This window comes from Mesorhizobium sp. PL10 (assembly GCF_053714315.1).
Genome location: NZ_JBSKBR010000028.1, coordinates 1 through 50,246, shown reverse-complemented (window position 1 = coordinate 50,246; position 50,246 = coordinate 1). Strand labels below are relative to the sequence as shown.

47 protein-coding genes, 2 tRNA genes and 2 pseudogenes are annotated in these 50,246 nt (G+C 62.3%); 20 read left to right on the top strand and 31 right to left on the bottom strand.

The annotated features are described in order from the left end of the window. Positions 1 to 639 precede the first annotated feature (639 nt). The 5 genes and pseudogenes from ACWGTO_RS28625 to traA all read right to left on the bottom strand — a co-directional run bounded on the left by ACWGTO_RS28625 (position 640) and on the right by traA (position 5,621). Positions 640 to 912, bottom strand: a complete 273-nt coding sequence (locus tag ACWGTO_RS28625) for a DUF6538 domain-containing protein (RefSeq protein ID WP_454578139.1) — start codon at positions 910 to 912, stop codon at positions 640 to 642. A 667-nt stretch (positions 913 to 1,579) separates the two neighbouring features. Then, positions 1,580 to 1,933: pseudogene (locus ACWGTO_RS28620) on the bottom strand (hypothetical protein); the annotation flags it as partial. Positions 1,934 to 1,940: 7 nt separating this feature from the next. Continuing rightward, positions 1,941 to 2,126 (bottom strand): hypothetical protein, encoded by a 186-nt coding sequence (locus ACWGTO_RS28615; RefSeq protein WP_454578138.1) that lies wholly within the window; start codon positions 2,124 to 2,126, stop codon positions 1,941 to 1,943. A 100-nt stretch (positions 2,127 to 2,226) separates the two neighbouring features. Further along, positions 2,227 to 2,442, bottom strand: coding sequence for a helix-turn-helix transcriptional regulator (locus ACWGTO_RS28610; protein ID WP_454578137.1), 216 nt, complete (start codon positions 2,440 to 2,442; stop codon positions 2,227 to 2,229). A 128-nt stretch (positions 2,443 to 2,570) separates the two neighbouring features. After that, complete coding sequence (gene traA, locus ACWGTO_RS28605; protein ID WP_454578136.1) at positions 2,571 to 5,621, bottom strand: Ti-type conjugative transfer relaxase TraA; 3,051 nt, start codon at positions 5,619 to 5,621, stop codon at positions 2,571 to 2,573. A gap of 172 nt (positions 5,622 to 5,793) precedes the next feature. Here traA and ACWGTO_RS28600 point away from each other — a divergent pair, with 172 nt between their 5' ends. Further along, a complete protein-coding gene (locus ACWGTO_RS28600; RefSeq protein ID WP_454578135.1) occupies positions 5,794 to 6,120 on the top strand; it encodes a conjugal transfer protein TraD in 327 nt (108 codons plus the stop codon). Between the two features lies 1 nt (position 6,121). Beyond that, positions 6,122 to 6,361 carry a conjugal transfer protein TraD gene (locus tag ACWGTO_RS28595; RefSeq protein ID WP_454578134.1) on the top strand — a complete coding sequence of 80 codons (240 nt, stop codon included), beginning with the start codon at positions 6,122 to 6,124 and terminating at the stop codon, positions 6,359 to 6,361. Between the two features lie 195 nt (positions 6,362 to 6,556). On the opposite strand, the gene ACWGTO_RS28590 is transcribed toward ACWGTO_RS28595, so the two are convergent. From ACWGTO_RS28590 to ACWGTO_RS28520, 15 genes are all read right to left on the bottom strand, one after another. Further along, on the bottom strand, positions 6,557 to 7,264 hold the full coding sequence (locus ACWGTO_RS28590) for a GyrI-like domain-containing protein (protein ID WP_454578133.1): 708 nt from the start codon (positions 7,262 to 7,264) through the stop codon (positions 6,557 to 6,559). A gap of 221 nt (positions 7,265 to 7,485) precedes the next feature. Then, the gene (locus ACWGTO_RS28585) at positions 7,486 to 8,625 is read right to left on the bottom strand and encodes a hypothetical protein (RefSeq protein ID WP_454578132.1); all 1,140 of its coding nucleotides are present in this window, start codon (positions 8,623 to 8,625) and stop codon (positions 7,486 to 7,488) included. Between the two features lie 7 nt (positions 8,626 to 8,632). Continuing rightward, complete coding sequence (locus tag ACWGTO_RS28580) at positions 8,633 to 10,057, bottom strand: nucleotidyl transferase AbiEii/AbiGii toxin family protein (RefSeq protein ID WP_454578131.1); 1,425 nt, start codon at positions 10,055 to 10,057, stop codon at positions 8,633 to 8,635. Continuing rightward, positions 10,047 to 10,982 (bottom strand): type IV toxin-antitoxin system AbiEi family antitoxin domain-containing protein, encoded by a 936-nt coding sequence (locus tag ACWGTO_RS28575; protein ID WP_454578130.1) that lies wholly within the window; start codon positions 10,980 to 10,982, stop codon positions 10,047 to 10,049. The genes ACWGTO_RS28580 and ACWGTO_RS28575 overlap by 11 nt, the downstream gene beginning before the upstream one ends. Before the next feature lie 441 nt (positions 10,983 to 11,423). Then, the gene (locus ACWGTO_RS28570; RefSeq protein WP_454578129.1) at positions 11,424 to 12,611 is read right to left on the bottom strand and encodes a tyrosine-type recombinase/integrase; all 1,188 of its coding nucleotides are present in this window, start codon (positions 12,609 to 12,611) and stop codon (positions 11,424 to 11,426) included. A gap of 161 nt (positions 12,612 to 12,772) precedes the next feature. Continuing rightward, positions 12,773 to 12,848: transfer RNA gene (locus ACWGTO_RS28565), tRNA-Phe, on the bottom strand. Between the two features lie 336 nt (positions 12,849 to 13,184). Continuing rightward, on the bottom strand, positions 13,185 to 13,376 hold the full coding sequence (yacG, locus tag ACWGTO_RS28560) for a DNA gyrase inhibitor YacG (protein ID WP_142869784.1): 192 nt from the start codon (positions 13,374 to 13,376) through the stop codon (positions 13,185 to 13,187). Beyond that, the gene (locus ACWGTO_RS28555; protein ID WP_454578128.1) at positions 13,373 to 13,999 is read right to left on the bottom strand and encodes a Maf-like protein; all 627 of its coding nucleotides are present in this window, start codon (positions 13,997 to 13,999) and stop codon (positions 13,373 to 13,375) included. Before ACWGTO_RS28555 ends, yacG begins: the two co-directional genes overlap by 4 nt. A 132-nt stretch (positions 14,000 to 14,131) precedes the next feature. Further along, positions 14,132 to 14,350, bottom strand: a complete 219-nt coding sequence (gene infA / locus ACWGTO_RS28550; protein WP_006329283.1) for a translation initiation factor IF-1 — start codon at positions 14,348 to 14,350, stop codon at positions 14,132 to 14,134. A 185-nt stretch (positions 14,351 to 14,535) separates the two neighbouring features. After that, entirely contained in the window at positions 14,536 to 14,988 is a 453-nt protein-coding gene (locus ACWGTO_RS28545; RefSeq protein WP_454578127.1) for an arsenate-mycothiol transferase ArsC, read from the bottom strand. Positions 14,989 to 15,112: 124 nt separating this feature from the next. Next, a complete protein-coding gene (locus ACWGTO_RS28540; RefSeq protein WP_454578126.1) occupies positions 15,113 to 15,598 on the bottom strand; it encodes a UPF0262 family protein in 486 nt (161 codons plus the stop codon). Between the two features lie 6 nt (positions 15,599 to 15,604). Continuing rightward, a complete protein-coding gene (gene hisD / locus ACWGTO_RS28535; RefSeq protein ID WP_454578125.1) occupies positions 15,605 to 16,897 on the bottom strand; it encodes a histidinol dehydrogenase in 1,293 nt (430 codons plus the stop codon). Positions 16,898 to 16,907: 10 nt separating this feature from the next. Then, complete coding sequence (locus tag ACWGTO_RS28530; protein WP_454578124.1) at positions 16,908 to 17,342, bottom strand: DUF2948 family protein; 435 nt, start codon at positions 17,340 to 17,342, stop codon at positions 16,908 to 16,910. Between the two features lie 193 nt (positions 17,343 to 17,535). After that, on the bottom strand, positions 17,536 to 18,828 hold the full coding sequence (murA, locus tag ACWGTO_RS28525; RefSeq protein WP_454578123.1) for a UDP-N-acetylglucosamine 1-carboxyvinyltransferase: 1,293 nt from the start codon (positions 18,826 to 18,828) through the stop codon (positions 17,536 to 17,538). 142 nt (positions 18,829 to 18,970) lie between these two features. After that, positions 18,971 to 19,213 (bottom strand): hypothetical protein, encoded by a 243-nt coding sequence (locus ACWGTO_RS28520; RefSeq protein ID WP_454578122.1) that lies wholly within the window; start codon positions 19,211 to 19,213, stop codon positions 18,971 to 18,973. 172 nt (positions 19,214 to 19,385) lie between these two features. Between ACWGTO_RS28520 and ACWGTO_RS28515 the strand changes: the two genes are divergently transcribed. From ACWGTO_RS28515 to ACWGTO_RS28505, 3 genes are all read left to right on the top strand, one after another. Further along, positions 19,386 to 19,460, top strand: a tRNA-Thr gene (locus tag ACWGTO_RS28515). Between the two features lie 152 nt (positions 19,461 to 19,612). Beyond that, the gene (locus tag ACWGTO_RS28510) at positions 19,613 to 19,906 is read left to right on the top strand and encodes a GYD domain-containing protein (RefSeq protein ID WP_454578121.1); all 294 of its coding nucleotides are present in this window, start codon (positions 19,613 to 19,615) and stop codon (positions 19,904 to 19,906) included. 28 nt (positions 19,907 to 19,934) lie between these two features. Continuing rightward, a complete protein-coding gene (locus tag ACWGTO_RS28505; RefSeq protein ID WP_454578120.1) occupies positions 19,935 to 20,351 on the top strand; it encodes a LysR substrate-binding domain-containing protein in 417 nt (138 codons plus the stop codon). Here ACWGTO_RS28505 and ACWGTO_RS28500 read toward each other — a convergent pair. Continuing rightward, positions 20,287 to 20,763, bottom strand: a complete 477-nt coding sequence (locus ACWGTO_RS28500; protein ID WP_454578119.1) for a DUF6314 family protein — start codon at positions 20,761 to 20,763, stop codon at positions 20,287 to 20,289. The genes ACWGTO_RS28505 and ACWGTO_RS28500 overlap by 65 nt on opposite strands. 424 nt (positions 20,764 to 21,187) lie before the next feature. Between ACWGTO_RS28500 and ACWGTO_RS28495 the strand changes: the two genes are divergently transcribed. Together ACWGTO_RS28495 and ACWGTO_RS28490 are read left to right on the top strand one after the other, a co-directional pair. Further along, a complete protein-coding gene (locus ACWGTO_RS28495) occupies positions 21,188 to 21,712 on the top strand; it encodes a hypothetical protein (protein WP_454578118.1) in 525 nt (174 codons plus the stop codon). Positions 21,713 to 21,969: 257 nt separating this feature from the next. Next, positions 21,970 to 22,332 carry a hypothetical protein gene (locus ACWGTO_RS28490; protein ID WP_454578117.1) on the top strand — a complete coding sequence of 121 codons (363 nt, stop codon included), beginning with the start codon at positions 21,970 to 21,972 and terminating at the stop codon, positions 22,330 to 22,332. 102 nt (positions 22,333 to 22,434) lie between these two features. On the opposite strand, the gene ACWGTO_RS28485 is transcribed toward ACWGTO_RS28490, so the two are convergent. Beyond that, entirely contained in the window at positions 22,435 to 23,208 is a 774-nt protein-coding gene (locus ACWGTO_RS28485; RefSeq protein WP_454578116.1) for an SDR family NAD(P)-dependent oxidoreductase, read from the bottom strand. Positions 23,209 to 23,534: 326 nt separating this feature from the next. Here ACWGTO_RS28485 and ACWGTO_RS28480 point away from each other — a divergent pair. The 4 genes and pseudogenes from ACWGTO_RS28480 to ACWGTO_RS28465 form a co-directional block, all read left to right on the top strand. Beyond that, positions 23,535 to 23,747: pseudogene (locus tag ACWGTO_RS28480) on the top strand (caspase family protein); the annotation flags it as partial. A 43-nt stretch (positions 23,748 to 23,790) separates the two neighbouring features. Next, positions 23,791 to 24,066, top strand: a complete 276-nt coding sequence (locus tag ACWGTO_RS28475; RefSeq protein WP_454578140.1) for a hypothetical protein — start codon at positions 23,791 to 23,793, stop codon at positions 24,064 to 24,066. A gap of 179 nt (positions 24,067 to 24,245) precedes the next feature. Next, entirely contained in the window at positions 24,246 to 25,640 is a 1,395-nt protein-coding gene (locus tag ACWGTO_RS28470; RefSeq protein WP_454578115.1) for a multicopper oxidase family protein, read from the top strand. A 152-nt stretch (positions 25,641 to 25,792) separates the two neighbouring features. After that, positions 25,793 to 27,106, top strand: coding sequence for an NAD(P)H-dependent oxidoreductase (locus ACWGTO_RS28465; protein ID WP_454578114.1), 1,314 nt, complete (start codon positions 25,793 to 25,795; stop codon positions 27,104 to 27,106). 3 nt (positions 27,107 to 27,109) lie between these two features. Here ACWGTO_RS28465 and proC read toward each other — a convergent pair whose 3' ends face one another. The 3 genes from proC to ACWGTO_RS28450 form a co-directional block, all read right to left on the bottom strand. After that, complete coding sequence (proC, locus tag ACWGTO_RS28460) at positions 27,110 to 27,925, bottom strand: pyrroline-5-carboxylate reductase (protein ID WP_454578113.1); 816 nt, start codon at positions 27,923 to 27,925, stop codon at positions 27,110 to 27,112. Between the two features lie 113 nt (positions 27,926 to 28,038). Then, positions 28,039 to 29,358, bottom strand: a complete 1,320-nt coding sequence (locus ACWGTO_RS28455; protein ID WP_454578112.1) for an O-antigen ligase family protein — start codon at positions 29,356 to 29,358, stop codon at positions 28,039 to 28,041. Beyond that, positions 29,327 to 30,325 (bottom strand): glycosyltransferase family 2 protein, encoded by a 999-nt coding sequence (locus ACWGTO_RS28450; RefSeq protein WP_454578111.1) that lies wholly within the window; start codon positions 30,323 to 30,325, stop codon positions 29,327 to 29,329. Before ACWGTO_RS28450 ends, ACWGTO_RS28455 begins: the two co-directional genes overlap by 32 nt. A 173-nt stretch (positions 30,326 to 30,498) precedes the next feature. Here ACWGTO_RS28450 and ACWGTO_RS28445 point away from each other — a divergent pair, with 173 nt between their 5' ends. Genes ACWGTO_RS28445 through ACWGTO_RS28435 form a run of 3 tightly spaced genes read left to right on the top strand, consistent with a single transcriptional unit; the run spans position 30,499 to position 33,382 of the window. Beyond that, positions 30,499 to 31,671: a glycosyltransferase family 4 protein gene (locus ACWGTO_RS28445; RefSeq protein ID WP_454578110.1), complete on the top strand. Its 1,173-nt coding sequence runs from the start codon at positions 30,499 to 30,501 to the stop codon at positions 31,669 to 31,671. After that, entirely contained in the window at positions 31,668 to 32,462 is a 795-nt protein-coding gene (locus ACWGTO_RS28440) for a WecB/TagA/CpsF family glycosyltransferase (protein WP_454578109.1), read from the top strand. The genes ACWGTO_RS28445 and ACWGTO_RS28440 overlap by 4 nt, the downstream gene beginning before the upstream one ends. Next, complete coding sequence (locus tag ACWGTO_RS28435) at positions 32,459 to 33,382, top strand: DUF6492 family protein (RefSeq protein ID WP_454578108.1); 924 nt, start codon at positions 32,459 to 32,461, stop codon at positions 33,380 to 33,382. Before ACWGTO_RS28440 ends, ACWGTO_RS28435 begins: the two co-directional genes overlap by 4 nt. Here ACWGTO_RS28435 and ACWGTO_RS28430 read toward each other — a convergent pair. Continuing rightward, positions 33,379 to 34,674, bottom strand: a complete 1,296-nt coding sequence (locus ACWGTO_RS28430; RefSeq protein WP_454578107.1) for a lipopolysaccharide biosynthesis protein — start codon at positions 34,672 to 34,674, stop codon at positions 33,379 to 33,381. The genes ACWGTO_RS28435 and ACWGTO_RS28430 overlap by 4 nt on opposite strands. A 199-nt stretch (positions 34,675 to 34,873) precedes the next feature. Between ACWGTO_RS28430 and ACWGTO_RS28425 the strand changes: the two genes are divergently transcribed. The 4 genes from ACWGTO_RS28425 to ACWGTO_RS28410 all read left to right on the top strand — a co-directional run bounded on the left by ACWGTO_RS28425 (position 34,874) and on the right by ACWGTO_RS28410 (position 41,171). Then, entirely contained in the window at positions 34,874 to 37,216 is a 2,343-nt protein-coding gene (locus tag ACWGTO_RS28425; protein ID WP_454578106.1) for a GumC family protein, read from the top strand. Between the two features lie 227 nt (positions 37,217 to 37,443). Next, positions 37,444 to 38,343, top strand: coding sequence for a bifunctional methylenetetrahydrofolate dehydrogenase/methenyltetrahydrofolate cyclohydrolase FolD (folD, locus tag ACWGTO_RS28420; RefSeq protein ID WP_454578105.1), 900 nt, complete (start codon positions 37,444 to 37,446; stop codon positions 38,341 to 38,343). A 53-nt stretch (positions 38,344 to 38,396) separates the two neighbouring features. Further along, positions 38,397 to 39,359 carry a GlxA family transcriptional regulator gene (locus ACWGTO_RS28415; protein WP_454578104.1) on the top strand — a complete coding sequence of 321 codons (963 nt, stop codon included), beginning with the start codon at positions 38,397 to 38,399 and terminating at the stop codon, positions 39,357 to 39,359. A gap of 147 nt (positions 39,360 to 39,506) precedes the next feature. Continuing rightward, positions 39,507 to 41,171 carry a vWA domain-containing protein gene (locus ACWGTO_RS28410; RefSeq protein WP_454578103.1) on the top strand — a complete coding sequence of 555 codons (1,665 nt, stop codon included), beginning with the start codon at positions 39,507 to 39,509 and terminating at the stop codon, positions 41,169 to 41,171. A 71-nt stretch (positions 41,172 to 41,242) separates the two neighbouring features. Here the strand turns inward: ACWGTO_RS28410 and edd are convergent, their stop codons facing one another. From edd to zwf, 3 genes are all read right to left on the bottom strand, one after another. Further along, on the bottom strand, positions 41,243 to 43,066 hold the full coding sequence (edd, locus tag ACWGTO_RS28405) for a phosphogluconate dehydratase (protein WP_454578102.1): 1,824 nt from the start codon (positions 43,064 to 43,066) through the stop codon (positions 41,243 to 41,245). A 64-nt stretch (positions 43,067 to 43,130) separates the two neighbouring features. Next, complete coding sequence (pgl, locus tag ACWGTO_RS28400; RefSeq protein WP_454578101.1) at positions 43,131 to 43,847, bottom strand: 6-phosphogluconolactonase; 717 nt, start codon at positions 43,845 to 43,847, stop codon at positions 43,131 to 43,133. Further along, positions 43,829 to 45,298, bottom strand: coding sequence for a glucose-6-phosphate dehydrogenase (zwf, locus tag ACWGTO_RS28395; RefSeq protein ID WP_454578100.1), 1,470 nt, complete (start codon positions 45,296 to 45,298; stop codon positions 43,829 to 43,831). Before zwf ends, pgl begins: the two co-directional genes overlap by 19 nt. Before the next feature lie 304 nt (positions 45,299 to 45,602). On the opposite strand from zwf, the gene ACWGTO_RS28390 reads away from it, so the two are divergent. Beyond that, complete coding sequence (locus tag ACWGTO_RS28390; protein ID WP_454578099.1) at positions 45,603 to 46,349, top strand: SDR family oxidoreductase; 747 nt, start codon at positions 45,603 to 45,605, stop codon at positions 46,347 to 46,349. 90 nt (positions 46,350 to 46,439) lie between these two features. After that, positions 46,440 to 47,732 carry a Mur ligase family protein gene (locus ACWGTO_RS28385; RefSeq protein ID WP_454578098.1) on the top strand — a complete coding sequence of 431 codons (1,293 nt, stop codon included), beginning with the start codon at positions 46,440 to 46,442 and terminating at the stop codon, positions 47,730 to 47,732. 15 nt (positions 47,733 to 47,747) lie between these two features. Here ACWGTO_RS28385 and ACWGTO_RS28380 read toward each other — a convergent pair whose 3' ends face one another. Next, on the bottom strand, positions 47,748 to 48,629 hold the full coding sequence (locus ACWGTO_RS28380) for an SH3 domain-containing protein (RefSeq protein ID WP_454578097.1): 882 nt from the start codon (positions 48,627 to 48,629) through the stop codon (positions 47,748 to 47,750). A 247-nt stretch (positions 48,630 to 48,876) separates the two neighbouring features. Next, positions 48,877 to 50,163 carry an NAD(P)/FAD-dependent oxidoreductase gene (locus ACWGTO_RS28375; RefSeq protein WP_454578096.1) on the bottom strand — a complete coding sequence of 429 codons (1,287 nt, stop codon included), beginning with the start codon at positions 50,161 to 50,163 and terminating at the stop codon, positions 48,877 to 48,879. Positions 50,164 to 50,246: the final 83 nt, after the last annotated feature.

The following is a 50,246-nucleotide window of genomic DNA, read 5'->3' as shown; positions in this document are numbered from 1 at the left end:
CTGCCTTGGGTCTACATCCGGGCTCCCGAGCTTAAGGCCGTGGCCTGAGAACAGCGCTTACCTCTCGCCGCATCGTCGTGGCCGAGGAAATCGACAAGATAGACAAACGCGTTTCGATAGCTCTCATAAGTACTCGGTTTCCGGCCAGCGGCTTTGTTTTCCTGCGACCAACCTTGAACCAACCCCATTAGCGTGGCTGAATCAGATTTCGTTCCCAGAGTTGTGGCTATGGATGACCGATTGTCCGCCGGTTGAGATTCTGCCGGACGATGAATTCGCTCGGCTGGCCGTGGTTCTGGTTCATACTCCCCGCGTTCCAGCTTTTGCAGCGTCAAGCTGGCTCGTTGGAAAGCAGCGCCCACCGCCCGCGCCGTCTTCGTGACGCTCCATGGGTCGTTCGCAAACCCGTTCTCAAGAAGGATGTCTTTGGCCCTGCTGATGCACCTGGCCCTCATCGATTTCCAAAAGATATTCTCGATCGGCATTGTTCCTGGAATCGGGTCGGAGATCCCTTCCACTCCGGGAATCGGGTGAGTTGAAGGCAAAGGTACTCTGTCCACATGCCCTCATAGAAGTCGGTGTGCCAGAGCAACTGCTCGCTAGGGTTTTCATAGAACTTTGCAAGCCACTCATCGCGGACTATCTGCGCAAGGGAATGCGCCTCGCGATCGGTGATGGACGGGCTGGCGACGGCGCTCTCAGTTCGCCGCGAGCAGCACCTAACCGAATTCGGGAGCAATCAGCTTCGAACTCCGCGAGGACCTGTGCGTATTTCCGCTTGGCCTCTTCAGGGTCCTTCGTTCCAAGTGTCTTGTTGACTTCCTTGCGACCCGCCAGCGCGGCTATGTCCGCCGGTAGGCGCTTTCGAAACCAGTAGACGGCAGTCTTACAATGTTTGACAGGACGGCTCATAGCAAGGACCATGTGTAACACCCTTGTGTAGCACTCGGGCAGGCCTAAGCATATAATTTTGTTAGTTTTTCAGCTGCGTCAACACCTTAAGAAGGTGATGGTGCCAGAGGCGGAATCGAACTGTAATCTATGTATTTGAATTCAATCAGATATTATCAGTGTGGGTATTGGTCGATACCCACAAAATTACCCAATCCAAAATCATACCGGTGGTTCGGTTCCATTATCCACAGAAATTGCATTGCATGATGAGATAGATCCTAACATTTCACCAGCTCTCGCAACCGGATTTATCGGTGGTGTCTCAGTTTGAATTTCTGCTGTGCGTTGGATGGCGATCTAGCTAAGCATCAGTGATCAATTGGGATTCGCGGCGGCGTCTGCGTCTTGAAAGATTTGACGCAAACTGGTCCGCCTTTACCGGGCCACGCACAGTCCCATTCCGGTCCGAAGCCGAAATTTCCTTGGGTCTGTATCTCTCGCGTTTGCATCGGAAAAATCGACAGTGCAATAACTACGACTGCCAACAACACCAACACCAATAGGATGCCAGTAGCGTCCCCCGGTCGTAGCGGAGGCCAATATGTTTCGTGTCCAAGTACCTTCATGTCGATCCCTGCCGACCAAAAATTGCCCTTCATATAGCTGGGAAGTGCCGAAATAAGCTTCAAGAAAGAAGATCGAATTTGAACTGCCGCGAAGGGTCGGAGGCTTTTCTTACAGCGTTCTTTTTGTACGGCCCACGCTTTCCCGGCTTCGGCGCAACGGCGCCCATCTTCTCGCAAAGGTCGTCCATCGACCAGTGCGTCCGCGATGCGCGAGCGGCCATTGCCGGGGACGTTTTCAGCGTCTTGTGAATGCGAATGAAGTTGTATCAGACGGTGTACAGAGCAACCATGTGACCGTGGTTTTCGAACTTCCTCGAGAACGCATTGGTAAGGCCCGTGAAGCGACGCTTATGCATCCGCATCGTAAGGTTCTGGCGTTCAACGTGTGACGTACTTATGGCCTTTAGGTCCGGTGGGCACTTATAAATACCCAAGTCTCTTGGCGAGCTTCTGAAGCTCTTCCGCGCCTTCCTTGATAAACGCCTCGCCTGCGGCGATGCTTGGCACCGGATACTCGGCCAAGAGGCTACCGGCATGGGTAACCACCACCTTGTACGCTTCATCTGCGGCTGGCGTCGGTACGATTTCCATTGTCACTTTAGCCATCCGGGTTCCTCATGCTTTCCGCTAAGCATATAGGCGCTTTCGCCTACGCCATCAAACCGGATATGAGGGAGGGAGAATTTCAAACTGAGACACTACCGATTTATCGAATTTCATCACCTTCTCGCCTCGCCCTCCAAGACACCGGGTCCTCTACCCACCGATTGATATCGGATTCGCGCCAGCCCGCACCGTTGACGCTGATTTTCAACTGGGCAGGGAACGTTCCCTCGGCGATCTTGCGATACATCGTTGAGCGGGAAAGCCCGGTCCGGGCAAGGACGGTTCTGCGGCGGATAATGCGGTCATGTTCCGACATGGCTGGCCTGCCTTCTGCTGGGTGGTTCTGATACCAGATGGGTCAGACAAAACAGGCAGCGACGATCGTACAAGGGGGATAACCATCACCTCGTAAGGTGGCGCACAAACGACGGCAAATGGGACGAATCAGAGTCCGATGCCTCGGCCCCGCCCGAGCCCGATGCCGTGGTTGAAGGCGAGTTCTGCACCAAGGCGGCGGCCAGATTCGACCTGGATGCCAAGCGCCTTCTTGTGACTGGCGAGCAGGGATTCAAGCTGAGGATCGCGTTCGAGGCTCTTTGCCATATCGGACATGGCCGAACGCGTTGACTTGTAGCCGGACATGTCGCCGGCCTGGTATTGGCCATGGCTTGTGCGGTCGAGCTTTTGCCAGCGTTCCACGAAACGGTCTGCCCGGCGGCCCGGATCGGTATCCAGTCCGGTACGGATTTCCGTCTCAAGCTGGAGAGCAAGGACGATGCGGTTGACACGGCCGACCCCCGCCTCACGAACCAGATCGGGATTTTTCACATAAGCCGCTTCGGCATCACGCCAGCCATGCGGCCGAACCTTCTCGAACGCGCTGCGGGCATCTCTCAATTCGCGCGTCTGCTCGGGACTGCTCCGCCCGTCCGCATTTCCGCTGCGCAGGATCGTGTCGAGCGCACGGGCGTGACGAACAAGCGCCTTCGTGCGAGCGCTCCGCAACGCCGCTTCCGGATCAACCCGCACATCTGTTACGCGCTGCGCTCCCCTGACCGAAGCAGGTCTTTCAGGCGCAGCGCCGTCTGCGATTTGCGTCCCAACATTCCCCCTTCCCGGACTGCGCCCACGGTCTTGGCCGGGCTCGGCGTCTGCGGGTGAGCGCAACCCGTCCAGCAGCCCGCCTATCCTGTCGCGCAGCTTTTCCGGAACGATCCGGCGCACGATCTCGACCAAACGCTCGCGGAAGGTGATGCCACGCCGCTCGGCGTAGCTCTGCGCCGGATCGACTAGCTCGTAGTCGGAAGCCATGTCCTTGGCGCGGTCACGTGACAACGTGCGCACGAGCCGCTCGCGGGTCGCGAAGTCGTCGCTGGCGTAATGCAGCTCCATCCCGTCTCGGTGCCGCGACAGGGCAACGTAGCTGCCGTGTGCATCCATGCCCGGTGTTGCCAGGACGTGGGTTTGGTCGACCGTCATGCCTTGCGCCTTGTGGATGGTCGCGGCATAGCCGTGGTCGATTTGGGCATAGTCTTTCAGATCGAAGCGCACCGACCTGCCGTCGTCGGTCCGGACGGCCATGCTCTGCGTGCTGATCTCGTCGATCATACCGAGCGTGCCGTTCTTGACGCCGAGTCCACGCTCGTTGCTCAGAAACATGACGCGGTCGCCGCGTGCGAAGTTTCTTGCACCCCGTTCCACATCCACCTGAACATCGTCGCCGAGATCGCCGGCGACGCGCATGCGCTCGCGCGCGGCCTGGTTCAGCGCGCGCACTTCGTCGTTTGTGTGGGTGAGAATGATCCGGCTTGCGTCTGGCGCAGCGCGCCTGTCGCGATCCCAGCGCACGACAAGATCGCTGCGTGCATCGTCGCGCGATGCAGCCTGGTGCACCATGCCTTGTGCGTCATAGGAGTCGATCGCGGCGCCGATCTTGCCGGTCGCCAGATCGCGCGTGGCGTCACGTTGCCATTCCTCTCGCTGCCGGCGTACCTGGTCGATCTCGACGCCGCCATGACGTTCGTGGATCGAACGGAACGCGGCGCCGGCTTCGATCGCCTGCAACTGCTGGGGATCGCCAACCAGAACGACCTTTGCGCCGACGCTGGCCGCATGGGAAAGCACGCGCTCCAACTGGCGCGTGCCGACCATGCCGGCTTCGTCGATTACCAGGACATCACGCGCGGTGAGCAGATCCCTGCCCTGTCCCCAGCCGTGTTCCAGGCTGGCAATCGTGCGCGACGAAATCCCCGATCCGCTTTCGAGATTTTCTGCGGCAATGCCGGAGAGTGCGGCGCCTCGAACCTCATAGCCTGCTGCTGCCCATGCCTGGCGCGCGACACCCAGCATGGCGCTCTTGCCGGTTCCGGCAAACCCGACAACGACACCAAGACCGCGGCCGTCGGTGATGTGATCCAGTGCATCGGTTTGCTCGGCCGAGAGGACAATGCCGCGCTGTTTGGCATTCGCCAGACCTGCCTCGCGATTCCTATCACTCACCGCATGGCGCTCCTGTCCGGCCATGCGTTCTGCTGCGTGGTGAAGGCGCTGTTCGGTCTCGATCATCTGCCGGGTGGTGAAGCGATCTTCGCCGCGTCCGTCCTTGCCGAGTTCGACCAGATCAGGCGCATTGCCGATGGCTGCCATCACCTCATTGAACTGCTCAATTCCGTCGCTGTGCCGATGCGAGAACTTCGCAATGTCTTTTCGCGTGAAGGTCGATTGCTGATGCGTGATTGCCACCAGTGCCACGGATGGATCCGCAATGATGCGCGCGCCATTGTTGCGCGCGATCTCGCGATGCAGTTCGGCGCGATCTGCTTCAATGCCGGCAGCGTCGAGGCCACCGCCCTCGATGCGTTGCGCCGGTGCTCCGATCTGGGTTTGCGGCTCCAGGGCAATGCCCTGCGCTTCGAGACTGCGATGATCGATGCGGGCGTCTATATCGAGTTCGGCAAGGCGCTCATTGGCAAGCTCCGCCCATCGCTCGCGCCAAAGCTCGACCATCTCGGTGCGGTTCCAGTCTCGAACCTTCGCCCCGAAACCGTTTTCATCGACCGACCGCATGGTGAGCATGACATGAGCATGCGGTTTGGGACTGCCATCCTCTGCCCTGTCCCAATGCACATTGAGATCTGCGACCATGCCTTGGCTGACAAACTCGGCCTGAACAAAGTCCCGGGCCAGCTCGATGCCTTGCGCTTGGCTGAGTTCGCGCGGAAGGGCGAACTCTACCTCGCGGGCAAGCTGGGCATCCTTCCTCACCTCGAACGCTTCGACATCGTTCCACAGCCGTTCGCGGTCGCTCCAGGCTTCGGGCGCAGTCTCCGGCAGCATCACCTCGGAATGGACGACACCGCGCTTGGCCGAGAAGTCATGGCTGCGTTCGATCCGCTCGTCACGCAGCCGCGAGGCAGAGCGGTAGGCAGCAGACGCCACAGCGCTGCTCCCAGCCTTGCGGCCAATGACTTTGACATGAAGATGATAGATCGCCATCGCGACCAGATCATTTGCACGTCAAAGCGCACGTCGGCACGACGTATAAGCGCGCCCTCCCTCGAAAAAATCTCGGGATGGACCAGCCCGTCCCGGGCTGTCTCGGTAACCCTGAAGCCTTCCGGGAGACGCTCCCCTATCATCGCCACATCGACAATTGATGGAGACAGCCATGCGTAAACCACGGGACTTCGACGCGGAACTGAAGGCACTGGAAGACCAGGCGCGGGAACTGAAGACGCGAAAGGTGCAGCAGCTTGGCGAACTGGTGATCGCCACCGGCGCCGATCAATTCAGCATTGAAGAACTGGCCGGCGCGCTGGTCGCGCTCGCTGAGACGAAAGACACCGCAAAGCGTGAGGCATGGGCCAAGCGTGGAGCGACGTTTTTCGAAAGCCGGCCCCGGCGAACTGCTCCGGCAGATCAGCGCAATCTTCGCGGCGCTACAGCGCAATCGGGCAGCCCACAATCGCCGGCAAGCGGCTCTGGCTCGCAATGACATGCGCACCTGGCAGGTCGAACGTCGGAAGCGCACACGGCATCTGATCGAACTCGGCGGTCTCCTCGTCAAGGCTGGCATTGTCGATCTGACCAACGACGATCGCGCCACGATCTACGGCGCGCTGATCTGGATGGCGGACAAACTCCGAAGCGAGCAAAGCGGACAGGCGCGGGCGCTCTGGGCCGAAAAGGGGAATGCGGCGTTCGCTTTGGAATGGAATGAAGAGCTAAGGGGCTAAGCGGATATAGCAGCGCTGGCGCGAGCGGCGGGCAGCGCCGAGACCTCAAATGTCGTAGCGCCGCCCGCGTTATGCCGGCAGTCGATTTCAGGTTCGGCTGGCCTGCCCTGCGTTCCACCTGCCGGGCCATACTGGGCTGACACCTCCCCGAGCCCTGACGTCTCGGCCGTCCGGTGACTGTCCCTCAAGGGGCCTTTACCGAGGCCATACCTTGATTGGCTTGATGGGCGTCCAGAGCTCAAGCTTGGTCTGTTCTTCTGATCCCTTTAAGCCCGGTGCGAAAATCTGCAAGTTAGGCCCGTCGCTGCGCTCATAACCCAGATAGGGGGCAGTTTTTTGCCAGAATTGTTCAGTCATTGTGTAGCGCAGGTTTCCAATTTCCGCCGTCGGCCCTTCGTAGCTCACGACAAGATAGAGCTGCTCAGGGATTAAAACCGAGTCCATCGGCTGCAGGACAGCGGTAATAGCCGATTGCACTATATAGCCGGGCATATAGTAGAATGGCCCATCGATATTAGGGTCTGCCGGGGGCGCAGTGGTGGCGAAACAGACTTCGACGTAACGCCGATCGAAATCCTGACCCAACGGCGCGGCCATTTGCTGTAGTTTTTGGATTTGTTGGCCAATTTTTTCATCGACAGTGGGTTCTGGAGCGACGGCCAGCGCCGCACTCCTGGAAGCGGCCAGCGACGCGACAAAGCCGTCAATCCTGCGCTGGCCCAGATGGTCAATTCTCATTGGAAACCGGCTTATATCAATGATTTTAAACAGCTGCTTTTGCGCGTCTCCGTGTGCGTCGGGGCACATGAAGAATGGACCCGAATATACGTTGTTGTCGGCATGTGAGACGCCAATGACGGAAAGTAAGCAGACAAATGAAATTATTCCAAGTTTCATGTACATGACTGCTGTCTCCGCTTCATGACCAACTTGTAGAATGAATTTGCGCGCATTGGCGGGTGTTGGCAAGGTCCAACGACCATTGCCGACCCATAAGACTTTTGCAGTCGAGCGCCTTGCAATCGGGCTCGTGAGTGATGCCACGCAGGTTGAATAAGCGGTGCATGCCGTGCGCTTCGCCCGTCGGGCCATACTCGGCTAACGCCTTTTGGGAATTACCGCTATCAGGTCGCAACAGCGTCCGGCGGCGCGACGCGTTGGAAAAGGCGATGAATGCGTTCTCTCAAGGCATCGTCACAAGCTTGCTCGCGATCGACGAGGTCGATCAGCCTGTCGATCTGCTCCCTGGACCGCAAGGGCAGGGCGTACAGTTCTGCAATCTCGTCCGAGGTCAAATAGCGCGGCAGATGGTTGTACAGGCGTGGCGGCTCCTTCCAGTTCAACCAGTTTCCCACGAGGGCATTCCACATCATGCGGATCGAGCGCTTCTTGTTTTCAGCGATGCAGCGTTCATAGTCGCGCAGTGCGACCAGCCCGTCGCCGCGCAGTGCTTCGCCGAACCAAGAACGGAACGCGCCAGACCGGCGTTGGTACTCTTCAAACGCTGCCCTCACATCGATGGATTCAGGCGCTGCAGCCATAAAGCGCTGAATGCCCTTGTGCTGTTCCGCAGTAAAGGACGCCTTCGACTGGTTAATCGCGGATTGCAGCGCCCGCCGCCGCAGCATGAAGCCTGCCGTCTTGCCGCGCTCGAAATCATTGGTGATGTTCCAGCCCGCCTCAACCGCATGCAGATGGTGCAGAAGAGTCCGCAGCGCGATGACGAAATCGTGCAGGCCATCGTCGCCTAAGCAGTCCACACGCTTCGCATCGTGGCCAGCAAGCGTGGCGATCTTCTGAATCCGGCGTGAATGGTCGACCAGCGAGTGTGCTGCGCTCGTCGCGGCAAAGAGTTCTTTCTGGACGTCCGCTTCAATGTCTTGCAGTTCGAGTTCGTTCGACCGATCGAAGATGTCACGTCCTACCGCCTCCTCGAATCGAGCGATGGCCTTGAACAAATCTGCGAAGGCGCGGTCAAAAACACGGGAGCTGACCAGGTACGAGTTATACCGTTCCCATATCTTTCGGCCCGGGTGGTCCGTCATTACCTCATCAATCTCAAGGCCACTGACCTTCGCGACTTCCTCGAACAGTTCGGGCGGGAGCGGCACCGCCGAAGCCTTCAGCTTCTCACGCAAGACTGCTTCGCGTGACAGCTGCCGGTCATGCGCTTGTGCCACGGCTGCTCGCAGGATTGCCGGGTCGCCGGAAATTCGAGGGTGAGTCATTTTCTTTTTGTTCTGCGGCGGAGAGGGCTCGGTCATTGCGAACTCAATAGTGCGTATCCACCAGATAGCCGGTGCGCCCACTGCAGGCGTATCCGGCAGGCGACTGGTGCGGTTTCAGGGAACTGTCGCGCGTCTGACGACGGAATTTTTTCTGACAGACAGGGCACTGATAGACATATGTCGGGCCACTCGACGCGCGAGCCCGTGCCCTGACGGGCTGAGGGCGGTTGGCGGCGATGCCCCCGAACGTCCCGCCGCCACGGGCGGGCGGAATGCTTACCGGACCCGACGGTGTAAGTTCCACTGCGTAGCGCGGCACGAACGTTTCGTTGGTCGCGCGCGCTCCGGTGATCCGGTCCACCCGGTAGCTGCGGTGCTCGTTCTTGTCGAGATTGAAGGCATGGAGGACTATGTTCCCCTCGCTCGTGCGACGCAGGGAATAGGGTTCAATGCGCCTCGTCGTGCCTTGATATTCAAGGAGGACGCGTAGCCTGTTTCCGCCGGCAAACCGGATGATCTCAAGATGCGTCTGCGCTGCGTTCGGAATATCCAGTCCGAACGTGCGCCCGTGAATGACCGACTCGCCCGCGGCCAGCGCGTACGCCGGCAGCACGATGGGCGCCTCGCCCCCGGCGAGCCAGGCAAAGAAGTCAGGCAGGACGTCCCAGAAATCGGCGACCGGCGGCAGCGCGGGCAGTTGATGCGCCAGCATGTTCTCCCAGCCGCCTTCGAGTCCGTCGCGGTGGGCCGCAAGGTCTTCGAGCTTCGGAACGGCAATGCCCTTGAATTCACATTTCTGGCGCAGGACGTCGAGGAGCGCGGCCGCCTGTGGGCGCGCCTCGCTGTTCCGGAACAGGTTCACGACGTCATAGAGATCGCGCGGCCTCGTTCGCTCGGCGAGGGCCCGTACCTTCTCGCCGAAGGCCTCCTCGTAGCTGTAGGCCAACACCTCAAAGCTGGCTTCCTGCGCGTCGCTATACGCGTGAAACAATGGCACCCTGACGGGCGGCAGGACGATCCGTTCATCGGCTGTCAGATCGAGCTTGATGCGGGGCAGGCGGATCACGGCGACGTTTGGAGAGACGGGCCCCTTGTAGCTGAGCTTGCCCTGGCACGAGACGTTGCCGCGCGGATTCTTGAAAAGATCGAAGCTCTGCCCTTCGGTTGGCATTTCGAGGCCCGACCGCTCGTAGACCCACTCGCCGATCTCGGCGAAAACCCGTTTGAGGAATGCCTCGTCAAGGTGTGCCGCATCCGCCAGCGTAAAGTCGAGATCTTCCGAAAAGCGATAGGTTTCGAAGTAACATTTCTTGAGACACGTCCCGCCTTTGAAAACCCATTTCTCCCGCAATTCGTCGTGGGCAGAGATCCCCGCGAGCGTCCAGCCGAGGACATAATCCTTTTCGACGACGTCCGGCCGCAGTCCCACCTTGGCCGCCGTCTCCAGAATCTCGGCCTTACTGATCATCGCGCAGTGCTCCGATCCAGTCTGACGGAACCCAAAGCTTCCATCGTGTCACGACGCGTTCGCAGGTCAGCGCAGGGTCGAGTTTGGCGTAGCCCTTCGTCAGGCGCGATCTGCATGCGAGCACCAGCGCCCCCCCGAGCGGATTTCGCTCCGCCAGGAAGCCCAGCCTTTTGAATACCGCGCCGTTGGCAAGCTGATCGGCATAGATGATCAGCTGATCCGGCTTGCTCTCGTCCTTGCGCAGGTATCGATCAAGACAGTCGGCCACATGCTGAATACCGGCGCCGCTTGCCGGATCGTCCAGCATGTCCAGCATGGTGCGATCGATGTCGGAGACGCTGACTTTCGTGTGGCCGCGCCAGACAGCCTTTGTGCCGAATATCCGGGCCTCCGGGATTTGACGCAGCGTGAACAGCGCGCCGCCGCTTTCCTTCGAGCGCTCGCGTATGGGACGCGCGGTGTAGACAACAATGTCGCGGAAAAGCTGCTCGGTCAGATCCCAATATTCGGCGGCTGTACGGCCCCCAATGTAACCGGGCCCGAACAGCGACGGAACCAAAAGCCATGCATCTGCTACAGCCTGATCGCTGCCGCGCATGTCCAGAGAAACAGGGGCATATAGACCGCTGCCGACCCGCTGCAGCCAACCCTGCGCAGCCCAGGCTGACAGGGTTTTAGCTGCCTTGTCCCGGGAAACGGCGAGCACGCGCGCGGCGTCGTCGATGTGAATGACATCGCCAGCGGCTCGTATGACGGCGGTCAGCTTAGGCTGTTTCATAGTACACTGTTGATGCTGTTTTTCAGCTTGTAGGCGAATTTCGACATTCTCAGTATACCACAATTGCGGCGCAAAGTAACAGCCGAACACTGTAAGTGCAAAAATTCCCGAAAAAACGGAGAAATTGTTGCCATAATATACCGACAAGCAGCCTTAGGCGCTTGAGGGCGTGCCGTGCCTTCCGCCCGTCGGGCCATACTCGGCTGACGCCTCCCCGAGCCTGAAGTCTCGGCCATCCGGTGACTGTCCCTCACGTTGAAGGAAGGATGAGGGGCTGCCGCCCTTTTTAGTAAGAGGGGCCTCGCTCCCGGCCGTCAAGGCTTGGTCTTAGGATTGGGGTGATGTCTGTCCGCTTGATCTAAGTTTGAAGTGCGTAGGATTCGGCGATCCTGGCGAAGATAACGGCCATTCCCAAGTAATGGATTGTCGGCCGGGCAGGATTCGAAGGCGTACGACCCGACGCAGGATCACTATCTGGTCCGAGAGCCTGAATCCAGGTTGCTGTCAATGACGGCTTAGTTGCTTATGCTAGCGGCGATTACGCCAATCCGAAAAAAATAGTGTTCCGACCGTGGAATGTGCGTACGACTAAGGGCCTGCCTTTAGTCCGTCTAACAAATCTCCCCACTCCTGCATCAGCATCACCCGCTGCTCCCAATAGGTGGCGCGGTTATAGGTCCGCCGGATGGCGTTCTTGTCCTGGTGCGCAAGGACCGCCTCAATTACGTCTGGGTCGTAGTTGCGGGCGTTGAGGATGGTGCTCGCTGTCACCCGGAAGCCATGGGCGGTTACTTCGTCCTTTCCATAACCCATTCGCCGCAGCGCGGCATTCATGGCGTTCTCGGAAAGCGGCCGCTTGGTCGAACGGATCGAAGGAAAGACCAAGCCGTTATGCTCAGAGAGCGGCCAGACCTCTTCCAAGACCAAAAGCGCCTGTTTGGATAGCGGCACGCTGTGCGGAGCACGCATCTTCATGCGCTCAGCCGGGATATGCCAGACAGCCTTCTCTCGATCGAACTCGTCGCGCGTGGCGCCTCGTATCTCGCCGGGACGGACACAGGTGAGAGCGATGAACTGAAGGGCGGCTTTAAGGGTAGGCCAGCCATCGTACTCATCGATCGCCGTGAGCAGGTGACCGAATTTCCTTTCGTCAATGATCGCAGAGCGACCATTGACTTTCGGTGGTTGGAGCGCGCCCCGGAGGTGCAGGGTCGGATCGACGTCTGCCCGCAAGGTGACAATGGCCAGCCGGAAGACGCTGCCGATTACGCCGCGCAAACGCCGCGCCGTCTCTCGCCGACCACTCTTTTCGACCTTGTGGAGGAGTTGGAAAATTTCGGCGGCAGTGATCTCTTTAATGGGACGCTTGGCGAGTGGGCTGGCCAGGTCTTCGAGAAGCCACTTGGTTTTGGCAACGGTGGCCCCTGCAGCGTTCCGTTCCTGCATCCGCGTGACATACTCTTCGGCGATCAGGCCGAAGGTGGTACGTGCTTCCGTGATAGCCGCAGTCTTCTCCTCCTTGCGTTTGTTGGAAGGGTTGATGCCGGCGACCAGCAGCCTCTTGGCGTCGTCGCGCTTTCCTCTCGCGTCGAGAAGCGACACCAACGGGTATTTTCCAAAGGAGAGGATGTTTTCCTTCTCCAAGTGGCGGTACCGCAATTGCCAGAGCTTGGAGCCGCTTTTTTGGACGAGGAGATAGAGCCCGTCGCCGTCAGCTAGGCGATACGGCTTGTCCTTTGGCTTGGCGTTCTTGCAAGCGAAGTCGGAGAGCGACATGGGTAACGGACCTTCTGGATAATGGGTAACGGCTGGATCGTTACCCACAAACCGATGCGTTGCAACAGTACGCGGCGGGTCACCATGAGCCGGAAAGACCGGCTAACCAATTGATTTACATCGACTAGTGGGATGCTATGAGAAGCCTTGGGAAGGCGAAATGGTGCCCAGAGGCGGATTCGAACCACCGACACGCGGATTTTCAGTCCGCTGCTCTACCAACTGAGCTATCTGGGCCTCGCCGGCAAACGAGATATCGCTGACCGGATTTCAGGAAAGCGCCCGCTGGCGCCCCTTGAAAGCGCGTGGGTTATAGCACGGGAATCCGGCCTGTCCAGCGCCTAAGCGCCGATTTTCCAGGGCAATTGTCGCAGACAAATACCGATGCTGGCAAAGCAACAATTGCGAAGGTCGACGCCGCCCATCATCCGCCTGCCGACACGTGCCCTTCGCCGTCGCTTCGGGCGTTCGTCGTTCGAAAAGCCAAGCAATTGGCTTTTTTGTCCGCTGCGCGGACCACGCCTCACCCCGTTAACGGGCGAAGGGGTTTGCCGCAACGCTGCCGCCCAAACCCTACTTCGGCTCGTCGCTCTCGTCCTCGTCATCGCGCGCGGTGATGACGTAGGCGCCCTTCAGCCAGCGGTTGAGGTCGATGTCCTTGCAGCGCGTCGAGCAGAACGGATAGGTCTCGCGCGCCGATGGCTTGCCGCATTCGGGGCAGGGGCGCTTCGGGCGCAGCGGCGTGACTTTGTCGTCCAGGCTCATGGCCGCGCGGTGTGCCAGTTGGTGTGGACCTTGAAGCCTTCACCGGAAAGCAGCGCCACCGTCTCGTAGAGCGGCAGGCCGACAATGTTGGTGTAGGAGCCGACCAGCTTGACGACGAAGGAGCCGGCCAGGCCCTGCACGGCGTAGCCGCCAGCCTTGCCGCGCCATTCGCCCGACGCGACATAGGCAGCGATCTCCTCGCGCGGCAGCCGCTTGAAGCGAACCCGGCTCTCGACCAGCCTTTGGCGCAGTTTGCCGCCCGGCGTAATCAGGCAGATGCCGGAATAGACCCGGTGCGAACGGCCCGAAAGCAGTCCAAGGCAATTGGCGGCGTCATCCAGCGTCTCGGCCTTGGGCAGGATGCGGCGGCCGACGGCGACCACCGTATCGGCAGACAGCACGAAGCCTGGCGCATAGTCTTCCTCGCTTTTCAGCGAGGCCAGCGCCTTCTCGGCCTTTTCCTTCGACAACCGTTTGGCCAGCGAGCGCGGATGTTCGGCGCGCAGCGGCGTTTCGTCGACATCGGCCGGCAGCACGCGGTCCGGCTCGATGCCGGCCTGCTGCAACAGCTCGATCCGGCGCGGTGAACCCGAGGCAAGCACCAGCTTCTGCAAACTGCTCATCGGAGCATGATGCCGAAAAGTGTGAAGCGGTTTTCGGACGACATCATGCTCCACTCTTTGATTTGGAGCCGGATTCAGATTTCAGGCCGACAGACCTGAAATCATCCGGATCCAGGGTTTTCCGGCAGGCTGTTACTTGAAACGGTAGGTGATGCGGCCCTTGGTCAGGTCATAGGGCGTCATCTCGACCAGGACCTTGTCGCCGGTCAGCACGCGGATGCGGTTCTTGCGCATGCGGCCGGCCGTATGGGCGATGATCTCGTGTTCGTTTTCGAGCTTCACCCTGAACATCGCGTTGGGCAACAATTCCGTCACGATACCCGGAAACTCGAGGACTTCTTCCTTCGGCATTCGATACCTTTGCTTGGATTGCAGTTCCGGCGTCCTGGAGCGCCCAGGCTGGAATTTCGGCGGAACCTATATGATAATCGTCCGCTTGTGAACACGCTTAGATCGCGTCATAAGCGACGCGACCCAAGCTTTTGTTTTATGCATGTCGTTGTCTCAAAACCGGGACCCCTTTTGAGCGACATGCATTAATCCGTCGCGTTTTTTGCTTCTGGAAGCAAAAATCGTCGGCTTATCCGCGCTTTCAGCCGTTCGCGCACGTCGCGATAGGCGGCCATGATCTGCTCTCGCCTGCCGCCGGCATCGGTCGGGTCGGGCATCGGCCAATATTCGACATCGACGGCAAGCGAGCGGGTGAGTTCGAGCGCGGCGTGATGGGCTTCCGGCGCCAGCGTGACGATCAGGTCGAAATAGTCGTCCTCGAGATCGTCCATTGAGCGTGGTTGACGCTCGCCCAGCATCAGCCCCTCTTCGGCGAGCACCGCATCGACAAACGGGTCGCGCTCGCCCCGGTGCACGCCGGCCGACGCGACAAAAGTGGCCGGTGGCAGCATGCGCCGCGCCAACTGCTCGGCCATCGGCGAGCGCACGGCGTTCATCCCGCACAAAAACAGGATAGAGCGGGGCGCCGCGGCCAGCACTAGAGCATGATCCCGAAAGGTGGAAACCGGTTTTCTCGGACAAAACGGGAACCGTTTTGTCCAGAGATCATGCTCCAACAAAGAGTCAGATCAGGATGGCGATTCAACGAAACGTCATCCTGATCTAACCCCGCCAGTGCAGCACGCAGACCAGCGTGAACAGCCGCCGCGCCGTGTCGAAGTCGATGTCGATCTTGCCGGCAAGCCGGTCCATCAGCGTCTGCGAGCCCTCATTGTGCAGGCCGCGCCGGCCCATGTCGATCGCCTCGATATGGCTCGGCGTCGACGAGCGGATGGCATCGTAGTAGCTTTCGCAGATCAAATAGTAGTCCTTGACGATGCGCCTGAGCGGCGTCAGCGAAAGAATGTGGGTGACGACGGCAGCACCGTCCTCGCGGGCGACTGCAAACACCAGCCGGGATTCGGCCAGCGACAGCTTCAAGCGGTAAGGCCCGGCGCCGTCATCATTGACCGGCTGAAAGCTGTTTTCCTCGATCAGGTCGAAGATCGCCACCGCGCGCTCATGTTCGACATCGGGCGTCGAACGGCCGATCGACTCGTCGAGCTCGACATCGATCAGTCTTGCGCGGGTTTGATCGCCGTCCGCCATGGCCGCCTACATGTTCAGCCGAATGGCGACGGAGCGGCCATGCGCGTCGAGCCCTTCCGCCTTGGCCAGCGCGATCGCCGCCGGCGCAAGTGCCCTGAGCTGCTCCGGCCCGAGCTTCAGGATCGAGGTGCGCTTGACGAAATCGAGCACCGACAGTCCCGACGAGAAGCGCGCCGAGCGAGCCGTCGGCAGCACGTGGTTGGAGCCGCCGACATAGTCGCCGATGACTTCGGGCGTATGGCGTCCAAGAAACACCGCACCGGCATTGCGCATCCTGGCCAGGAAACGCTCGGCATCGTCGATGGCAAGCTCGACATGTTCGGCGGCGATACGGTCGACCAGCGGCAGGGACGCCTCGATGGTCTCCACCAGGATCACCGCACCGAAATCGCGCCAGCTGGCGGCCGCCGTTTCAGCGCGGGGCAGGCTCTGCAACTGGCGCTCGACCGCCTGTTCAACGGCTTTGCCGAAGGCGGCATCGTCGGTGATCAGGATCGACTGCGCCGACACGTCGTGCTCGGCTTGGGCGAGCAAATCGGCAGCGATCCAGTCGGGATCGTTGGCGCCATCGGCCACCACCAGCACTTCCGACGGGCCTGCGATCATGTCGATGCCGACGGTGCCGAACACCTGGCGCTTGGCGGCGGCAACATAGGCATTGCCAGGCCCGACGATCTTGGCGACCGGCCGGATCGTCTCGGTGCCATAGGCAAGGGCGGCAATCGCCTGGGCGCCGCCGACGCGGTAGATTTCCGACACGCCAGCCATGTCGGCCGCCACCAGTACCAGCGGATTGATGACGCCGCCCGGCGCCGGCACGACGATGACGATGCGCTCAACGCCGGCCACCTTAGCCGGCACCGCATTCATCAGTACCGAGCTTGGATAGCTTGCCGTGCCGCCGGGCACATAGAGCCCGACCGCCTCGATCGCCGTCCAGCGCGAACCCAGCTCGACGCCGGCGGCATCGGTATAGCGATCGTCCTTGGGCATTTGCCGTTCGTGATGGGATCGGATGCGGTCATGAGCGAATTTCAGCGCCTCGACGGTCTCCAGATCGGCCGCTTTGTAGGCCTGTGCGATGTCGTCCTTGGAGACGGCGATGCCGAGCTGGCTCAAATCGGCCTTGTCGAACTTCAAGGTATAGTCGATCAGCGCCGCGTCGCCCTCGGCACGCACCCGCGCGATAATGCCGCGCACCGCAGTGTCGACGTCCTCCGACACCTCCCGCTTGGTGGTCAGGAAGGCCGAGAAGCGCTGCTCGAAACCGGCGTCGGACTGGCGGAGCGTGATGGCCATCGGCTGCGCTTTAGCCCCTGTGCACCGGACGCGAGGTGGCTTCCCAGGCGCCGCCTATGTCGGCAAGCCGCGCCTCGATACACTCGACATCAAGCATGATGGCGCCGGCGCCGGAAAAGATCAGCTCGACAATGCCGGCCGGCTTGCTGATCTCGACAAAGCTGATTGCCAGCAGCGACAGCACCTCGGCCGGGCGGTCGCGGGCAATGCCGCTGGTCTTGGCGCCGAGCACGCGGTCGAAATGCAGAACCGCCTGGCGCCGCTCATTGTGCTGGCTGAACAGGCCGGATTTCGCCTCCCAGACGAAGCGGTTCATGGTCAGCAGGAAACGCTTGGCCGACGGCAGGTATTCGAGGTCCGAAACCTTCATCACGGCGTCCTGGACATGGGCCGAGACAATGCTCAGGTCCTGATCGTCGAGCGCAATGAGTTTGAGGGCCGCCATGCCGAATGCACACCTGAAAGTTGGTTTCAGCCTCTGTTAGGCGGTCTTTCCGGTCCGTGCAACCGCGACACAAACTCAACCCGAGGCCAGCGCCTCGGGTTTTGGGGTACCGATTGGGAATGACGGCAGCATGAGCTTCGGTCATTCCAAACAGGAAGACCCTGTTTTGTCTGAACCGCCTGCCCTGTGGTCGTTACGCCGAAATCCGCTCGATCACCGCGCCGCAGTTGGACAGCTTTTCTTCCAGCCGCTCAAAACCGCGGTCGAGATGGTAGACGCGGTTGACCGTCGTCTCGCCTTCGGCCGCGAGGCCGGCGATGACCAGCGACACCGAGGCGCGCAAATCGGTCGCCATCACCGGCGCGCCCTTCAGCTTGGCGACGCCGTCGACGATCGCCGTCTGGCCGGAAAGCGTGATGTGGGCGCCGAGACGGGCCAGTTCCTGGACGTGCATGAAGCGGTTTTCGAAAATGGTCTCGGTGATGCGCGACTTGCCCTTGGCCATTGTCATCAGGCCCATGAACTGCGCCTGCAGATCGGTCGGGAAGGCCGGGAAGGGCGCTGTCGTCACGTCGACCGGCGCAATGCCGGCGCCGTTGCGCCTGACGCGGACGCCCGAATTGGTCGGCGTGATCTCGGTGCCAGTCTGGGCAATCACGTCCAGCGCGGTCTGCAGCAGTTCGGGGCGGGCGCCTTCCAGCACCACATCGCCGCCGGTCATGGCAACCGCCATGGCATAGGTGCCGGTCTCGATGCGGTCGGGGATGACGCGCACGCGCGCGCCCGACAGCGATTCGACGCCATCGATGGTGATCGTCGGCGTGCCAGCGCCGGAGATCTTGGCGCCCATGGCGTTGAGGCATTCAGCGAGGTTGACGATCTCGGGCTCGCAGGCGGCGTTTTCCAGCACCGTCTCGCCCTTGGCGAGCGCCGCCGCCATCATCAGGACATGGGTGGCGCCGACGGAGACTTTCGGGAAGACATAGCGGTTGCCGACAAGGCGGCCGTTCCTGGTCTTGGCCAGGACATAGCCGGTGTCGACATCGATGTCGGCGCCCAGCGCCTGCAGGCCTTCGAGGAACAGATCGACCGGGCGCGTGCCGATGGCGCAACCGCCGGGAAGTGACACTTTGGCCTCGCCCATGCGGGCCAGCAGCGGGCCGATCACCCAGAACGATGCCCGCATCTTCGACACCAGCTCGTAAGGCGCGGTCGTGTCGACGATGTTGCGGGCCGAGAAATTGATGGTGCGCGAATAGCCCTCATTCTGCTTTTCGCGGCGGCCGTTGACCGAATAGTCGACGCCGTGGTTGCCGAGGATGCGGATCAGCTGCTCGACATCGGCCAGATGCGGCACGTTTTCCAGTGTCAGCGTGTCGTCGGTGAGCAGCGACGCGATCATCAGCGGCAGGGCTGCGTTTTTCGCGCCCGAAATCGGAATGCTTCCGGCGAGCTTGTTGCCGCCGACAATTCTGATGCGATCCATGAGAGAATGTCCCCTCGGCCCGAAAGGCCGGTTTTCGTCAGTTTGAGTATCGGCCCGTCTAGACCATTGGCCGGCTTGGTTCAAGAAATAGGATTTCCTGCCCCTTTGGCCAAAGGTGGCGGCCCAGTGTGGCCGATATCGGTCAGTCTTTGTGCATTTTTTCAGCAGCCAGCAGCCCTTCCGGCTGCTTGTCGGCATCGCCGGTACGCTGCCTGTCAGCGTCGCCGGTGCGCTGCTTGTCAGCGTCGCCGGTGCGCCGCGAACGCGCCTGCGACTTGCGCTTCATGAGATTGGCGCGCAACTGCTCTGCCAGCCGGTCCTTGCGGTCCGTGCCGCCCTTTTTTGCCGGATCGGCCTTTTTCGGTGGAATTGTCTTGTCGTTCATCGTCCCGTCCCACCCGCGCCTGGCAGGCTTGCCGTTCAGGGCATGGCTAAGATGGCTAAGAAGGGATAGCTAGCATTGTGGCGCCGCCGTGTCAGCGAAACTTGTCTGGCAAAGCCTTTCACAGATGCCTTGCGCTTGACGGTTCGATATGGCAGAAGCCCCGCCATCAGCGGCTGCGGTAGCTCAGTGGTAGAGCACTCCCTTGGTAAGGGAGAGGTCGAGAGTTCAATCCTCTCTCGCAGCACCAGCCTATCGCCGTGAAATCATTGAAGCCCTTGATTTGCAAGGCATGGCCTTGCTTGCCTCAAGTGGTTCGCGCACCTGACTCGTGATATCGTAGTTCCGGGAGACGGCGGACGCGCCGTGAGTGCCCGCCCGCTCCCACCATGGGAGGAACAAATGGCTTATTACGTATTGCTGTCGAATTTCACAGATCAAGGTATCAAGAGCATAAAGGATACTCAGAAACGTGCTGAGGCCTTCAAGGCGATGGCCAACAAGAACGGCATCAAGGTTCACACCCTGTTGTGGACGCTTGGTCAACATGATGTTGTGGCGATTGCCGAAGCCGACGACGACATTGCTGCGACCGCACTAGCCTTATCGATCGCATCGCTAGGCAACATCAGGACTCAGACATTGAGAGCGTTCGACGCGGCGGATATGGCCAAGATAATGGCAAAGATGGTCTGACCGCCGCTGTGCTGCCTTGCGCAGACGATTGAAGCCGACCGCTGAGCCGAACGGCGGCAGGCCCGTCTGTTTTCCATTAAGCGAAACCCCGGCAGAGCCGGGGTTTCTATCGACAGGTGAGAGCTGGAATCTGGTCGACCGGCAAGGCCAAGCAACATCGGTGCGCATCAATCCAATCGTTCGCGCCAACAACGGCGATGTCCTGCGCGAGCTTGCCGCTCAAGGCCTCGCCATCGTGCTGGGCCTGTCATTCATTGTCGATGATGATATTGCCACCGGCCGACTGGTACCAATCTTGGAAGGATGGAGCATGACCGGCTTCAGCCTCGCGGCGATTTATCTCAGCCGGAAATTCCTGCCCGCGAAAGTCCGGGTCTTTATCAATTACCTGGAAGAGGTTTCGCGCGCCCAACATCCCCGGCATCAAGGCGATGGAACCGGCTGAAGCTAGCATAATTCTTGCGCGGGCCTTTGACCCGCCACGCCTCGGCCCATTCGTCCGGGCCGCGAAACAAGAAGCGCCCGGCATAGACATCGGCGCCGCAATGATGCTGGACGCTTTGCACTGCCTTCGACTCGAGCAGGATGAATTCGCTGCCGTCGGCACGAAGAATCCGGATCGAATGGTCGCGCCGCTCGAGCCGGTAGGCCCTGCTCGCCGGCATCGCATGAGCGCCGATTTGCATGACGCCGCGCTCGGTGAATGCATCGGCAGTGACGGCAGCGTTGCCGGTGAAATTGTATGTCGCACCGGCAACGGAATCGATGATCGTACGGCGGACCGTCCAGTCGCCGGCAAGGCTGTCGGCGATGCTGTTCCACGGCCTGGCGTCGGCGCCGGCCGCACCTTCGGTCAAATGGATGCGATCCACATCATACCCGTGACATACAGCGCTTCGCTTCGTGCGGGATAACACTAAAGGCCCGGACAGCGTCGGGCAAAGCCATTCGACCGTGACGTCTATCAGGCCACAAGACTGCCGGGTGGCTTCGTTTCATAAAGGCCGTCTGACAACAGACCCCAGCCCTGCACGGCGGCATGCAGGACGTGCCGCATCCGAATTCGTGGCCCGGTATTCAACGATCGCAAAGTCACTCCCGGCCGCCATGTCTTCGCTCCAGCCGGTGTGCGGCCAAAAGTTCTTGCTCTGGAGTGAACAAACTCACAGTCCGAAAGCAACATTTCTGTGTAGCAATCGCAATCGGCAACACATCATTGCCGACGCGCTCGAATTTATTGATGTCTTGAGCAACGATTTTTAACAGGGCGGGGAGGGTGAAATGGCCAAGAATTGGGAATTGAGGATTACGCGTACTGGTGAGCAGACCAGAGGCGTGAAGCGCAGAACAGTGGGCAAATATGAAGTCTTTCATGACGGTGTCAAAGTCGCCGGTCTTTCCGGAGTGACTGCCGAAACGAAAGGTCCAGGCGACAACAGCACTGCAGGTAACAATCGCTGTGTCGAGGCCGGCATCTATAATGTGTTCACCCAGGCCGGCGCCAAATATGTGACGATCGGCTACACGTCGAACGTCAACCCGGCGGCGCTCAAGCGCCCCGGCCTTTTGTTGCTGCCGACCGGCAAACGGGTCGGGATCCTCATGCATCCGGGCCGAGGCTTCCTGTCTTCGATCGGCTGCATCAACCCGGCGACCAAGCTTGCAACCGCCACCGACGACATCAACTTTGTCGACAGCCGCCAGCGCGTCATCGCCATCATCGATGACATGAAGGCGTTTCTTGGCGCGTCCTTCCCGGGCAGCAACGGCGTCAAGATCCCGAACGCGACGATCGTGATCAAGTAGGAACACCGCGCCGCGGCCGGCGGAGGTGACGATCATTATCCGACCTCCCGCTTTTCCGACCTCTGGCGCGTGGCGCCGGAGGTCATGCAACCCGAGGCGAGCAGCCCAACGGCCTCAGCGCCGCGTGGCCATTTCATCATCCTGACAAAAACGCGCAGACCGTCGTGTTACGGTGCCGATGGTGCTCGCCGCACCACATTGCGCCTGCCATTGCGTGAAGAGGAGATAGTGTCACGTCCAGGATCAATCGCCGCGCCTTGCTGTTTCAATCCGGTGGCGCCGTTGTCACGTCGACCATTGTGGCGAGAGCCGCCGTCGCAACGCCATCGCCACAAAGCCAGCAGTCGTCCAATCACCCGCAAGAGCTGATCGATACCCACCAAGCAGCTTACGTCGCGTTCGGCAAGGTCGTTCGCGACGTGCGCGCTAACCGCTCCGACCGTGAAAGAGCGAGCCGGGATGAGGAGAACGCGTTGCTGGCCATCTGCGCCTATCCCGCGGTTGAAGAAGGCGATCGCCTGGCCAAGGCTCGATATCTCCTGGAGATAGAGGCACGCGGCGAACTTGACCTTCCGGTGCATATGCAGACGCTTCTGCGTTCGACGATGCCGAACAGATAGAACCGGCGCGAAGGCCGCTTCTCAGCTGTGGGTCTGGTCGCCGTCCCCAATGGCGCCATCCATTCGGCCGGCGCGCCGGCGGCGCTTTTGACGTCGGGCGCTCTACGCTATCGACCAGCCGCCATCGACCAGAATGTTGGCGCCCGTGATCAGCGATGCCGCCGGCGAGGCCAGGAACACCACGGTTCCGGCGACGTCGATCGGGTCGCCGATGCGCCCGAGCGGGATGTGGCCCAGCACATGGGCGTGGAAATCCGGCTCGGCCAGCGAGGGCCGCGTGCCGTCAGTCCAGATGAAGGTCGGCGCCACGCTGTTGACGGCGATGCCGTGCTGCGCCCATTCCGCGGCCAGGCAGCGGGTCAGATGGTTTATCGCCGCCTTGCTCATGCAGTAGATGGCTTCGCCCTTCAGCGTCACCGTGCCGGCCTGCGAGCTGATGTTGATGATGCGCCCGCCTTTCTGCGCAATCATCAGCTTGGCCACCGCCTGGGTGGTGAAGAACGTGCCCTTGAGGTTGACGTTCACAGTCAAGTCGAAATCGTCCTCGGTGACATTCTCGGCCAGGTTTTCCGGCCCGAGCCCGACATTGTTGACCAGGACATCGATGCGGCCGAAAGCGGCATGCGCCTCGGCAACAGCCTTTCGCACCGTGGCGAGATCGGTCAGGTCCATTTCCACCGCCAGCGCTCGCCGGCCGATACGCTCGATCTCGGCAGTGAGTTCCGCCCCGTCGGCCTTGCTGCGGAGGCCCACGATCATGTCGGCGCCCGAGCCGGCGCAGGCCAATGCGCAGGCGCGGCCGATGCCACGCGAGGCGCCGGTGACCAGCACCACCTTGCCGGCAAGGTCGAATTTCGGGGTGTAATCCGTCGTCATCGCAAACCTCCCTGAAGAACCGCCGGGCCGGAATTGCAGTATCCGCCGGCCATGCTGAACAGTACCGGGTCGTAAGCCGAAAGCCAGCCAGCGCCGTGCGCATTACCCACGACAAGAACACAGCCCGCCCAAGGACTTGCCACGGGCCGGCCATCATGATGCCATCTCGCCTTAGGAAGATATCGCCGGGTTTGGGGCTAGAGGATGTTTTTTGGGCGAACAGCAGGTGCGATGGGGCGCACGTGCGCGGCGATAACCGCGGCACTGCTGCTGTGCCTGTGCACACTTCTCCCTGCGCTGGCTGAAGAGCCGAAGGCTCTGAAGGCGTGGCGCTCGTCATCGGCCAGTCCGACTATGAACATGTCGGCAAACTGCCCAATCCGGACAACGACGCCCGCGCCATCGAGGAGATGCTCGACAAGCTCGGCTTCGAGACCGATGTCGCCACCAATCGCGACGCGCGGAAATTGCGGCGCGATCTCGAAGGCTTCGTCGATGACGCCGAGGGCGCCGATGTCGCCATCATCTATTATTCGGGCCACGGCATCGAAGCCGGCGGCGAGAGTTATCTGGTCCCCATCGATGCCGACGTCTCATCGCTCGATGATCCTGCGCGAGGCGATCGTGGTGCAAAAGAAGATCAAGGCTGTGCCGGCTGTCGCCTTCACGCAGGACAGTCTGTGCGACGTGCTGGTCGATCTCGGCGCCGCCCGCAAGGACAAGGCGCTTGCCGAGGAAGCCATCTCCGCCTGTCAGGACGCGCTCGTCATCTTCCGCGAGCAGAAGATGGCTGATCTCGCCGCCGGCTCCGAAAAGAACCTCGCCGAAGCGCAGGCGTTGGTGGCCGAATTGCATTGAGACCCGAGCCGCGCATCGGGTGCGGATGAAGGGGGTGGCCACGCCGGCGTTCACAATGGTGCGCAAGCAAATGTCATCGCTCGCCATGGTATGACCGAGATGCGATATGCCAATATCCGCATTTGCGCCGGTCGCCGTCCCAGTCTAGGTCATGCGCAGTGTTTCAGTCGGAGCGCCTTATGACCGTACTCACCCGCCGCGGGCTTTTGAAAACGGCCGCGGCTGCCGGGGCGAGCGGCGTTGGGCTCGCAGCCATGGCCAGGCTCGGCGGCTGGGCCGCGGCCAGCCCGGAACCTGTGGTGCTCAAGACGGCAAAGATCCAGGCTAAGCTCATGGATGTCGACCAGACCCGCGATGTGCTGACGTATGGCGAAGCTGGAATGCCGCTGGTGCTGCGGATGAAAAAGGGCGAACCTTTCGCGGCACGCCTTGTCAACGGCATCGACGATCCGACGACGATCCACTGGCACGGCATCCGCGTCCCAAACAAGATGGACGGCGTCCCCTTCCTGGTTCAGCCTTACGTCTATGCCGGCGATCATTTCGACTACGCCTTCACCCCGCCCGACGCCGGCACTTTCTGGTATCACCCGCATTGCAACACGCTGGAGCAGATGGGCCATGGCCTGACCGGCGTGATCGTGGTCGAAAACCCCGGCGATCCGGCATTCGACGCCGAAGCGGTGGTCAATCTGCGTGACTGGCGTCTCGGCGACGACGCTCAGTTCATCCAGCAGTTTCGGCCGCGCGATGCCGCAAAGACCGGCACCTATGGCACGGTGCGCACCGCCAACTGGCTCGACCAGCCGCAATTCGACGCGCCGGCCGGCGGGCTGGTTCGGCTGCGGGTCGCGATCACCGATGTCACCCGCATCTACGCCTTTCGGGTCGAGGGCGCGGTATCGGCGGTCATCGCGCTCGACGGCAATCCGGTGCCGCAGCGTTTTGCGCCCGATGCCTTGCTGCTTGGACCGGGGCAGCGCATGGAACTCGCCATCCGCATGCCCGACCAGGAGGGCGCGATCGTCAGCCTGGGCGATGTCAGGGGCACCAAGCCGAAAACCCTGGCCACCTTGCGGGCGACAGGAAGTTCTCTCAAACGTGATGTGCGCGACCTGGCACCGCTGGAGGTCAATCCGATTGCGGAGGTCGATCTAGGTAGCGCTCAGCACATTGCCTTGTCGCTCAGTGCCACGGCAGAAAATGTGCCGAGCGACAGCATATGCGGCACGCTTGGCTACTCCTTCTGGGCGATCAACAAGGTGCCTTGGCCGGGCGATACGCCGGATCCGACAGCACCCTTGGCCGAACTGAAACTCGGCAAAAGCTATGTCGTCGATATGGAAAATCTGACGCCGCAATCGCATCCGATCCATCTGCATGGCATGAGCTTCAAGGTGCTGTCGTCCTCGACGCGCCAGGTTCAGCCTGTCATCTCCGACACCTATCTCATCCAGCCCAATGAGAAGGTGCAACTCGGCTTCGTCGCCGACAATCCGGGCGACTGGCTGCTGCACTGCCACATCATCGAGCACCAGAAAACCGGCATGACCAGCTACGTCAGAGTGGTTTGACGCGGTACCTGCTCATCCGGCGTCTGCGACGAGGGGAGCACGCTCGGCAGACCTTATTGTCGGAGAAATTGCCGCTGTCCTCCGGTTTCGTTGGCAAAGCAGGGCCGTTCCCTGCTATTCCCGCCTGCAAATCAATAACCACGGATTTCTGCATGACCAATGTCGCCCTGACCGGACTGGCCCGCGATCTCGCCAGGCGCGCCGCCGAAGGCCGCCCGGTGCGCATCGGCGTCATCGGCTCCGGCGAGATGGGCACCGACCTGGTCACGCAAGGCATGCTGATGCCAGGCATCTCGGTCTCGGCGATTTCCACCCGCCGTCCGCATACAGCCCGCGACGCTATCCGCATCGCCTATGGCGATGAGGCCATGGCGGTCGAGGCCGACGCCGCGTCGAAGGTCACCGCAGCGATCGAGGCCGGAAAAATCGCCATCACCTCGAACGAGATGCTGGTCACCAATCCGCTCATCGACGTTGTCATCGACGCCACCGGAAAACCCGGAGTCGCCGCCGATTTCGACCTGAAGGCGATGGAACACGGCAAGCACCTGGTGATGATGAATGTCGAGGCCGACGTCACCATTGGCTGTTATCTCAAGCAGCAGGCGGATCGGCTCGGCGTCGTTTATTCGGTCGGCGCCGGCGACGAACCGTCGAGCTGCATGGAGCTGATCGAGTTCGCTTCGGCGCTCGGCTACACCATCGTCTCCGCCGGCAAGGGCAAGAACAACCCGCTCAACCACGACGCGGCGCCGGACGACTATCGCGAGGAAGCGATCCGCCGCAACATGAACCCACGCATGCTGGTCGAGTTCGTCGACGGTTCGAAAACCATGGTCGAGATGTGCGCCATCGCCAACGCCACCGGCCTGGTGCCCGATGTGCCCGGCATGCACGGCCCGAAGGCCGACCGTGACCAGTTGGCCAAGGTACTGATACCGGGCGTCGATGGCGGTATCCTGTCAAAGAAGGGCGTGGTCGACTACACGATCGGCAAGGGCGTGGCGCCCGGCGTCTTCGTCATCGTCGAGGCGACGCATCCACGCATCGTCGAGCGCATGGACGATCTGCATATCGGTCACGGTCCCTATTACAGCTTCTTTAGGCCCTATCATCTGACGTCGCTGGAAGTGCCGCTGACCGCGGCCCGCATCATGCTCTACGGCCGGCCCGACATGGTGCCGCTGCCGAAGCCCGTCGCCGAAGTCTGCGCGGTCGCCAAGCGCGATCTCGCCGCCGGCGAGACCTTCGATGCCATCGGCGAAACCTGTTACCGGTCCTGGACCATGACCGTAGAAGATGCGCGCGGCAGTCGCGCCGTACCGGTCGGCCTGCTCGAAGGCGGCAAGGTGCTGAAGCCGGTCAGGAAAGGCGAGCTGCTGACCGCCGACAATGCCACGCCTGACCGGACGACCAAGCTGTTCGCCCTGCGCAAGTTGCAGGACGAGATGCTGTACGGCGGCTGAAGTCTACTTCCCGAGTTCAATCGACCGTAACCGCGCGGCTTCCACCGCTTCGGTCAGCAGTTTTGTCAGTCGCTCCTCACCCATCAACACGGCAAGTGCCGCGGCAGTCGTGCCGTTGGGGCTGGTGACCTGCTGGCGCAGCACGCCGGGCTCCTCGCCGCTTTCGGCGGCGAGCGCGGCGGCGCCATAGACGGTCTGCATGGCCAGCAGCCTGGCGGTCTCGGTCGGCAGCCCGGCCTTTTCGGCGGCAACCGTCAGCGCTTCGATGAAATGGAAGATGTAGGCCGGACCGGACCCCGAAACGGCCGTCACCGCATCCATCAGGTTCTCGTTGTCGATCGTCGTCACCACACCGCTCGCCGACAGCAGCTCGGCAACGAAACGCCTGACATCATCGGTAACCAGTGGATTGGAATAAACCACCATCATGCCCTTGCCGATCGCCGCCGGCGTGTTCGGCATGCAGCGGATGATGGGTGCGAGATGGCCGAGGATATGCTCGAACGTAGCGACCGGCGTACCTGCAGCGATGCTGACGAAGGTGGTCCTGCCATCGGCGAAACGCTTGTAGGCAGCGGTGACGTCGCGGATGACTTGCGGCTTCACGGCGATGACGACGAGGTCGGGCTCAGCGCCGGCGGGGATGCCGTTCGCGTCCGCGGCGGCACTGCAACCGAGGTGCTCGGCGCGTTTGCGCAGGTCCGCATTGGGCTCGACCACGAACACGGCTTGCGGCGCAAGCTTGCCGGATTTCAGCCAGCCGGCAAGCATGGCGTACCCCATATTGCCGCAGCCGGCGAGTACAAGCCTGATCGTCATTGAGAGCCCTCCGAGAAGGTTCTCCTTAGACGCTCGCAGCCGGGCGGGAAAGCCCCTCAGGGGTGCACGGATCAGGCCAGCCCGATCAGACCGAGGAGATCAGGCCGAGGGGATCAGGAGCGTCGGCGCACTGCGATCGGCCGCAGCGACACTTGCCGCAGGCCAAGCACGCCGAGCACGAAGAACAGCCAGACCGGGTCGCCGCGATGGAAGAAGAAGCTTTCGAGGAAAGCGTTCAGCGCCGTGAACAGCACCACCATCATGAAGAAGTCACCGAGATAGATGTTCTCCTTGCGCGGCGGGATCCGCATGTAATCGCGCAGCGGTGCGATCAGGAAGGTGTAGACGGCAACGCAGAGCGCCGGGATGCCCATCAGCACTGCAATGTCGAGATAGCCGTCATGGCCGTGCACGATTGTCCGGATGTCCCAGGGCCGGTCGAAAGGCTGGTCCTGGCTGAGCAGCAGCGGTGTTCCCCAGAAGCTCTCATAGCCGTAGCCGGTCCACGGCTTTTTCGCCAGCATCTCGCCCGAGAACTCCCACAGCGTGGTGCGGCCTGTATAGGTGAGGTCAGGGAAATAGATCGCCGCCAGCTCCTTGACCGGCGGGATGAAGACGATGCCCAGCGTGCCGACCGCCGTGGCAATAATCGCCAGCGCAAACAGGATCGGCGTGCCGAACCGCATGCCGATCAGCCCCGGCAGCACCACGATCAGGATCGAGAACGGCACCAGCCCTGCCGTGGTCTTGGAACCGGTGTGCAGCATGAAGACCATCGCCGCGCCGAAGATCGCCACGCCCCAGAACCGCTGCCCGCGCCGAAAGAGATAGAGGCCGGCAAAGCTGAAGCAGGCCATGATCGGCCCGGCGATGTTCTTGTGGGCGAAGACGCCGCGCCACAGGCCGGCATGTTCAGGCTCCTGCGAGTCGGCCGTGTGCAGCGCCTCATGCGGAAAGGCGATGAGGCCGATATAGGACAGGCCGATGACGACGATGGCGGTGAAGATAATGACTTTCGAAAAACTGTCGGCGTCGCGAGGCAACACCAGGATCGTCGCTATCGTCAAAATGCCGAGCAGTGTGAAGAAGGCCGCGCGCATCGCCGAGGACGGGTCGGTCGCGTTGATGACCGAAAGCATGAAAAAGCCGAGCATCAGGATCCAGGACGGGCTGAGCAGCGAGCGCAGCACCTTGGGGTCGGCGAACGTCAGCAGTGAGACGATCGAAATGGCGCCGAGTGAACTGAAGCCGACCTGGTTGACGATGTCGCCGCCATCGCCGGTCAGTTCAGCACCCGCCGGCTGAAACGGCCGGAACGACACGATGATGACGGCAAACAACAGCGCGGCAATCGCCGTCGCCACGCCGTCGCGGGTGACGATGCCGCCCGGCAGCAGCTCGTCAGTTCTTCTCAGGCTGCCTGTATTGCTCATTGGCGTATCCGAATTCGGCAAGCACGCGGCCGAGCGCGACATAGACGGGATAAAGCGCCGTCGACAGGGAACCTGTCCGCGCCAGCTTGACCGCACCACGCAGCGGCGAAGCGGCAAGCAGCGCCAGACTTTTAGCAAACACCTTGACGCCGGCCAACGGTGTGCCGGCGCGCTTCTTCTTCTCGACCAAGGTCGAGATCACCCCGTTGCGCAAGCTGCGGGCACGGATCCAGTCGGCCTCGATGCGCCTGGCCGGAACGCCTTCGCGCACCTTGGCCTCGGCGCACCAGCCAAGCACGAAACCTTTCTGCGCGGAACGGCTGAGGAAGTCGGAATCGCCGCCGCCCATAAAGTTGAAGCGGAGGTCGAGGAAGGGCGGCCCCATGGCGGTCAGCACGTTGCGCCCGACCAGAAGATTGCCCGAGGAATAGAGTGCGGCGACGCGCCCGGTCTCGCGATAGGGCGGCGCAAACACGGGGTGCTCGGCCCATTTCGCGTGAGCCGGATCGGCAAACACCGGCACTTGCGGCCCGCCGACAATGTCGGCGCCAAGCGTCTCAGACGCCTTGCACATCCACTCCAGCCAGTCGGCCTCGGCGATCTCATCGTCGTCGATGACAAGCAGGTGGCGGAAGCCGGGAAAATGCAGGATCGCCGTCTGCCAGCCGGCATTGTAGGCGCTGCAATTGCCGCGCTCATGCGCGATGATGACCATTCCCGTCATATCGCCGCGCGCAAACAGCGGCAGCGCCGCCTTGGCGCCCTCACGAGCCTCGGCTTCGTTCTCGATGACGATGACGGCGAAACGCCTCGCGGTCTTTTGCGCCTTCAGCGACGCCAGCGTTTCCAGGAGCAGCCCTGGCCGCTTGAATGTCGGCAGCGTGACGACGGCTTCGATGGTCTCAGCGGTGAGCCCCGGAGAACGTCCCGCGATCGATACCGAACCATCCGATGGCAAAGGGATCATCCGTTTCCAGCCGCAAGTATTAAATCTGGTTTTCGATAGCATTGCGATGATAACGTTTCGTTAATCAACTTTCGCAGCGGCGCCGGCCGATCCGCGCCTTTCAACCGTTGCGTCGTGTGACTTAATCAAGGGTTCACCCAGCTTTGCTAGTGGCTGGCGCCTGGATAGGTGAGATGCATCTGCTGTTCGCCACATCGATCGTGCCCGACGGCGCACTCGCCTCGGGCTATGAGATCGCCAATGCTGCGATCATCGCCGCCTTGCGGCGCGCCGGCGTGCGCGTCACCGTCATCGGCTTCATCTGGCCGGGCAAGGCGCCCAGCGACCCCGTAAACACCATCGTGCTCGGCGCCGTCGACGTGCGCACGGAAAGCGCCTCGGCGCGGCAGAAGCTCGCCTGGCTCGGCAAGGCGATGCTGTCAGGGCTCACCTTCGCTTCCGTCAAACTGCGCGCGGTTTCCGACAGCGAAGTCGACGCCGCCATCGAGCGCGCCGGTCCTTTCGACGGCTATGTCCTGAATTCCGTGCAGTTCGCCGGCGCCTTTGAAAAACTGTTTGCCGACCGTCCCTCGATCTTCGTCGCCCACAATGTCGAACATGCTTCGGCGAGGGAGAATGCGGCGGCTGCAAACAGCCGCTTCCAGCGCCTGCTGTTTGCCCGCGAGGCGAGGCTTCTCAAGATTATGGAGGAGCGGCTCTGCCGCCAGGCCCGCTTCGTCTTCACGCTGGCCGAGGAGGACCGCGCCGCACTCGGCGTTGCCTCCGACGAGCGCTCGGCGGTGCTGCCGCTGGTGACCACTGCCACGGCGCCGAAGCCGGTAAAGCCGCGCCGCGTCGATTGCGACGCCGCGCTGATCGGCACCTGGACGTGGCAGCCGAACCGCATCGGCCTCGACTGGTTCCTGGAACAGGTCGTGCCGCATCTCAGTCGAGATTTTCGCATCAGGATCGCCGGCAACATGCCGTCGGATATCAGCTCTGCGCATCCCGGTGTCGAATTCGTCGGCCGGGTGCCCGACGCGCAGGCTGTCGTGCGTGGCGCCGCCGTCATTCCGCTGATCAGCACGGCCGGCAGCGGCGTGCAGCTCAAGACCATCGAAACCTTCGAGCTTGGCCTGCCGTCGGTCGCCACCAGCCGCTCGCTGCGCGGCATCGACCATCGCCCGGCCAATTGCGTGGTGTCAGACGATCCGGCTGCCTTCGCCCGCGCGCTGGAAGCGGCGGCGGCTGATGTCAGGGATGTAGACGGCAGCGCCTTCCATCGCAGTCAAATGAACGCGCTCGATGCCGCCATCAGGCTAGGCCTGGAAAGGCTCGGGCCGGTCGGGCAGGAGGTGTTTGCATGAACATGCACACCGCCCGCGCCGCCCTGGGGCTCGAGACGCTGAAGACGATCCTCGGCATTTCGGTCCTCGCCATCCGCTGGGATGACGCAATCGCGCTGCTGGCTAGGCTGATTGCCGAGCGGCGCTTCACCAAGGTCAGTTTTCTCAACGCTCACAATGCCAACATCGCCTATACCGATCCGGTCTTTGCCGAAGCGCTCGATGACTTCCTCATCCTGCCCGACGGTGTCGGCGTCGATCTGGCGGCAAAGCTGCTCTACGGCGCGCCATTCCCCGACAATCTCAACGGCACCGATTTCATTCCGGCCTTTCTGCAGGCATCGGCAAGGCCGCTGACCGTCGGGCTGCTCGGCGCCACCCGCACCAACGCCGAGGCGGCGTCGGTCAAGCTGGCTGCGCTGGCCGTGCAGCACAAATTCGTCGTCATCCATGACGGCTATTTCTCGCCCGCCGAAGAGCAGGCAATCGTCGACCGCATCGAGGCGTTGCGGCCTGACGTGCTGCTTGTCGCCATGGGTGTGCCGCGCCAGGAATTGTGGATTGCCCGCCATATCGATGCTCGCCACTGTACGCTGCCGATTGCCGTCGGTGCGCTGCTTGATTTCCTCTCCGGCTCGGTGCCGCGGGCGCCGCTCTGGATGCGCCAGCTGAGGCTCGAATGGCTGTTTCGCCTGTGCATCGAGCCGGGCCGGCTGTGGCGCCGCTACGTCGTCGGCAATCCGGTGTTCCTGTGGCGTGTCGTCAGGCAGAAATTCTCGCATCGGACGAAGCCTGTTGGAGAGCTGCGGTGAACAGCCGCTTTGTGCCGAGCCCTGCCGTCGACCTGGATGTCCTGCCGCAGACGCCGGCAGCGGCGGTGGTGACCGCCAGCTATGCGCCGGATTTCCAGCGCTGCCGCCTGTTGTGCGAAACCCTTGATCGTCATGTCTCCGGCGTGGCGCATCACTACATACTGGTTGAGCATCGCGACGTGGCGCTGTTTCGCCAATTGGAAAGCAGCCGCCGCACTGTCGTCGACGAACGCGATCTGCTGCCGCGCTGGCTGCGCGTCTTCGACGATCCGGTGAGCCTGTTTCGCCGCCGCATCTGGCTCAGTTTCAAGACCCAGCCGCTGCGCGGCTGGCATGTGCAGCAGCTGCGTCGCATCGCCATCGCTGCGTATGCGGGGGAAGACGTGCTGGTCTTCTGCGATTCCGACGTCGCGTTCGTCAAACCGTTCGATCTGAGCGCCTTCTGGCGCGACGGCAAGGTGCGGCTGTTCCGGCGCGATGGCGTGCTGTCGAGCGAGGGTCACGACGAGCATCGCATCTGGTCGCGCAATGCGGCCTTGGCGCTTGGCATAGATCCATCCACGGTTTCGACGCATGATTATATTTCGACCCTGATCGCCTGGCGTCGGCAGACGGTGATAGCGATGTGCGCCGAGATCGAGAAGGTCCACGGCCGCAACTGGATCGAGGTCATCGGCTCCGTGCGCCGATTCTCCGAATGCATGATCTATGGCCGCTATGTCGACGATGTGCTGCAAGGCGCCGGCCATTTCCACGGCTCGGAAGAATTCTGCCGCGTGCACTGGACCGGCGAGGCGCTGTCGGATGACGAATTCCGAAGCTTCGTCGCCACCATGGCGCCGGGGCAGGTGGCGATCGGCATGCAATCTTTCATCGGCACCGATATCGGCCGCATCCGCCGTCTGATCGGGCTGGATTAGATAGCTTTCGCCGGCTTGCGCAGCGCCGAATAGGTCAGCAGCGCCGAGGCGAGATAGAGCAGCAGGAAGACGACATTGAGCGACAGCACCAGAGTGGGCGTGTCGGCGATCGTGGTCAGCACATAGGTCAACAGCATCGCCTTCAGCCCGGCCAGCAGGCCGAGATTGAGCGCCCGGATCGCGGTCTGGCCGCGCGCGAACAGAAGCTCGGCCTGGTATTCGACCAGGTTGCGCAATCCCGGCACGCCGATTGCCAATGCCACTAGCGGTGCTGCTTCGGCGACGTTCCGGCCCAGCGCATTGGGGAAGAAATGCAGCACGATGCCGAGTGCCGCCAGCGCCAAAGTCGACACCAGGAACACGCCGGCTTCGATGCCGCTTTTGATCCTTAGCCGTGCCAACAGTTCCGGCGCCCGCATCATCCGCTGGACCAGCATCATCGAGAAGGTGCGGATCGGGATTGCGGTCAGGTCGACCAGTCGCATGATGATGGCATAGATGCCGGCCAGATGCGGCCCGCCGATCGCCAGCACGAGCAGCTTGTCGAATTCCGACTGCAGGTAGAACAGCACTTCGGCGCCGGCGACATAGATCGAATCGGCAAGCCGCCTGAGATAGAGCTCGGTGCGCAGCCTGAGCCGCTGGCGTGGATAGTAGAAGCCGAAGGCGAGCAGCAGCGAGGCGGCGTTGGCGCCGATGTAGAACAACGACCAGATCCAGACGCTGTGCTGCCCCGACAGCATGAACAGCACCGCGCCGAGCGCGCGGAACGCCGTGGTCACGATCGACAGCACGGCGGCGCGGCCGAATTTGCCGAGCCCGTTGTTGACGATCAGCACCACCTCGACCGGCCGCCACAAAAGCGATTCGGCAAAGACGATTGCGGCAAAGACGGCCAGCGGCACGGTGCTGGCGAAGAAGATCAGGTAGACGCCGTAGGAGGCCGCCGCCAGCAACGGCAAGGACGAGGCGCCAAGCAGCAGGAAGCCGGCGGTGAAGGTGCCGATCAGGTTGGGACGGATCGTGGCAGTGCGATAGAGCGCCGAGATGAAGCCGAAGGCGAGGATCCGCGACAGCATGACGCCGGCCGCCGAGGCGGTGGCGAACATGCCGAATTCGGCGATCGAAAGCGTGTTGGCGAGTGCGATGAAATATGCGAGCGAGAACACCAGCCGCCCGCCTGCGCCGCTGATCGCCGAGAGATAGTCGCGGACCAGCCCCCGTCGTTCGGCCACGAAGGTACCGATCCGGGCGAGTGTCCGCCTTTGCGGTGTGTCGCTAGCCTGCATCATGTCGAGGAAAGCCATAGGCCGGAAAGTTTAACGTGCGGTTCTGGCCACCCTTTTACGCCCTCGACAATGCGCGGCAGAAGCCAGAAAACTTCGGCTTCGGATCAAGGAAATTAACCTTTTGTTTCCCATGCCTGTTTAGCGTGGCTTAACGATTGGCCGACCGCCGCTCCCAAGCCGCCAAGGGTAAAGTTTCGAGACAATGGTCGACAGGGAAAACCGTGAAGACTGGAGGCGCGAGCGCTCCCTCTTGGCGCTCGGCAGAGCTGTGCGCGGCGACGAGGCGGCGGATGCGTCGCCGGTCTCCATCGGCGACCGGGCCGACCCGTCATGGCGCGAGGACGCCGCCACGCGTCACCGGATCGCCCGCTCGCAACGCGAGGCGCAGTCGAACCCCGCGCCAGCGTCACCGCCCGGGCCGCCGCAGTTCCAGGCCGCCGGCGAATCAGTTTCGGCGGCCAGCACATGGTCTCAAGCAGACGAAGCTGTCCGCTATCCGAGAGCCGGTGCGGCCGAAGAGCCTGTTCGGCGTCAGGAGCCTGCCCGGGGTTTCGATCGCTCTCGCGCCGCCTACGAGCCCCGTTATGCCGACGAGCAGCGGCGGGATGGCGACGATCAGGAATGGAAGCCGCTGATCGATCCGCTACAGGTCATCCGCGGCATCACCCGATCCAAGCTGCTGATCGTCTCGACGACGATACTGGGAACGGTGCTTGGCGTTGCCGTTGCCGTTTCGACGCCGAAGAAATACGAAGCCACAACCCAAATGGTCATCGAGCCAGGCGACCTGAAGCTTTCCGACAACGATCTCACCCAACCGGTCGGGCAGCCCGACGCGGCGCTGGCCGTCGTCGAAACCCGTATCAAGATGGTGACATCAGGCAAAGTCCTCGACAAGGTCGTCGCCGATCTAAATCTTGTCGACGATCCGGAGTTCAACGGACAGGGCTCCGGCGGCCTCGGCGTCATGTCGCTCATCCGTTCGATCCTGTCGCGCCAGGATGGACCTGGCGGTGCCGGTGAAGTGCGCCGCCAGGCGCTGGCGGTCGGCAATCTGGCCAAGAGCCTGTCGGTCGAGCGCAGCGGCAAGAGCTTTGTCGTTTCCATCAGCGCCACCACCCAAAGTGCCGACAAGTCGGCGGAGATCGCCAACACGACGAGGAACGTATTCCAGCAGGAGGCGGCCCAATACCAGTTCGGGATGGCCGGACGCGCGACGGACCAACTGACGGCCAAGCTCGATGACCTGCGTAAGGATGTCGAGACGGCCGAGCGCAAGGTCGAGGATTTCAGGGCCACGCATGATCTCGTCGACGCGCAGGGCCATCTGATCAGCGACGACCAGATGCTGAAGCTCAACGAGCAGCTCTCCGTCGCCCGTGCCCGCACGCTGGAACTCAACGCCCGGGCGGCGTCGGCACGTTCGCTGGACGTCAACTCGGTCATCAACGGCACTTTGCCGGAAGAAATCAATTCCAACACGATGAGCGAACTGCGCGCGCAATACGCAGCGTTGAAGCAGGAGGCCGACCGTGCCGCCGTGCGGCTGGGGCCGCGTCATCCCGAATACCAGGCGCTCAACGCCCAGCTCGACGGATCACGCGAGCGCATCGCAGGCGAACTGCGCCGCATCGCGTCGTCGCTACAGGTCGACTTGAAGCGCTCGGTTCAACTCGAGCAGGATCTCGCTTCCCGCCTAGCGCAGGCAAAGGTCCAGAGCGGCGACGTCAACAGCGACCTGGTCAGCCTGCGCGAACTGGAGCGCGATGCCACCGCCAAGCGCAACGTCTATGAACAATACCTTCTGCGCGCCAAGGAGACCGGCGAACAGCAAAACATCAACACCACCAACATCAATCTGATGACCCCCGCGCAACCGCCACTCGAATCCATCGGACCGTCGCGGGCCGTAATAGCGCTGGCCGGCCTGCTGCTCGGCCTTGCTTCCGGCGTCGGTCTCGGTGCGATGCGCGGCGCCTTTGCAAGCCTGCGCGACGCCGCTGGCTCGCGTTCGCGCGGCAGGATGGACGAACGCCGGCCCCCTGTCGAAGACAAGGTCTATCGCGCGCCGCTGCCTGTGTCTCCGCCGCCTCCAGCACCTCCGGTGTTGCCGGTCGAGGCCACTCCCGCCCGCGGCCCAGGTCTGTTCGGTGGCCTGTTCTCGGCGATGCGCAAAGCCATACCAGGCAGCGTGACGTCAGGAGAACGGCCCGTCAAGACGTCCCGCGCCCAACCAGCCGCCGAAGATGCAAGGCCGGTGCAGGAGCCCGCCGGCTACTACCAGCCGGACTTCCGGCAAGAGGGTCCGGACGCCTATCCCTATGGGCAGCGTGCCGGCTACACGCAGCCCGGTCGACCGGCCGACTACCTCTATTCGGAGCAGCCAATGCAGGCAGCGCCCGAGAGGTGGTCTTCTCCGCAGCCGGCCGAGGCGGCGTCGGACGACCAGCAGGCAGAAATCGACGATATCCGCGCCGGTCTGCGCGAATTTCGCGAGGCAGTCCGCGAGCTCACCGAAAACCGTTCGCGCCGCCGCTATTTCTGAGCCCGTCAGCACGGAATAAAAGCTGCGGGTTTCGAGTTAGCGGCATCTGACGGCGCTTTGACGGGATTGCCTGGGCCAAATTTCGTGAAAATGCCGCGCAGCATGGCGCTCAAAAAGCGCTGCCGACGGGCTTGACCCGAATGGGCGCGACGTTTGAAACAACGACATGCACGAAACAACGTTCAGGGCGCGCCGCGCCTTGGCTGGAATGATGTCGAGGATGGTTCATGGCCGAAGTGATTGACGGAAAGAGCGTCGCCGGAGAGGTGGTTCAGAGGGTCAAGGCCTTGACCGAGGACCTGATCGCCAAGGGCAACACCAAGCCCGGCCTGGCGGTGGTTATCGTCGGCGAGGACCCGGCGAGCCAGGTCTATGTCGCCTCCAAGTCGCGCACCGCCAAGGAATGCGGCTTTCATTCGCTGCAGCACACGCTGCCGGCCGACACGTCCGAGGAGGCGCTGCTCAAGATCATCGGCGAGCTCAATGCCGATCCGGCCGTCAACGGCATTCTGGTTCAGCTGCCGCTTCCCGCCCATATCGATGCCGGCAAGATCATCCAGGCCATCGCGCCGCAAAAGGATGTCGACGGCTTCCATTTCATCAATGTCGGCAAGCTCGGCACCGGCGAACTCGAAACCGCCTTCGTACCCTGCACGCCGGCGGGTTCCATGCTGCTGATCGAACGCGTGCGCGGCAAGGATCTTTCCGGCCTCAATGCGGTCGTCGTCGGCCGCTCCAACATTGTCGGCAAGCCGATGGCCAATTTACTCCTGGCCGCCAACTGCACCGTCACCATTGCCCATAGCCGCACCAAGGACCTGCCGGCGCTGGCCCGCACCGCCGATATTCTGGTGGCTGCCGTCGGCCGGCCCGAAATGGTCAAAGGCGACTGGGTCAAGCCGGGTGCCACCGTAATCGATGTCGGAATCAACCGAATCGCCGCACCCGAGAAGGGCGAGGGCAAGAGCCGCCTCGTCGGCGACGTCGCCTATGCCGAGGCGTCGCAGGCCGCCGGCGCCATCACCCCTGTGCCGGGCGGTGTCGGCCCGATGACCATTGCCATGCTGATGGCCAATACGTTAGCCTCAGCCTATCTTGCGGCCGGCTTGAAGCGGCCTTCCTTCTGACCCAGAAAGCAGCTTCTTTGCCGAACCCCAGTGTTCCTGTAGAACGGCCGGTCATGGATGATCCCGTTCAGGGCGGCCGGCAATTCGCGTTCCTGCTGGTCGACAAGTTTTCGATGTTTTCGCTGGCCGCGGCGATCGACACTTTCCGCTCGGCCAACCGCCTGCTCGGCCGCGATTTCTACGGCTGGACGACGGTCTCAGCCGACGGCGATTCGGTCATGGCCTCCAACGGCTTGCCGCTCAAGATCGACTATGCCGTCGCCGACCTGCCGCCGGTTGACATCCTGTTCGTGTCGGTAGGCCTGTCGATCGAATTCCCCGGTAAGAGCAAGGTGCTGGCTGCGCTGCGCAGCTGGGGCCGGCGCGGCAATGCGCTTGGCGCGCTGTCGGTCGGTTCTTACCTGCTCGCCGAAGCCGGTCAACTCGAAGGCTATCGCTGCACCATCCATTGGGAAAACCGCGCCGGCTTCGTCGAGCGCTTTCCCGACATCAACTGCACCGGCAACGTCTTCGAGATCGACCGCAAGCGCTACACCTGTGCCGGCGGCACCACCTCGATCGATCTGATGCTGGAGATCGTGCGCGGCGATTTCGGGTCGAACCTCGCCAATGGCGTCGCCAACCAGTTCCAGCACGAACGCATCCGCTCCGCCGGCGACCGCCAACGCGTCGGACCGGAGCGCGACCTCACCGGCAAGTCGGAGAAGCTTAGACGCATCGTCGAGCTGATGGCCGACCATCTCGACGAGCCCCTGTCGGCGGTGCAACTCGCCAAATCGGCGGGCCTTTCGGTGCGCCAGGTCGAGCGCCTGTTCCTGCGCCATTTGAGCGTCACGCCCGGCCGCTACTATATGCGGCTCAGGCTCGAGCGGGCGCGTGAATTGCTGCGCCAGACCAACATGCCGATCCTCGACGTGGCCATTGCCACCGGCTTCACCTCGCACTCTTATTTTGCGCAGAGCTACCGGCTGCAGTTCGGCCGTCCGCCCTCGGAGGAGCGGCGCACCACCTACTGATACGGTGCTGAGCCAGCTTCGGAACCGGCCTTGGCCAGCGCCGATCCTGTTACACTGCAAACGTTCGTGACCGCTCTAGGCTTGTGTCCGGACGCGCTGTCAAATAGCGTCCGGCGCGGATCAGAGGGCGGCCTCAAGGAGATTCCAATGGCGGGACTTTTGCGGAGCGTCGCTGCGGCGCTGCTCCTTTTGTCGATGACTTCGCTCGGCTTTGCCGCGAACAAGGTCATCATCATTCTTGACGCCTCAGGCTCGATGTGGGCCCAGATCGACGGCAAGCCGAAGCTCGAAATCGCGCGCGAATCGCTCAGGACCGTGCTGCAGTCGGTCCCCGCCGACGACGAGATCGGCTTCATGGCCTATGGCCACCGCGAGAAAGGCAGTTGCGAGGACATCGAGCTGATCGTGCCGCCGCAGGCCGGCTCGGCAAGCGCCATTTCGGCCGCCGCCGACAGCATGAAATTCCTCGGCAAGACGCCGCTGACCGCTGCCGTCAAGCAGGCGGCCGAAGCCTTGAAATACACCGAGGACAAGGCGACCGTAGTCCTCATCACCGACGGGCTTGAGACCTGCGGCGGCGACCCTTGCGCGCTGGGCAAGGAACTGGAAGCGTCAGGCGTCGACTTCACCGCCGACGTCGTCGGCTTCGGCCTGACCGCCGACGAGGGCAAGCAGATCGCCTGCCTCGCCGACAACACCGGCGGCAAATACATCCAGGCTTCGGACGAGAAGGCGCTGCAGGAGGCGTTGGTCGAAACCGTCGCCGCTCCGGCCCCGGCCCCTGCGCCTGAACCCGCACCGGCGCCTGCCCCAGCGCCCGAACCGGCAAAGCCCGAATTCAATTTCATACCGAGCGTGGTCATGGCCGAAGGCGGCGATCCGATCACCGATGGCAATGCGTGGGAGGTCTACAAGGCCAAGCCCGATGGCACGCGCGGCGAGTCCGTCACCACACAGTACAACAGCTACGAGGCCAACCTCGAGCCGGGCGACTATGTCGTCGTCGCGCGCGCCGACGAAGCTCAGGTGGAACAGAAGGTCAAGATCGAGGCCGGCCAGGTCTACAAGCCGCTCTTCACCTTGAACGCCGGCACCATGCTCATCCATCCTAGGGCTTACCAGGGTGCCGATATCAGCGACGAGGCTCATGTCGACTTCGCCTTCCCGGGCGGCAGCACGACCCATTATGGCGACACCAAGATCATCGTGCCGGCCGGCGAACAGAAGGTCACGGTGGCGATCGGCAGCGGCTCGGTGAGCGAGACCATCCAGCTCGCGGCCGGTCAAACGGTCGAAAAGGACATCGTCGTCGGCGTCGGCCATGCCGTCGTCAACGCCTACTACACCGCAGGCGGCGACAAGGCCGACTCGTCGGGCATCAGCATCCAGATCGTCAAGGCCAAGAAAAAGATCGACGGCACGCGCGAAGATGTCGCCCATTCCTATGGCCCGGACAGCAAGTTCTGGCTGCCGCCGGATGACTATGTCGCGGTCACCGCGCTCGACCTCGCGACCGTCGAGCAGCCGTTCAGCGTCAAGGCTGGCGACGTCAAGGATCTCAAAGTGACGCTCGATGCCGGCGTGCTGGCCATGTCGGCGCCGGGCGCCTATTCGATCGAGGTGCTGTCGTCGAAGAAGGACATCCAGGGCAATCGCAAGGCGCTTGGCCTGAGCTATGGTGACACCTGGCAGCAGACCATTCCCGCCGGCGACTATGTCGTCGTTCGCCACATGTCCGATGAAGGTCATGACAAGGAAATGCCGGTGACGGTCAAGGCCGGCGAAAGGAGCGAGATTACGGTGCAGCCGTAATTGGCGTTTCATCGCAAACGAAAAAAGGGCGGCCTTGAGCCGCCCTTTTTATATCTCGTCGAAATGATGGCTCAGGCGGTACCGAAAGCGCTGGCGCCATGGTCGGCGCGGCCGACCAGCTGGCGGAAGCCGGCGAACAACTCGCGGCCGAAGCCGAACTCGTTGCCGATGAGGTCGATATCGGCCGTGCGGCGCAGTGCAAGCTCGGGGCCTGGCACCAGCACTTCCAGCGTGCCGGCGTCGGCGTCGAGGCGGATGATATCGCCGTCATGGATCCTGGCGATAGGTCCTTCCTCGACCGCTTCCGGTGTCACATGGATCGCCGCCGGCACCTTGCCGGAAGCGCCCGACATGCGCCCGTCGGTGACCAGCGCGACGCGCTGGCCGCGGTCCTGGAGGATGCCGAGCACGGTGGTGAGCTTGTGCAGTTCCGGCATGCCGTTGGCCTTCGGGCCCTGGAAACGGATGACGGCGATGAAGTCGCCGGTGAGCGTGCCGGCTTTGAAGGCTTCGTTCAGGCCTTGCTGGCTGTCGAACACCTTGGCCGGCGCCTCGATGACGCGTCGTTCCGGCTTCACCGCCGAGGTCTTGATGACGGCGTGGCCGAGATTGCCGGCAAGCACCTTCAGGCCGCCGGTCGGCTGGAATGCTTTTTTGAACGGCGCCAGCACCTTCTCGTCGCCGCTCTGCAGTGGCGAGGCTTCGCGCACCACGCTGCCGTCTTCGCCGAGTTTAGCCTCGACCGCGTAGGGCCGGAGACCTTCGCCCCACACCGTCTGTACGTCCTCATGCAGGACGCCTTCATCGAGCAGTTCGCGGATCAGGAAGCCGAGCCCGCCGGCGGCATGGAAATGGTTCACGTCGGCGAGCCCGTTCGGATAGACACGGGCAAGCAGCGGCACGGCTTCCGACAGGTCGGAAATGTCCTGCCAGGTCAGCATGATGCCGGCCGCCGCGGCCATGGCGATGAGATGGATGGTGTGGTTGGTCGAGCCGCCGGTGGCGTGCAGGCCGACGACTCCGTTGACGAAAGAGCGTTCGTCGATCATCCGGCCGACCGGCGTGTAGGCGTTGCCGAGTGCGGTGATCGCCAGCGCCCGCTTCGTTGCCTCACGCGTCAGCGCGTCGCGCAGCGACGTACCCGGATTGACGAACGAGGCGCCCGGCGTGTGCAGGCCCATGATCTCCATCAGCATCTGGTTGGAGTTGGCGGTACCGTAGAAGGTGCAGGTGCCTGGCCCATGGTAGGATTTGGATTCGGCCTCGAGTAGTTCGGCCCGACCGGCTTTGCCTTCGGCATAGAGCTGGCGAACCTTGGCCTTCTCGTCGTTTGGCAGGCCCGTCGTCATCGGCCCGGCCGGCACGAAGACGGCCGGCAGATGGCCGAAGGTGAGGGCCGCGATCACCAACCCCGGCACGATCTTGTCGCAGACGCCAAGATAGACGGCGGCGTCGAACATGTTGTGCGACAGGCCGACTGCCGCAGCCATGGCAATCACGTCGCGCGAAAACAGCGACAGCTCCATGCCGGGCTGTCCCTGGGTCACGCCGTCGCACATGGCCGGCACGCCGCCGGCCACTTGCGCGATGCCACCAACTTCCCGCGCGGCATCCTTGATCAGCGCCGGGAACGTCTCGAAGGGCTGATGCGCCGACAGCATGTCATTGTAGGAGGTGATGATGCCGAGGTTGGGCACCTTGTCGGCGCCAAGCGCCACCTTTTCAGACGGGCTGCAGACGGCAAAGCCATGCGCGAGGTTGCCGCAGGACAACACCGAACGGTTGGCGGTGCGGTTCGAGGCTTCGGCGATACGGCCGAGATAGCGCTCGCGGCCGGCTTTCGAGCGCTGGCGGATGCGTTCCGTGATGGCTTCGATGTCGCGTCTGGCTGTCATGGTCGGTCCTTTCGAGCCCCGGAGAACGTCCTCCCACTGTTTGCCGGGACTGCTTTCGTTAAAATCAGGGTGCCCAGAACACCTCTACTGGTATGGGTGCTGCTTCGAGCACTTTGCGAATGGGCTTCTTCGCACCCGGTCCCATCGCATTCTCGAAGGCGATGCGCTTGTCCTCGCCTTCGATATGCAGCGCGATGAAGCCGGCGGCGATGATGCGCGCCATCGATAGGGTCAGCCGCGGCTCGCCGCCGCTCGGTGCATGCACCGGCAGCACGATCCTCTGCGAGGCGGGATCGAGCAAGGCGGGGAGATTGTCAGCATCGGGAAAGAACGAAGCGGTGTGGCCGTCGCCGCCCATGCCGAGCACGACGACGTCGAGCGGCCAGGGCAGTGCCTGGAGTGCCGTGTCGTCGGACGCCGCGGCGGTCTCGATGCTCGCGGCCTCATGATACATCGGCACGAAGTGCGCGGCGGCGGCCGCGTTCTGGAGCAGGTTGGCGGCAACCAGCCCGGCATTCGAGCGCGGAGAGGAGGCCGGCACGAACCGCTCGTCGACCAGTGTCACCGTGACCTTGTTCCAGGCGATCGGAATGGCCGAAAGTGCTGCAAAGAACTTCGCCGGCGTGGTGCCGCCGGAAACGGCGATGAGGGCCGTGCCGCGCTCGTCGATAGCCCTGGTCAGGCGCGCCGCGACATTGCTGGCAAGGGCGGCCGCCAGATCCTGGCGTCCGGCAAAGCTGTTCCAGCTGTAAGCGGGCTCGCTCAATTGCTCTCGTGCCATGTCCGCCCGTCGCGTTCGATCAGCGCAATCGAGGCCGAGGGACCCCATGTGCCGGCCGTATAGCCTTGCGCCTCCTGCCTGGCGCTCTCCCAGGCATTCTGGATCGGGTCGATCCATTTCCATGCCGCCTCGACTTCGTCGCGGCGCATGAACAGCGTCTGGTTGCCGCGCACGACATCCATGATCAGCCGCTCATAGGCATCGGGCGCGCGACCGTCGAAGGAAGTTGCGAAGCTCATGTCGAGAGGAATCTGGCGCAGCCGCATGCCGCCCGGACCCGGATCCTTGATCATGATGAACTGTTTGACGCCTTCGTCGGGCTGCAGCCGGATGACCAGCTGGTTGGCGAAGATCGGCCCTGCGCTGTCGCCGAAGATCGAATGCGGGATCGGCTTGAACTCGATGACGATTTCAGAGACCCGAGTCGCCAGGCGCTTGCCAGTTCGGAGGTAAAACGGCACGCCGGCCCAGCGCCAGTTGCCGATCTCGGCCTTGATGGCGACGAAGGTCTCGGTGTTGCTGTCCTTGCCGAGCTCCTCGACATACCCTTTGACGGCGCCGCCGGACGAGGCGCCGGCGCGATACTGGCCGCGCACTGTATGCTTGGGCGCCTCGTTACCGTTGATGCGCTTCAGCGCGCGCAACACCTTCAGCTTTTCGTCGCGCACCGCGTCCGCATCCATGGACGATGGAGCCTCCATCGCGACCAGGCACAAAAGCTGCAGTATGTGGTTCTGCACCATGTCGCGCAGCGCGCCAGCCTTGTCGTAATAGGTGACACGGTCTTCCAGGCCGACAGTCTCGGCCACCGTGATCTGCACATGGTCGATATGTGCCGAGTTCCACAACGGCTCGTAGAGCGCATTGGCAAAGCGCAGCGCCATCAGGTTCTGCACCGTTTCCTTGCCGAGATAGTGGTCGATGCGGAAGATCTGACTTTCGTGGAAGTCGTCGCCGACCAGATCGTTGAGCTTGCGCGCCGAATCGAGGTCGCGGCCGATCGGCTTCTCCAGCACGATGCGTGAATTCGGTGTGATCAGATTGTGCGCTTTCAGCTGGTGCGAGATGTCGCCGAACAGCGCCGGCGCCACCGCCAGATAGAAAGCGCGGATGCGGTCGCTGTCGCCGATCGCCTTTTTCAGCTTGTCGAAGCCGGCGCCCGTGGTCGCGTCGGCGGACACGTAGGACAGCCGGGCAAGGAAGGTCTTCAATTCCTGGGCGTCGATATCGTCCGGCTTGACGTGGTCGGAAATTGCCTGTTTGGCGAAAGCCTGGAACTCCGCATCGGTCATCTTCGAACGCGAGGTGCCGATGATCCGGGTCGGTTCGGAAAACTGATGGTCGCGCTGCCGATGGTAGAGCGATGGCAGCAGCTTGCGTTCCGACAGATCGCCGGTACCGCCGAAAATGATGAAGTCGAAAGGATCGACGGGGATGATCTGGCTGGTCATGGTCTGTCCGCTTTGACGCCGCACGCTGTGACGCGGCTGGGTATAATCTAATCGATTTAAATTATCCAGTGCCATGGTGTCACATCACGGACCAATCACTGGATATTGAGTCGGTCCAAATGTGTCTTGACACTGGCGCCGGCCGGAGGCTTGTCGATAGGCAACGGCTCCCGGAGGCTTTCGCAGCTGCAGCATAGAGCGTGAATGTGACGAAAGCTAAGGGAGAAATCCGTCGCGGCACGGGGCGTGGCGTTGGCCGCCGCCCTGTACACGTTGCGGGATGGTCTCAAGGAGCGGGAAGAGCATGCGTCTGGAAAACAAGGTCGCCGTCATCACCGGTGCGGCAGCGGGTTTCGGCGAAGGCATGGCAAGGCGCTTTGCCCAGGAGGGCGCCAAAATTGTCGTCGCCGACCTGAATGCCAAAGGCGCGGAACGCGTCGCCGCCGAAATAGGTGAGGCAGCGATCTGGACCCAGACCGACGTTTCGCAGCGTTCCGAATTCGACGAGATGGTCTATGCCGCCAAAAGCGCCTTCGGCCGCATCGACATCATTGTCAACAATGCCGGCTACACCCATCGCAACGGTGACATGCTCGAGGTCGACGAGGCCACCTTCGACCTGATCACATCAGTCAACATGAAGGCGATCTACCATGCCGCACTTGCTGTGGTGCCGATCATGGAGCGGCAGGGCGGCGGCGTCATCCTGACCACGGCTTCGACCGCGGGTCTGCGGCCGCGGCCGGGCCTTACCTGGTACAATGCATCGAAAGGCTGGGCAATCACCGCGACCAAGTCGATGGCGGTCGAACTCGCGCCCAAGAACATCCGCGTCAACTGCCTCTGCCCGGTCGCCGGCGAGACCGCCATGCTGGAGAAATTCATGGGCGCCGACACGCCCGAAATCCGCGAGAAGTTCCGCGCCTCGATCCCGCTCGGCCGCCTGTCGACGCCGCTTGATATCGCCAATGCCGCGCTCTGGCTTGCTTCGGACGAAGCCGCCTTCGTCACCGGCGTGGCGCTGGAGGTCGACGGCGGACGCTGTATCTGAGGGTTCCCGTTCCCGGCCTGCATGGCTGCGGTTTGACTTGACCATCCGCAGGAAGGCATAAAGCGCCTTGGCTCGGGATTTGGCGGCGCAATGGACGCGAAACTGCGCAAAATCGGCGAAGATCTGGGGCGGCGCCTCAGGATGTACTTGGCCAAGCGCGGGCGCGCCAGAAGCAAGGCCACTTTCATCGGCATCACCGGCAGTTCCGGCAAGTCGACATCGGCGAGCCTGCTGGGACACATCCTGGCCAGCCATGGCACGGTCCATGCGCAGGTTCTGTTCAACACGATGAAGGCGCTGGTCAACACGCTCTATAAGCGACTGAATCGAGCAGGCGATGTCGACTATGTTGTCTTTGAAGCTGGCGCCTTCAATGTCGGTTCGATCCGGCCGATGGCCGAATTGCTGCGCCCCCATGTGGCCGTCGTTACGATGGTCCGGCTCGAGCATGTTGCGAGTTTCCGCACCCTGGAGAACGTTGCCAGCGAAAAGCGGGCGCTGATCGAGGCGCTGGAGCCGAGCGGGCTTGCCATTCTCAACGCCGACGATCCGCATGTGCTCGCAATGGCGTCCGGCGCGGGCCGCGTCGTCACATTCGGCACATCGGAAGCCGCGGACTATCGCGTCACGAACATCCATGCTGCCTATCCGGAACTGCTGCGATTCTCGCTCCGCTGGGGTGGCGGCGTTCTGGATCTCGAAACGCTATTCCCGGGCGACCATTTCTGGTTGCCGGTAACTGCCGCCGTCGTCACGGCCCTTGAACTCGGCGTTCCGCCGGAGAAGGTGGCGGCGAGGGTAGCGACGTTCCATCCGTTGGCGAATCGCTGCGATGTCGTGGTTGCCGAAGATGGCCCGCAATTCATCGTCGACAGCGCAAAGTCGCCTTGGCACTCGGTCAATCTTGCCATCGACATGGTGGCCAGGGCCAAGGTAGCGCGCAAACGTATCGTTCTCGGCCAGATCTCAGACTACGCAGGCTCGACCCGAAAATACGCCAGTGCCTACAAAATGGCGCGGGAAATCGCCGATCAGGTGATCTACACCGGGGACAATGCCCATCGCTCGAGAGCCAGTGAGAACGATCGTGATAGCGGCCGGTTTGCCGAACTGCGTACGCCGAAAGAAGTCTCGGACCACGTCAGGCAGACGGCTGTGCCGGGGGAACTGATACTTTTGAAAAGTTCGCCCAAGCTTCACCTGGAGCGTATCGCGCTGGCTTGGACCCACGATGTTAAATGCTGGATACCGGACTGTGGCAAGAACGAGGGATGCAGGCAGTGCGGCCTGTTCGAAGTGCCGTTCGAGGAGCATCGCGACCATGTCAGGCAGGTAAAGCATGCCAGACGGCGACGGCGTTTGTTGCGGCTCATCGGCCGGTGAGCCGCAACCGTGCCTTCACGCCCCGGTCTTGATGTAGCTCTTGTAAATCCAGCCGCGCTTGCCGTTGTAGACGATTTGGCACCATTTCTTGCAGCTCACCACCTGCACCGATGACTTGGCGGGCACGGTTCCCATGGCGGCGGCATTCTTCTTCGGACCCGTGCGCATTGTCACTGTCCTGAGTATGCGTCCGGTGGCATCGGCAGCAGCCACCTTCTGTGGCTGGGCTTTGGCCTGGGCATCATCCGCTGCTGGGGAAGATTGCGCATCCGGCAGTTGCGGTGTCGGTGTCGGGATAGCGGCGGTTTCCGCGCCGTCGGTGTGATCGTCCTTCGCAGCGGCGTCTGGTGCGGCAACCTTGGACAACTGCGTCGTGGCATCGCTCTGTGCCGACGGCTCCTCGTAAGCTGCCGCATCGGCCGGTTTGGCGGCTGTCTGCTCAGTCGCGGCCTGATCGGACGGCGTGGCTTCAGCGCCGCTGTTCGATTGCGGCGCAGTCCAGCGCGGATCGTTGGCCGCCAGCGCCGGTATAGCGGCGGCCGCAGCAGCCACCGTCGGCGAAACCGCATCGCCCTTGCGTGCGGCCTGCGGCGCCGCTGCCGCGGCAACTGTGGCCGCAGGGGTGACCGGGGCGATCTTGGTTGTCTTGACCGGGACGGTTGGAACGCTCTGCTGCGAAAGAGGCTGTGTGCTGGCGCTCGCCTGCCGGTCGTTGGCCGGCAACGCCAGCCAAAGCGCGATACCCGCCACGCCAAGCAGCGCTGCGGTACCGACCGCGGCGATCACCAGATGCGAATTCGTGCGCACCCCCTGCCAGAAGGAGGGCCGCATATCGTAACCGAACTGCATGGCAAAGCGCCGTCGTTCCGGCGCACCGAAACTGAAGGGCTCGTTCACGTTTGCCACCTCCAACATGCGGCCGATGTTCTTTCGATCAGCGCCGGAAGGCCGGCATTCGATCGGCATCGGTCCCAAAAACAAGCGGGCAGGCCCGCAAAAGTCCCCGTTCAATCACCCAGAACCGGCACCTTTTACCCGCGATTGTGGCATCAGTGCGCCCCAACCGTGGATTCTGCACCCTTGTTAAAGATTCTGCAATGTGTCGCCCAAGCAACGAATATTACAGACGGAATCGCTTGTTGCTCTAGATTCGATCGCGCAGCGCAAACCAGTTGAGCGCCAGGAACAGCAGCGGCGTGCGAAAGCGTCGGCCGCCGGGGAAGGCCGGGATGTTCAAATCCTCGATCAGCCTGAGCCGATCGCGGTTGCCGGCGACGGTTTCGGCATAGAGTTTGCCGAAGAAGTTCGACAGCATGACGCCGTGACCGGAATAGCCGCCGGCCGAGATCACATTGGGCATTACCTCGCGCACGAATGGTTTGCGCGGCACGGTGATGCCGACATAGCCGCCCCAGCCATGCGTGATCTCGACATCCTTCAAGTCGGGATAAAGTTCGGAGATCTGCCGGCGGATATGAATGTGGATGTCCTTCGGGTCGTTGACGCCATAGATCTCGCGCCCGCCGAACAGCAGCCTTCCATCCCTGGATTTGCGGAAATAGCGCACGACGAAACGCGAATCGTCGACCGCCTCGCCGCCCGGCAGCACTTTCGAGGCCGCCCCGAGTGGAACGGTGGCACCGATGAACGACCCTATCGGCATGATGTGCGCGGCACTCACCGGCTCGAGGGTGCCGCCATAGGCGTTGACGCCGATCAGACATTTCTGCGCGGTGATGGTGCCCCTCGGCGTCATGACCCTAACCTTGCCGCCAATGGACGTGATGCCGGTCGACGGCGTCTGTTCGAACAGATGGGCGCCGGCCGCGGCAGCCACCTTTGCCGTGCCGATCACCAGTTTCATCGGGTGTATGTGCCCGGTGCCGGTGTCGCGGGTGCCGCCGAAGTAGCGCGTGGAGCCCAGCCGCTCGGCCGTTTCCCTGGCATCCATGAAGGCGATGTGCGGATAGTTGAAGCGGCCCGCCATGATCTCGGCATGCGCCTTGTAGTCGTCGACATAGCGCGGCTTGTGCGCCACCGACAGCTGGCCCGGCATGTAGTCGATATCGATCTGGTTGACGGCCGCGAATTCCAGCAGATGCGCCTTAGCTTCTTCGGCGAGATCGAACAACGCCTTGGCGCGGGAGAACCCGTATTCGGCCTGCATCTCCTCGGCCCAGGCGCGCTGGCCGGTGCCGAGCTGTCCGCCATTGCGCCCGGAAGCGCCGTCGCCGAAGCGGTGTGCCTCGATCAGAACGACGTCTACGCCGGCCTTGGTCAGATGCGCCGCCGCTGAAAGACCGGTGAAGCCGCCGCCGACGATGACAACGTCGCAAGACCGATCATCGTCGAGGGCCGGGTATTCAGGGCGTGGCCCGACCGTGTCTTCGTACCAGGAGCGGCCGGGGGAGATTGGGGATTGGTAGGACATGATGCTCGATTGGGAGTGGGGGAGTAGGGCAGTAGGGCAGTAGGGCAGTAGGGCAGTAGGGCAGTAGGGCAGTAGGGCAGTAG

What these genes read in the sequence shown, in the direction of transcription:
- ACWGTO_RS28625 (WP_454578139.1), bottom strand. Translation starts at nt 912, where the DNA reads ATGAGCCGTCCTGTCAAACATTGTAAGACTGCCGTCTACTGGTTTCGA.
- traA (WP_454578136.1), bottom strand. Translation starts at nt 5,621, where the DNA reads ATGGCGATCTATCATCTTCATGTCAAAGTCATTGGCCGCAAGGCTGGG.
- ACWGTO_RS28390 (WP_454578099.1), top strand. Translation starts at nt 45,603, where the DNA reads ATGCGTCTGGAAAACAAGGTCGCCGTCATCACCGGTGCGGCAGCGGGT.
- ACWGTO_RS28530 (WP_454578124.1), bottom strand. Translation starts at nt 17,342, where the DNA reads ATGGCGGCCCTCAAACTCATTGCGCTCGACGATCAGGACCTGAGCATT.
- ACWGTO_RS28425 (WP_454578106.1), top strand. Translation starts at nt 34,874, where the DNA reads ATGGTCGACAGGGAAAACCGTGAAGACTGGAGGCGCGAGCGCTCCCTC.
- zwf (WP_454578100.1), bottom strand. Translation starts at nt 45,298, where the DNA reads ATGACCAGCCAGATCATCCCCGTCGATCCTTTCGACTTCATCATTTTC.
- ACWGTO_RS28485 (WP_454578116.1), bottom strand. Translation starts at nt 23,208, where the DNA reads ATGACGACGGATTACACCCCGAAATTCGACCTTGCCGGCAAGGTGGTG.
- ACWGTO_RS28415 (WP_454578104.1), top strand. Translation starts at nt 38,397, where the DNA reads ATGGATGATCCCGTTCAGGGCGGCCGGCAATTCGCGTTCCTGCTGGTC.
- ACWGTO_RS28440 (WP_454578109.1), top strand. Translation starts at nt 31,668, where the DNA reads ATGAACATGCACACCGCCCGCGCCGCCCTGGGGCTCGAGACGCTGAAG.
- ACWGTO_RS28410 (WP_454578103.1), top strand. Translation starts at nt 39,507, where the DNA reads ATGGCGGGACTTTTGCGGAGCGTCGCTGCGGCGCTGCTCCTTTTGTCG.
- ACWGTO_RS28430 (WP_454578107.1), bottom strand. Translation starts at nt 34,674, where the DNA reads ATGATGCAGGCTAGCGACACACCGCAAAGGCGGACACTCGCCCGGATC.
- ACWGTO_RS28455 (WP_454578112.1), bottom strand. Translation starts at nt 29,358, where the DNA reads ATGAGCAATACAGGCAGCCTGAGAAGAACTGACGAGCTGCTGCCGGGC.
- ACWGTO_RS28590 (WP_454578133.1), bottom strand. Translation starts at nt 7,264, where the DNA reads ATGTACATGAAACTTGGAATAATTTCATTTGTCTGCTTACTTTCCGTC.
- folD (WP_454578105.1), top strand. Translation starts at nt 37,444, where the DNA reads ATGGCCGAAGTGATTGACGGAAAGAGCGTCGCCGGAGAGGTGGTTCAG.
- proC (WP_454578113.1), bottom strand. Translation starts at nt 27,925, where the DNA reads ATGACGATCAGGCTTGTACTCGCCGGCTGCGGCAATATGGGGTACGCC.
- ACWGTO_RS28450 (WP_454578111.1), bottom strand. Translation starts at nt 30,325, where the DNA reads ATGATCCCTTTGCCATCGGATGGTTCGGTATCGATCGCGGGACGTTCT.
- ACWGTO_RS28495 (WP_454578118.1), top strand. Translation starts at nt 21,188, where the DNA reads ATGGCCAAGAATTGGGAATTGAGGATTACGCGTACTGGTGAGCAGACC.
- pgl (WP_454578101.1), bottom strand. Translation starts at nt 43,847, where the DNA reads ATGGCACGAGAGCAATTGAGCGAGCCCGCTTACAGCTGGAACAGCTTT.
- ACWGTO_RS28385 (WP_454578098.1), top strand. Translation starts at nt 46,440, where the DNA reads ATGGACGCGAAACTGCGCAAAATCGGCGAAGATCTGGGGCGGCGCCTC.
- infA (WP_006329283.1), bottom strand. Translation starts at nt 14,350, where the DNA reads ATGCCGAAGGAAGAAGTCCTCGAGTTTCCGGGTATCGTGACGGAATTG.
- ACWGTO_RS28600 (WP_454578135.1), top strand. Translation starts at nt 5,794, where the DNA reads ATGCGTAAACCACGGGACTTCGACGCGGAACTGAAGGCACTGGAAGAC.
- ACWGTO_RS28540 (WP_454578126.1), bottom strand. Translation starts at nt 15,598, where the DNA reads ATGGCGGACGGCGATCAAACCCGCGCAAGACTGATCGATGTCGAGCTC.
- ACWGTO_RS28510 (WP_454578121.1), top strand. Translation starts at nt 19,613, where the DNA reads ATGGCTTATTACGTATTGCTGTCGAATTTCACAGATCAAGGTATCAAG.
- ACWGTO_RS28475 (WP_454578140.1), top strand. Translation starts at nt 23,791, where the DNA reads ATGCCGACGTCTCATCGCTCGATGATCCTGCGCGAGGCGATCGTGGTG.
- murA (WP_454578123.1), bottom strand. Translation starts at nt 18,828, where the DNA reads ATGGATCGCATCAGAATTGTCGGCGGCAACAAGCTCGCCGGAAGCATT.
- ACWGTO_RS28615 (WP_454578138.1), bottom strand. Translation starts at nt 2,126, where the DNA reads ATGGCTAAAGTGACAATGGAAATCGTACCGACGCCAGCCGCAGATGAA.
- ACWGTO_RS28375 (WP_454578096.1), bottom strand. Translation starts at nt 50,163, where the DNA reads ATGTCCTACCAATCCCCAATCTCCCCCGGCCGCTCCTGGTACGAAGAC.
- edd (WP_454578102.1), bottom strand. Translation starts at nt 43,066, where the DNA reads ATGACAGCCAGACGCGACATCGAAGCCATCACGGAACGCATCCGCCAG.
- ACWGTO_RS28470 (WP_454578115.1), top strand. Translation starts at nt 24,246, where the DNA reads ATGACCGTACTCACCCGCCGCGGGCTTTTGAAAACGGCCGCGGCTGCC.
- ACWGTO_RS28465 (WP_454578114.1), top strand. Translation starts at nt 25,793, where the DNA reads ATGACCAATGTCGCCCTGACCGGACTGGCCCGCGATCTCGCCAGGCGC.
- yacG (WP_142869784.1), bottom strand. Translation starts at nt 13,376, where the DNA reads ATGAGCCTGGACGACAAAGTCACGCCGCTGCGCCCGAAGCGCCCCTGC.
- ACWGTO_RS28585 (WP_454578132.1), bottom strand. Translation starts at nt 8,625, where the DNA reads ATGACCGAGCCCTCTCCGCCGCAGAACAAAAAGAAAATGACTCACCCT.
- ACWGTO_RS28445 (WP_454578110.1), top strand. Translation starts at nt 30,499, where the DNA reads ATGCATCTGCTGTTCGCCACATCGATCGTGCCCGACGGCGCACTCGCC.
- hisD (WP_454578125.1), bottom strand. Translation starts at nt 16,897, where the DNA reads ATGGCCATCACGCTCCGCCAGTCCGACGCCGGTTTCGAGCAGCGCTTC.
- ACWGTO_RS28610 (WP_454578137.1), bottom strand. Translation starts at nt 2,442, where the DNA reads ATGTCGGAACATGACCGCATTATCCGCCGCAGAACCGTCCTTGCCCGG.
- ACWGTO_RS28595 (WP_454578134.1), top strand. Translation starts at nt 6,122, where the DNA reads ATGCGCACCTGGCAGGTCGAACGTCGGAAGCGCACACGGCATCTGATC.
- ACWGTO_RS28520 (WP_454578122.1), bottom strand. Translation starts at nt 19,213, where the DNA reads ATGAACGACAAGACAATTCCACCGAAAAAGGCCGATCCGGCAAAAAAG.
- ACWGTO_RS28570 (WP_454578129.1), bottom strand. Translation starts at nt 12,611, where the DNA reads ATGTCGCTCTCCGACTTCGCTTGCAAGAACGCCAAGCCAAAGGACAAG.
- ACWGTO_RS28555 (WP_454578128.1), bottom strand. Translation starts at nt 13,999, where the DNA reads ATGAGCAGTTTGCAGAAGCTGGTGCTTGCCTCGGGTTCACCGCGCCGG.
- ACWGTO_RS28580 (WP_454578131.1), bottom strand. Translation starts at nt 10,057, where the DNA reads ATGATCAGTAAGGCCGAGATTCTGGAGACGGCGGCCAAGGTGGGACTG.